This is a genomic window from Streptomyces sp. NBC_01077 (assembly GCF_045162855.1).
GTDB lineage: Bacteria > Actinomycetota > Actinomycetes > Streptomycetales > Streptomycetaceae > Streptomyces.
On record NZ_CP108669.1, the window covers coordinates 4722865 to 4777560 of the forward strand.

The 54696-nt window shown below is 69.9% G+C and carries 59 protein-coding genes, 1 tRNA gene and 1 pseudogene (2 of these 61 cut by a window edge); 24 read left to right on the forward strand and 37 right to left on the reverse strand.

The window, feature by feature from the left end; translation table 11 throughout:
- The 16 genes from OG462_RS21100 to OG462_RS21175 form a co-directional block, all read right to left on the reverse strand.
- Positions 1 to 167: the start of an alpha/beta hydrolase gene (locus tag OG462_RS21100; RefSeq protein ID WP_406059714.1), read on the reverse strand. It extends 706 nt beyond the left edge of the window; the window shows 167 of its 873 coding nt (coding positions 1-167); the start codon lies at positions 165 to 167; its stop codon lies off the left edge, out of view.
- 103 nt (positions 168 to 270) lie between these two features.
- Positions 271 to 1473 (reverse strand): kynureninase, encoded by a 1203-nt coding sequence (gene kynU / locus OG462_RS21105; protein WP_406059715.1) that lies wholly within the window; start codon positions 1471 to 1473, stop codon positions 271 to 273.
- Entirely contained in the window at positions 1466 to 2323 is an 858-nt protein-coding gene (locus OG462_RS21110) for a tryptophan 2,3-dioxygenase family protein (RefSeq protein ID WP_406059717.1), read from the reverse strand. The genes kynU and OG462_RS21110 overlap by 8 nt, the downstream gene beginning before the upstream one ends.
- Before the next feature lie 124 nt (positions 2324 to 2447).
- Positions 2448 to 3248, reverse strand: a complete 801-nt coding sequence (locus OG462_RS21115; RefSeq protein ID WP_406059718.1) for a DUF3152 domain-containing protein — start codon at positions 3246 to 3248, stop codon at positions 2448 to 2450.
- A gap of 363 nt (positions 3249 to 3611) precedes the next feature.
- Positions 3612 to 4025 (reverse strand): DUF3151 domain-containing protein, encoded by a 414-nt coding sequence (locus tag OG462_RS21120; protein ID WP_266893592.1) that lies wholly within the window; start codon positions 4023 to 4025, stop codon positions 3612 to 3614.
- 175 nt (positions 4026 to 4200) lie between these two features.
- Positions 4201 to 5655: an MFS transporter gene (locus tag OG462_RS21125; protein ID WP_406059720.1), complete on the reverse strand. Its 1455-nt coding sequence runs from the start codon at positions 5653 to 5655 to the stop codon at positions 4201 to 4203.
- 92 nt (positions 5656 to 5747) lie between these two features.
- Positions 5748 to 7766 carry an Ig-like domain repeat protein gene (locus tag OG462_RS21130; protein ID WP_406059722.1) on the reverse strand — a complete coding sequence of 673 codons (2019 nt, stop codon included), beginning with the start codon at positions 7764 to 7766 and terminating at the stop codon, positions 5748 to 5750.
- A gap of 132 nt (positions 7767 to 7898) precedes the next feature.
- Positions 7899 to 9074, reverse strand: a complete 1176-nt coding sequence (locus OG462_RS21135; protein ID WP_406059724.1) for a MalY/PatB family protein — start codon at positions 9072 to 9074, stop codon at positions 7899 to 7901.
- A gap of 106 nt (positions 9075 to 9180) precedes the next feature.
- Positions 9181 to 10203 carry a class II fructose-bisphosphate aldolase gene (gene fbaA / locus OG462_RS21140; RefSeq protein WP_406059726.1) on the reverse strand — a complete coding sequence of 341 codons (1023 nt, stop codon included), beginning with the start codon at positions 10201 to 10203 and terminating at the stop codon, positions 9181 to 9183.
- A gap of 222 nt (positions 10204 to 10425) precedes the next feature.
- On the reverse strand, positions 10426 to 10965 hold the full coding sequence (pyrE, locus tag OG462_RS21145; RefSeq protein WP_328943895.1) for an orotate phosphoribosyltransferase: 540 nt from the start codon (positions 10963 to 10965) through the stop codon (positions 10426 to 10428).
- Positions 10966 to 11000: 35 nt separating this feature from the next.
- Positions 11001 to 11786, reverse strand: a complete 786-nt coding sequence (locus tag OG462_RS21150; RefSeq protein WP_406066636.1) for an aldose 1-epimerase — start codon at positions 11784 to 11786, stop codon at positions 11001 to 11003.
- Between the two features lie 145 nt (positions 11787 to 11931).
- Positions 11932 to 12861, reverse strand: a complete 930-nt coding sequence (locus OG462_RS21155) for an SRPBCC family protein (protein WP_406059728.1) — start codon at positions 12859 to 12861, stop codon at positions 11932 to 11934.
- Positions 12862 to 12925: 64 nt separating this feature from the next.
- A complete protein-coding gene (locus tag OG462_RS21160; protein WP_406059729.1) occupies positions 12926 to 14599 on the reverse strand; it encodes a polyamine aminopropyltransferase in 1674 nt (557 codons plus the stop codon).
- A gap of 75 nt (positions 14600 to 14674) precedes the next feature.
- Positions 14675 to 15193, reverse strand: a complete 519-nt coding sequence (locus OG462_RS21165) for a DUF2617 family protein (RefSeq protein ID WP_406059731.1) — start codon at positions 15191 to 15193, stop codon at positions 14675 to 14677.
- A 287-nt stretch (positions 15194 to 15480) separates the two neighbouring features.
- Positions 15481 to 15726 (reverse strand): hypothetical protein, encoded by a 246-nt coding sequence (locus OG462_RS21170; protein WP_406059733.1) that lies wholly within the window; start codon positions 15724 to 15726, stop codon positions 15481 to 15483.
- An 81-nt stretch (positions 15727 to 15807) separates the two neighbouring features.
- Positions 15808 to 16074, reverse strand: a complete 267-nt coding sequence (locus tag OG462_RS21175; RefSeq protein ID WP_406059734.1) for a hypothetical protein — start codon at positions 16072 to 16074, stop codon at positions 15808 to 15810.
- Between the two features lie 68 nt (positions 16075 to 16142).
- Between OG462_RS21175 and OG462_RS21180 the strand changes: the two genes are divergently transcribed.
- Entirely contained in the window at positions 16143 to 17321 is a 1179-nt protein-coding gene (locus tag OG462_RS21180) for a pyridoxal phosphate-dependent aminotransferase (RefSeq protein ID WP_406059736.1), read from the forward strand.
- 103 nt (positions 17322 to 17424) lie between these two features.
- On the opposite strand, the gene OG462_RS21185 is transcribed toward OG462_RS21180, so the two are convergent.
- Positions 17425 to 17958 (reverse strand): YbjN domain-containing protein, encoded by a 534-nt coding sequence (locus tag OG462_RS21185; protein ID WP_406059738.1) that lies wholly within the window; start codon positions 17956 to 17958, stop codon positions 17425 to 17427.
- A 107-nt stretch (positions 17959 to 18065) separates the two neighbouring features.
- Here OG462_RS21185 and OG462_RS21190 point away from each other — a divergent pair, with 107 nt between their 5' ends.
- The gene (locus OG462_RS21190) at positions 18066 to 18518 is read left to right on the forward strand and encodes a hypothetical protein (protein ID WP_406059740.1); all 453 of its coding nucleotides are present in this window, start codon (positions 18066 to 18068) and stop codon (positions 18516 to 18518) included.
- 1 nt (position 18519) lies between these two features.
- On the opposite strand, the gene clpB is transcribed toward OG462_RS21190, so the two are convergent.
- On the reverse strand, positions 18520 to 21111 hold the full coding sequence (gene clpB, locus OG462_RS21195) for an ATP-dependent chaperone ClpB (protein WP_406059742.1): 2592 nt from the start codon (positions 21109 to 21111) through the stop codon (positions 18520 to 18522).
- 123 nt (positions 21112 to 21234) lie between these two features.
- Between clpB and OG462_RS21200 the strand changes: the two genes are divergently transcribed.
- Entirely contained in the window at positions 21235 to 21639 is a 405-nt protein-coding gene (locus tag OG462_RS21200) for a pyridoxamine 5'-phosphate oxidase family protein (protein WP_406059744.1), read from the forward strand.
- Positions 21640 to 21775: 136 nt separating this feature from the next.
- Here OG462_RS21200 and OG462_RS21205 read toward each other — a convergent pair whose 3' ends face one another.
- Both OG462_RS21205 and OG462_RS21210 read right to left on the reverse strand, forming a co-directional pair.
- Positions 21776 to 22096, reverse strand: a complete 321-nt coding sequence (locus tag OG462_RS21205; protein ID WP_030323603.1) for a hypothetical protein — start codon at positions 22094 to 22096, stop codon at positions 21776 to 21778.
- On the reverse strand, positions 22093 to 22356 hold the full coding sequence (locus OG462_RS21210; protein ID WP_406059746.1) for a hypothetical protein: 264 nt from the start codon (positions 22354 to 22356) through the stop codon (positions 22093 to 22095). The genes OG462_RS21205 and OG462_RS21210 overlap by 4 nt, the downstream gene beginning before the upstream one ends.
- 107 nt (positions 22357 to 22463) lie before the next feature.
- Here OG462_RS21210 and OG462_RS21215 point away from each other — a divergent pair, with 107 nt between their 5' ends.
- Entirely contained in the window at positions 22464 to 23468 is a 1005-nt protein-coding gene (locus OG462_RS21215; protein ID WP_355956823.1) for a helix-turn-helix transcriptional regulator, read from the forward strand.
- 5 nt (positions 23469 to 23473) lie between these two features.
- Positions 23474 to 23947, forward strand: a complete 474-nt coding sequence (locus OG462_RS21220) for a hypothetical protein (RefSeq protein WP_406059747.1) — start codon at positions 23474 to 23476, stop codon at positions 23945 to 23947.
- Positions 23948 to 24069: 122 nt separating this feature from the next.
- Here OG462_RS21220 and OG462_RS21225 read toward each other — a convergent pair whose 3' ends face one another.
- The 4 genes from OG462_RS21225 to dnaK all read right to left on the reverse strand — a co-directional run bounded on the left by OG462_RS21225 (position 24070) and on the right by dnaK (position 28266).
- Positions 24070 to 24513 (reverse strand): heat shock protein transcriptional repressor HspR, encoded by a 444-nt coding sequence (locus OG462_RS21225; RefSeq protein ID WP_015034631.1) that lies wholly within the window; start codon positions 24511 to 24513, stop codon positions 24070 to 24072.
- 4 nt (positions 24514 to 24517) lie between these two features.
- Complete coding sequence (gene dnaJ / locus OG462_RS21230) at positions 24518 to 25699, reverse strand: molecular chaperone DnaJ (RefSeq protein WP_406059749.1); 1182 nt, start codon at positions 25697 to 25699, stop codon at positions 24518 to 24520.
- A gap of 75 nt (positions 25700 to 25774) precedes the next feature.
- Complete coding sequence (gene grpE / locus OG462_RS21235; RefSeq protein WP_406059751.1) at positions 25775 to 26419, reverse strand: nucleotide exchange factor GrpE; 645 nt, start codon at positions 26417 to 26419, stop codon at positions 25775 to 25777.
- Complete coding sequence (gene dnaK / locus OG462_RS21240; RefSeq protein ID WP_406059753.1) at positions 26419 to 28266, reverse strand: molecular chaperone DnaK; 1848 nt, start codon at positions 28264 to 28266, stop codon at positions 26419 to 26421. The genes grpE and dnaK overlap by 1 nt, the downstream gene beginning before the upstream one ends.
- A gap of 255 nt (positions 28267 to 28521) precedes the next feature.
- Here dnaK and OG462_RS21245 point away from each other — a divergent pair, with 255 nt between their 5' ends.
- Both OG462_RS21245 and OG462_RS21250 read left to right on the forward strand, forming a co-directional pair.
- Positions 28522 to 29010 carry a sugar transferase gene (locus tag OG462_RS21245; protein WP_406059754.1) on the forward strand — a complete coding sequence of 163 codons (489 nt, stop codon included), beginning with the start codon at positions 28522 to 28524 and terminating at the stop codon, positions 29008 to 29010.
- A 107-nt stretch (positions 29011 to 29117) separates the two neighbouring features.
- Positions 29118 to 31379 (forward strand): (Fe-S)-binding protein, encoded by a 2262-nt coding sequence (locus OG462_RS21250; protein WP_406059756.1) that lies wholly within the window; start codon positions 29118 to 29120, stop codon positions 31377 to 31379.
- Between the two features lie 64 nt (positions 31380 to 31443).
- Here OG462_RS21250 and OG462_RS21255 read toward each other — a convergent pair whose 3' ends face one another.
- Entirely contained in the window at positions 31444 to 32163 is a 720-nt protein-coding gene (locus OG462_RS21255; RefSeq protein WP_406059757.1) for a hypothetical protein, read from the reverse strand.
- 225 nt (positions 32164 to 32388) lie between these two features.
- Here OG462_RS21255 and OG462_RS21260 point away from each other — a divergent pair, with 225 nt between their 5' ends.
- Positions 32389 to 33261 (forward strand): Yip1 family protein, encoded by an 873-nt coding sequence (locus tag OG462_RS21260; protein ID WP_406059759.1) that lies wholly within the window; start codon positions 32389 to 32391, stop codon positions 33259 to 33261.
- A gap of 92 nt (positions 33262 to 33353) precedes the next feature.
- Here the strand turns inward: OG462_RS21260 and OG462_RS21265 are convergent, their stop codons facing one another.
- Both OG462_RS21265 and dcd read right to left on the reverse strand, forming a co-directional pair.
- A complete protein-coding gene (locus OG462_RS21265) occupies positions 33354 to 33851 on the reverse strand; it encodes a phosphoribosyltransferase (protein ID WP_030323619.1) in 498 nt (165 codons plus the stop codon).
- Positions 33852 to 33864: 13 nt separating this feature from the next.
- The gene (dcd, locus tag OG462_RS21270) at positions 33865 to 34440 is read right to left on the reverse strand and encodes a dCTP deaminase (protein ID WP_329118768.1); all 576 of its coding nucleotides are present in this window, start codon (positions 34438 to 34440) and stop codon (positions 33865 to 33867) included.
- Positions 34441 to 34842: 402 nt separating this feature from the next.
- Between dcd and OG462_RS21275 the strand changes: the two genes are divergently transcribed.
- Positions 34843 to 34916, forward strand: a tRNA-Gly gene (locus OG462_RS21275).
- Between the two features lie 141 nt (positions 34917 to 35057).
- Here the strand turns inward: OG462_RS21275 and OG462_RS21280 are convergent.
- Together OG462_RS21280 and OG462_RS21285 are read right to left on the reverse strand one after the other, a co-directional pair.
- Positions 35058 to 35543 carry a GNAT family N-acetyltransferase gene (locus OG462_RS21280; protein ID WP_406059761.1) on the reverse strand — a complete coding sequence of 162 codons (486 nt, stop codon included), beginning with the start codon at positions 35541 to 35543 and terminating at the stop codon, positions 35058 to 35060.
- 92 nt (positions 35544 to 35635) lie between these two features.
- Positions 35636 to 36271: a TetR/AcrR family transcriptional regulator gene (locus OG462_RS21285; RefSeq protein WP_406059763.1), complete on the reverse strand. Its 636-nt coding sequence runs from the start codon at positions 36269 to 36271 to the stop codon at positions 35636 to 35638.
- Between the two features lie 127 nt (positions 36272 to 36398).
- Here OG462_RS21285 and OG462_RS21290 point away from each other — a divergent pair, with 127 nt between their 5' ends.
- The 7 genes and pseudogenes from OG462_RS21290 to OG462_RS21320 all read left to right on the forward strand — a co-directional run bounded on the left by OG462_RS21290 (position 36399) and on the right by OG462_RS21320 (position 42506).
- Positions 36399 to 37337 (forward strand): alpha/beta fold hydrolase, encoded by a 939-nt coding sequence (locus tag OG462_RS21290; RefSeq protein ID WP_383669170.1) that lies wholly within the window; start codon positions 36399 to 36401, stop codon positions 37335 to 37337.
- Positions 37338 to 37807: 470 nt separating this feature from the next.
- Positions 37808 to 38155, forward strand: coding sequence for a transcriptional regulator (locus OG462_RS21295; RefSeq protein WP_406059766.1), 348 nt, complete (start codon positions 37808 to 37810; stop codon positions 38153 to 38155).
- Positions 38152 to 38824, forward strand: a pseudogene (locus OG462_RS21300) (nucleotidyl transferase AbiEii/AbiGii toxin family protein). Before OG462_RS21295 ends, OG462_RS21300 begins: the two are co-directional and overlap by 4 nt.
- An 816-nt stretch (positions 38825 to 39640) precedes the next feature.
- Positions 39641 to 39844, forward strand: a complete 204-nt coding sequence (locus tag OG462_RS21305; RefSeq protein WP_020133169.1) for a cold-shock protein — start codon at positions 39641 to 39643, stop codon at positions 39842 to 39844.
- 340 nt (positions 39845 to 40184) lie between these two features.
- On the forward strand, positions 40185 to 41699 hold the full coding sequence (locus OG462_RS21310; RefSeq protein WP_406059767.1) for a DEAD/DEAH box helicase: 1515 nt from the start codon (positions 40185 to 40187) through the stop codon (positions 41697 to 41699).
- Between the two features lie 45 nt (positions 41700 to 41744).
- Positions 41745 to 42146, forward strand: coding sequence for a hypothetical protein (locus tag OG462_RS21315; protein WP_406059768.1), 402 nt, complete (start codon positions 41745 to 41747; stop codon positions 42144 to 42146).
- A 48-nt stretch (positions 42147 to 42194) separates the two neighbouring features.
- Positions 42195 to 42506, forward strand: a complete 312-nt coding sequence (locus tag OG462_RS21320; protein WP_406059770.1) for an SCO5918 family protein — start codon at positions 42195 to 42197, stop codon at positions 42504 to 42506.
- 109 nt (positions 42507 to 42615) lie between these two features.
- On the opposite strand, the gene OG462_RS21325 is transcribed toward OG462_RS21320, so the two are convergent.
- Positions 42616 to 42975, reverse strand: a complete 360-nt coding sequence (locus OG462_RS21325) for a hypothetical protein (RefSeq protein WP_406059772.1) — start codon at positions 42973 to 42975, stop codon at positions 42616 to 42618.
- Positions 42976 to 43825: 850 nt separating this feature from the next.
- On the opposite strand from OG462_RS21325, the gene OG462_RS21330 reads away from it, so the two are divergent.
- Positions 43826 to 44164 (forward strand): MerR family transcriptional regulator, encoded by a 339-nt coding sequence (locus tag OG462_RS21330; protein ID WP_209495626.1) that lies wholly within the window; start codon positions 43826 to 43828, stop codon positions 44162 to 44164.
- Positions 44165 to 44293: 129 nt separating this feature from the next.
- On the opposite strand, the gene OG462_RS21335 is transcribed toward OG462_RS21330, so the two are convergent.
- Genes OG462_RS21335 through OG462_RS21345 form a run of 3 tightly spaced genes read right to left on the reverse strand, consistent with a single transcriptional unit; the run spans position 44294 to position 45342 of the window.
- Positions 44294 to 44464, reverse strand: coding sequence for a hypothetical protein (locus OG462_RS21335; RefSeq protein WP_406059774.1), 171 nt, complete (start codon positions 44462 to 44464; stop codon positions 44294 to 44296).
- A gap of 30 nt (positions 44465 to 44494) precedes the next feature.
- A complete protein-coding gene (locus tag OG462_RS21340; RefSeq protein ID WP_406059775.1) occupies positions 44495 to 44851 on the reverse strand; it encodes a PRC-barrel domain-containing protein in 357 nt (118 codons plus the stop codon).
- Positions 44848 to 45342, reverse strand: coding sequence for a DUF5994 family protein (locus OG462_RS21345; RefSeq protein WP_406059776.1), 495 nt, complete (start codon positions 45340 to 45342; stop codon positions 44848 to 44850). Before OG462_RS21345 ends, OG462_RS21340 begins: the two co-directional genes overlap by 4 nt.
- A 282-nt stretch (positions 45343 to 45624) precedes the next feature.
- Between OG462_RS21345 and OG462_RS21350 the strand changes: the two genes are divergently transcribed.
- The 3 genes from OG462_RS21350 (at position 45625) to OG462_RS21360 (ending at position 48332) form a co-directional block, all read left to right on the forward strand.
- Complete coding sequence (locus OG462_RS21350; RefSeq protein WP_406059778.1) at positions 45625 to 46179, forward strand: DUF5994 family protein; 555 nt, start codon at positions 45625 to 45627, stop codon at positions 46177 to 46179.
- 4 nt (positions 46180 to 46183) lie between these two features.
- Entirely contained in the window at positions 46184 to 46393 is a 210-nt protein-coding gene (locus tag OG462_RS21355; RefSeq protein ID WP_406059779.1) for a hypothetical protein, read from the forward strand.
- A gap of 517 nt (positions 46394 to 46910) precedes the next feature.
- Complete coding sequence (locus OG462_RS21360; RefSeq protein ID WP_406059781.1) at positions 46911 to 48332, forward strand: ATP-binding protein; 1422 nt, start codon at positions 46911 to 46913, stop codon at positions 48330 to 48332.
- 246 nt (positions 48333 to 48578) lie between these two features.
- Here OG462_RS21360 and OG462_RS21365 read toward each other — a convergent pair whose 3' ends face one another.
- Positions 48579 to 49304 carry a TetR/AcrR family transcriptional regulator gene (locus OG462_RS21365; RefSeq protein WP_406059783.1) on the reverse strand — a complete coding sequence of 242 codons (726 nt, stop codon included), beginning with the start codon at positions 49302 to 49304 and terminating at the stop codon, positions 48579 to 48581.
- Between the two features lie 112 nt (positions 49305 to 49416).
- Here OG462_RS21365 and OG462_RS21370 point away from each other — a divergent pair, with 112 nt between their 5' ends.
- On the forward strand, positions 49417 to 50508 hold the full coding sequence (locus tag OG462_RS21370) for an alpha/beta fold hydrolase (RefSeq protein WP_406059785.1): 1092 nt from the start codon (positions 49417 to 49419) through the stop codon (positions 50506 to 50508).
- Between the two features lie 349 nt (positions 50509 to 50857).
- On the opposite strand, the gene OG462_RS21375 is transcribed toward OG462_RS21370, so the two are convergent.
- Complete coding sequence (locus tag OG462_RS21375; protein WP_406059786.1) at positions 50858 to 51643, reverse strand: GNAT family N-acetyltransferase; 786 nt, start codon at positions 51641 to 51643, stop codon at positions 50858 to 50860.
- A 66-nt stretch (positions 51644 to 51709) separates the two neighbouring features.
- On the opposite strand from OG462_RS21375, the gene OG462_RS21380 reads away from it, so the two are divergent.
- From OG462_RS21380 to OG462_RS21390, 3 genes are all read left to right on the forward strand, one after another.
- Positions 51710 to 51934, forward strand: coding sequence for a hypothetical protein (locus OG462_RS21380; protein WP_406066638.1), 225 nt, complete (start codon positions 51710 to 51712; stop codon positions 51932 to 51934).
- A gap of 15 nt (positions 51935 to 51949) precedes the next feature.
- On the forward strand, positions 51950 to 52669 hold the full coding sequence (gene pyrF / locus OG462_RS21385) for an orotidine-5'-phosphate decarboxylase (RefSeq protein ID WP_406059788.1): 720 nt from the start codon (positions 51950 to 51952) through the stop codon (positions 52667 to 52669).
- Positions 52670 to 52803: 134 nt separating this feature from the next.
- Positions 52804 to 53055: a hypothetical protein gene (locus OG462_RS21390; protein ID WP_406059790.1), complete on the forward strand. Its 252-nt coding sequence runs from the start codon at positions 52804 to 52806 to the stop codon at positions 53053 to 53055.
- Between the two features lie 217 nt (positions 53056 to 53272).
- On the opposite strand, the gene OG462_RS21395 is transcribed toward OG462_RS21390, so the two are convergent.
- Both OG462_RS21395 and OG462_RS21400 read right to left on the reverse strand, forming a co-directional pair.
- On the reverse strand, positions 53273 to 54073 hold the full coding sequence (locus OG462_RS21395; protein ID WP_406059791.1) for a hypothetical protein: 801 nt from the start codon (positions 54071 to 54073) through the stop codon (positions 53273 to 53275).
- A 329-nt stretch (positions 54074 to 54402) separates the two neighbouring features.
- Positions 54403 to 54696 carry the final stretch of a UDP-N-acetylmuramoyl-L-alanyl-D-glutamate--2,6-diaminopimelate ligase gene (locus OG462_RS21400; RefSeq protein WP_406059793.1) on the reverse strand. The gene runs 1188 nt beyond the window's last position, so only the last 294 of its 1482 coding nucleotides appear in the window; its start codon lies beyond the right edge, outside the window; it ends in the stop codon at positions 54403 to 54405.

Genomic DNA, 54696 nt, shown 5'->3' on the forward strand with positions numbered 1-54696 from the left:
TGCAGGGCGACGACGAGCGGCGCCCGGGTGTGGCCACCGCGCGGGGCGTAGAAGTCGATCACCTGGTCCGGGTGGTCGCCGTACGCGGCGGAGGCGTCGGGGGCGACGGCCGGGTGCGAGAAGGCGGACGCCTCTTCGGCGGCGGCGCGCGCGGCGGGGTCCGGCATGCTGTTCCAACCTCTCGGGTACGGGGCCGAATTGGCCTGACCTGCGGGGACGGTACCAGGAGTGGAGCCCCCGCAGATCAGGCGATCATCGGACCGTCATCCCTCAGGCGGGGAGGTCGGCCAGGACCTCCGCGAGGACCCGCGCCGCCTTCTCCGCGTCCGCGAAGCCGACGTACAGCGGCGTGAAGCCGAACCGCAGCACGTCGGGGCGGCGCAGGTCGCCGACGACCCCGCGCTTGATCAGCTCGGCCATCACGGCGGGCGCGTTCTCGCAGCTCAGTGCCACCTGGCTGCCGCGCTCGGCGCGCGCTCCGGGCGTCACCGGGACGACCCGGCCCTCGGGGGCGTAGGCGGCGACGCACTCCAGGAAGAAGTCCGTCAACGCGAGGGACTTGGCGCGCACGTCCTCGATCGCGACCCCGTCCCAGACGTCGAGCGCCGCTTCGAGGGCCAGCATGGAGAGGATGTCGGGCGTGCCGACCCGGCCCCGTACGGCGCCCGCGGCGGCCTCGTACCCGGGGGTCATGGCGAACGGGTCGGAGTGCGAGTTCCAGCCCGGCAGCGGCGAGTCGAAGGCGGCCTGGTGACGCTCGGCGACGTACAGGTAGGCCGGCGAACCGGGCCCGCCGTTCAGGTACTTGTACGTACAGCCGACGGCCAGGTCGACCCCGTGCGCGTCCAGGCCGACGGGCAGGGCGCCCGCGCTGTGGCACAGGTCCCAGACGGCGAGCGCGCCCGCCGCGTGGAGCGCGGCGGTGAGGCCCGGCAGGTCCTGGAGCCGGCCCGTGCGGTAGTCGACGTGGTTGACGAGCGCGAGGGCCGTGCGGTCGCTCACCGCGTCCGCCATGTCGGCCGGGTCGCACGCCACGATCTCGTGACCCGTCATGCGCGCCGCGGACTCCGCGATGTACCCGTCCGTGGGAAAGGTCGTCGCGTCGACGAGGATCTCGTCCCGGTCGTCGCCGTTGATCCGGGCCGCCGCGACGACCGCCTTGAAGACGTTCACGCTGGTCGAGTCACCGACCACGATCTGCCCCGGGGCGGCGCCGACGATCGGCGCGATCCGGTCGCCGATCCGCTCGGGCGCGGTCCACCAGCCCGACTCGTCCCAGGAGCGGATGCGGAGCTCGCCCCACTCGCGGGTGATCACGTCGGCCATGCGGGCCGGTACGTGGGCGGGAAGCGCGCCGAGGGAGTTGCCGTCGAGGTAGACGGTCCCGGCGTCGAGGGCGAACTTCTCGCGGTGCTTGCCGAGTTCGTCGGCGGCGTCGAGTTCCAGGGCCCTGGCCCTGAGGAGGTCAGACATGGCTGCGCGCCGTCCAGAGCTCCGGGAACACGTTCTTCTGGGCCCGCTTCTCCAGCCAGGCCACGCCCGCCGAACCGCCGGTGCCGGTCTTCGCGCCCATCGCGCGCCGGGTCGCCACCAGGTGGTCGTTGCGCCATCGCCAGACCAGTTCGGCGACATCGCTCAGGGCCTCGCCGAGCCGCACGAGCTCGCCGTTCTGGTCGGCGTCCGCGTAGATCCCGGCCCAGACCGCCTCGACCTCGGCCGAGGGCTCGTATCGCTGCGCCAGGTCACGGCCGAGGACGGCGGCCGGGACGGGCAGGCCGCGGCGGGCGAGCAGCCCGAGGACCTCGTCGTACAGGCTCGGCTCCTGGAGGGCCTTCTCCAGCTCGGCGTGGACGCGGGGCGCGCCCCGGTGCGGGACGAGCATGGACGCGGACTTCTCGCCCAGCAGGAACTCCATCCGGCGGTACATCGCGGACTGGAATCCGGAGCCCTCGCCGAGCGCGGCCCGGTAGGCGTTGAACTGGGCGGGGGTGAGCTGGGCGAGGGGACGCCAGGAGTGGTTGAGGGCCTCCAGCTCGCGCACGGAACGCTTGAGCGCGTCCATCGCGACGGGGACGCGGTCCTCGCGCAGGGCGCGGCTCGCGGTCTCCCACTCGTGGACGATCACCGTGAACCACAGCTCCATGACCTGGGTGGTGACCAGGAAGACCATCTCGCCCGGGTCGTCCGAGCGGAGGTGCTGGAGGTGGGTGAGGACGTCCGCCTGGACGTAGTCCTCGTACGGCGTGGTACCCGCAAAGTCGAGGTTCGGGTCGTGGGTGACCGAACCGGCTCCGGAATCGGGAGAACCCGGGGAGAGTGACATTTCTGTCTCCTCGATACGAACTACCGGGTAGCGGTCTGCTCCACCGTACGCACGGTTTGCCGTGCGGCACGGGAGCCCCGGTCCCCTCGGGAGGCGGGCTTCGTCGCGCGCCGTCCCAAGCGCATCATGACACGATCGGCCCGGCGATGTAGCTCCCGTCTTCGTCATACGGAAACGCGTTCGAACGGCATCCGTTCAGGCCCTTGATCTGCTGCATCATCGCGGGCGCGAGCTTGCCCGGACCCGGGCAGTCCATGTGCTGCCGGATGCCGATCTCGTGCCCGACCTCGTGGTTGATGATCAGGTGCCGGTACTCGGCGGCCTCCCCCGCGAAGGTCGGCGAGCCCAGCATCCACCGTTTCAGGTTCACCACGACCCCGTCGGTGGTCTCGCAGTTCAGCTCACCGTGGGTGTTCAGGCCCTGCCGGAGGCAGAGCGCGTCGGCCGTGTCCGGGGTGGCGATCCGGATGACGAAGTCGGCGTCCTCCGAGACCAGCTGGAAGCGGCCCCGGCCGTGCGCGGCCCAACCGCGCGGATGCGCCAGGATCTGCTGGATCTCGGCGGCCGTCTCGCGCGCCGACAGCTCGATGCCCTCCTCGACCTGGACCCGGTAGCGGCGCAGGACGCCGCTGTCGCCGACCGGCGTGCCGGTGGCCTGCGCGGTGGTGAAGGTCCCGGCGCCGGACTTCGGCACGGTGGGCGGCTTCTTCGAGGTCGGCTTCGGGGTCGACCTCGGGGTCGACCTCGGCTTCGGCGGCGGCTTCGGCTTCGCCGTCGTGGGCCGGGGGGTGGGGGTGGTCTTCTTCGGGGCCGGGCTCTCGGTCGTCGGCACCGGCGCGGGGGTGGTGGCCGGGGCGGCGGTGTCCTCGGGCGGCGGGCCGTTGAAGTGGGCGAGGGCGACGCCTGCGCCGAGCGCGACCGTCATCAGGACCAGCGTCGGCAGGACGAGCCGGCCGGGACCGCGTCTGCCTCTGCCCCGCCGCCGGCTCTGCGTTCGTCGCCGTCCAGCGGATGCGGCACGCTTGCCCACGACAGACTTCTCCCCTGCGTCGGCCGGCAGTGGGGGAAGAGGGAATGGGGCCTCGGCACCGGCGTGTTCGGTCCTTCGGTCCCGGGGATCGTACCGGCCCTGCTCGAACACCCTCGAACGGACCGGGGGGTCTGCCCGGATTTCCCCCGGTCCGTCGGACAGGGCGAAATCCGGACAGCGTCAGACGGCTTCAGACAGCCGGCTACAGGCAGCCGGACGGTGTCCGAGTGTCCGACGGCCTTCAGCGGACGGACGACCTCAGCCGAGCGTCTCCGCCGCGGTCTCCGAGGAGTCCCGCAGGAAGGTCGTGCAGCGCTCGTACTCGTCCTTCTCGCCGATCTCGCCGGCCGCGCGGGCGAGCGAGTGCAGCGCGCGAAGGAAGCCGCGGTTCGGCTCGTGCTCCCACGGCACCGGGCCGTGGCCCTTCCAGCCGTTGCGGCGCAGCGCGTCGAGGCCGCGGTGGTAGCCGGTACGGGCGTAGGCGTACGACTCGACGACCGAGCCGCGCTCGTACGCGTCGTCGGCGAGCTGGGCCCAGGCGAGCGAGGAGGTCGGGTACTTCGCGGCGACGTCCGCCGGCGCCGTACCGTTCGCGAGCAGCTCGCGCGGCCCCGGGTCGTCGGGCAGGTGGGTGGGGGCGGGACCCCCCAGGAGGTTCTCATGCATGGCCATGGGGCCCAGTCTGCCTCAGTCCCGGGGGCGGAAACCCGGCGACCGGAGGCCCCCCGGCGGAAAACACCGGCCCGCTCACGAGCACCGGCCCGCTCACGAGCACCTCACCGCCCCGGCCCGGCTCCCCCGGGGCCCACCGCCCCCGCCCCGGCTCCCCCGAGGCGGCCCGCCCCGCTCAGGCCGGCGCGTCCCGCTGCCCCGGGTCGAGCGGCGGGGACGTCACCCCGCAGTGCACCTTGCACTCCGGGTGGCAGTCCGCCCGCGCCGGGGTCCGCATCGTCGTCCAGGCGATCACCGCGCCCACCACCAGGATCCCCGCGCACATCGGCATCGCCCGCCGGAACGTCGACCCGAACTCCTCCGCGGAGAGGTACGCCTCCGGCCCCATCCCGGCGAGCATCGGCAGCGCCGCCACCGCGAGCAGCCCGGCCGCCCGCGCCGCCGCGTTGTTGATGCCGCTGGCCAGGCCCGCCCTGGACACGTCCACCGAGGCGAGCACGGTCGCGGTCAGCGGGGCTACCAGGGCCGTCATACCGAGCCCGAGCACCAGAAGGGCCGGCAGCACGTCCCGTACGTACGAGGCGTCCTCGCCGACCCGGAGCATCAGGAGCATGCCCGCGGCGCACAGCAGCGGCCCCACCGTGAGCGGGATCCGGGGCCCGATCCGCTCCCCCAGCTCCCCGGACTTGGCCGAGAACAGCAGCATCAGGACGGTCGTGGGCAGCAGGGCCGTACCGGCGCCGAGCGCCGAGTAGCCGGCCACCACCTGGAGCTGGAGGGCGGCCAGGAAGAAGAAACCGCCGAAAGCGGCGTACACGCACAGGGTGACCAGGTTGACCGCCGTGAACATCCGGGACGCGAAGATCGACGGCGGCACCATCGCCGACTCGCCGCGCCGCCGCTCCGTCCTCACGAACCAGACCCCGACGAGGATCCCGGCCGCCCCGGCCCACCAGGCCTCGCCGATCAGCGCGTAGGTGACGAGCGCGAGGGCCGCCGCGCCCAGGACCGCGCCGAGCACGTCGAAGCGGCCGTGCGCGGTCTCGTCCCGCGATTCGGGCACGTGCCGCAGGGCGATGGGGACGCAGAGGGCGGCGAGCGGCACGTTCAGCAGGAACACCCACCGCCAGCCGGGACCGTCCACCAGCCAGCCGCCCACGAACGGCCCGATCGCCGCCCCGACACCACCGAAGCCGGACCACAGCCCGACCGCCTTGGCCCGGTCGTCCTCGTGGAAACTCGCCTGGATCAGCGCCAGGGACCCGGGGGTGAGCAGCGCGCCGCCCACCCCCTGGAGGGCGCGGGCGCCGATCAGGATCCCGGCGTTCGGGGCGAGCCCGCACAGCAGCGAGGCGAGTGCGAACCACACCACGCCGATCACGAAGACACGGCGCCGCCCGAACCGGTCGCCGAGCGCCCCGCCGAGCAGGATCAGACCCGCCAGGGTGAGCATGTAGGCGTTGACCGTCCACTGGAGAACGGCCATGTCGGCGCCCAGATCGGCGCCGATGTGCGGCAGGGCCACATTGACGACGGTGGAGTCGAGCAGCGCCATCCCGGACCCGAGGACGGTCGTGAACACGATCCATCGCCCGGTCCTCGAAGCCAACCGCACGTCCCGCACGCCCATGCCAGCATGATCCCGCGAACACCGGAGCCCCGCCCGCCGGAAGGGCGGACGGGGCTCGTCGGGTCACTCGCGGTCGACCGCTCGGGCGTGCCTCAGCGGGTGAAGTCGAAGTACTTCCACGCGCCGTAGGAATTCGTGTTCACGCTGTCGCCGGACGAGCCGTCGATGTACGCGGAACGGACCCGGAACCGGTAGCCGGCCGCGCCGTCGCCGTCGATCGTCACGTACGCCATGCCGTTGGCGTTCAGCTTGAAGTACTCCGAACCGGCGCTGCGCCACGCGCCCTGGTACCAGAGCTCGAGGTCGAGCCGCGTCTTGCGACCCGGGTACGAGTTGTGCCAGGCGGCGATCATCGGGTCCGCCGTCTGGTGGTACGTCTGGTACGAGGTGCTGCCGATCCGTGTCCACTTGTAGTGACGGGACAGGGTGGTCGTCACTCCCGCCCGCGTGTACACGGCCGACGCGGCCGAGACCGCGGAGCTGCGGGTGTCACCGGCGAAGACCGCGGTCACCCAGGTGTCCCGGGTCATCTTGAGCGACGTCGACAGCTTGCCCGCGGAGTTCACCGTGCCGCGCTTGAGCAGCCGCTTGGGCTCCGAGCCGCTCGGGTCGGCCCAGAGCTCCACCACACGGTTCTTGTACGTCGGGCCGAGGGTGGCCGTGTACGTCACGGCGGTGTTGAAGTTGACGACGAGCCCGTGGCGGTCGAGCTTCAGCGCGGTCTTGAACGGGGTCACCTTGACGAGCGCCGTGCCGCTCGCGCCCATGTGCGTCGCGTCGCCCGTGTACGCCACCTTGTACGTGACGTTCCCGGCCGCGGTCGGGGTGTCGGCGAACGAGAACGTGCCGTTCGCCCCGAGGTTCCTCGTCCCGAGCGCCTTGCCCTTCGGGAACTCGGCGTCGTACCGCGTCACGGTGAGCGGCGTACCGGCGGGCAGCCCCAGCGTCGCCGCGACCGTGCCGGAGACGGTGATCGCCTTGAGGACGGCCACGGTGGCCGGGACCTTCACGGTGACCGTCGGCAGGGACTTGGTGGGCGTGTCCAGGACGTGCAGGCGGGCGCTGCCGCCGCTGAGGACCGCGGTCACCGCGAACAGGCGGCTGCCGCCCGGCTCCCAGGCGAGGGAACTGTTGGCGAGGCTGTCGCCGCCGCTGGTGTTCCCGGTGCCGGGGAAGTCGTACTGCCGCACGGCCTTCGTCTCGCCCGGCCGGTAGACGAACACGTCCGGGGCGTACCAGGCGTCGGAGCCGGCCGCCACGGTGCCGTCGGGGGCGACGGCCACGGCGGTGCCGTGGTACTCGCTGGCGTAGGACGGCAGCTCGGCCATGTCGGTGGTCCGCCACACCCGGTGGCGGTTGCCGGCGGTGGCCGTGATGAGCTTGCCGCCGTCCGGGGTGAAGGCGAGGTCGTTGGCCATGCCCACCGAACCGACGTCGGCGGCGGTGCGCGCGGTACGGGCCGCGGTGCCCGTGGACACGTCGTACGTGCCGAGCAGGAACCGGTGGTAGTACGAGGACATCGCCGCGAAGGCGTTCGGGTCCGTCGGCGAGGAGACGAGCCTCGGGGCGCCCGAGTAGTTCAGCTCGGTGTCCTGGGCCAGGGTCACCACGGGTTCGGCACCGGCGGTGTCGACCGAGCCGATGTCGCCGTGGTCGCCGTTGCCGTAGCCGAACCAGATCTTGCCGCCCGCGAGAGCGACGTACTGCGGATCGGTGCCCTCGCCGGTCGCGTAGCGGGCGGTCTCGGTCACCGCCTGCGCGTCCAGGGCGACGACGGCGTCGATGCCCGGAACAGCGGCGTACAGGCTCCCCGCATCGGCGGAGAGCACCAGCCCGGTGACCCCGGGCAGCCCGGTGACGGTGCGCAGCACCGTGCCGGAGTAGTCGGTCACGACGACCTTGCCGAGGTACGGGTCGCTGATGAAGATCTTCCGGTGGACACCGTCCACCACCATGTCGCCCACGGACGACATCGGAAGGGCCTTGCTGCTGTCGGCGGCCGCCTGGCCGGCCGTGCCCGCGACGAGCGCCGCGGAGCTGAAGAGGACCGCGAACGACGTCGCGGCCGAGAGAACGCGCTTGCGCACGATGAAGAGCCCCCCAAAGAGCATGCTTCCGGCCCCTCAACACGGGGCACGGTGCACGAAGACTAGAACACGCCTGCGACACACCGCCTCCCGGTATCCGCACCGCGCACGACCGGGGCCGCCGCCGTCCCCTCAGGCCTTCCGCAGCCGTCCCCCTCAGGCCTTCCTCAGCCGCCCCGCCGCGCGCACCAGCGCGTCCACGCCCCGCTCGGCCTTCTTCCTCGGACAGCCCACGTTCAGCCGGACGAAGCCGGGCGTGCCGTACACCCCGCCCGGCATGATCGCGACCTTCTCGACCGCCACCAGCTCCTCCTGGAGCCTGGACTCCTCGATACCGAGGGGCCTCAGGTCGATCCATGCCAGATAGCCGGCCTGCGGAGGCTCCCAGACCACTCCCGGCAGCCCCTCGGCCAGCCGCTCCCGCACCGACTCCATCGTGCCCGCCACATAGGCGCGCAGCTCGTCCAGCCAGCCGGCGCCGTGCCGGTACGCGGCGATGTGGGCGGTCAGCGAGAGCACCGCCGGCGAGGCGAGCCCCTCCCCGGCCTCCATGCGCCTGACGAAGGTCTCGCGCTCGTCGGGGTCGCCGATGATCCCGTACGAGCCGGAGAGCGCGGGGAAATTGAAGGCCTTCGTGGCCGAGGTGATCAGAGCCCAGCGGCGGCCCCGGCCCGGCTCGGCCATCCGCGTCCACGGGATGTGGCGGTGGCCCTCGGTGGTCAGGTCCGCGTGGATCTCGTCGCTGACGACGGCCACGCCGTGGAGCTCGGCGAGCGCGGCGAAGGCCGTCAGCTCGTCCTCCGTCCACACCCGGCCGGTCGGATTGTGCGGGGAGCAGAGCAGCAGCATCCGGCTGTCCGGCCGGGCCAGCTCCCGTTCGAGGGCTTCGAGGTCCCCGAGCGGTACGCCGCGCAGCTCGCGCCCGAGCCCGGTGACGGCCTTGCGGAAGCCGTCGTACGTGGGGGTGTGGACGACCACGCCGTCGCCGGGCTCCGTCCACATCCGCAGCAGCTGCGAGAGCTGGTTGAGCACGGAGGGCGCGTACACCAGGGACCCCGGGTCGATCCCGGTGTCGTACCGACTCGCGTACCAGTGCCGGATCGCCTCGCGGAAGTCTCCGAGCCGCCAGTCCGAGTAGCCGAAGACGCCGTGGTCGACGCGGTCACGCAGGGCCGCGAGGACCTCCGGCGGGGAGGCGAAGTCCATGTCGGAGATCGTGAAGGGGAGCAGGTCGGGCACGCCGAAGCGGTCCGCGATCCCGTCCCACTGGACCGACCAGGTCCCGCGCCGGTCGATCTCCCGGTCGAAGTCGTACGTCGCCGCCACCGTCATCCTCCTCCAGACATGCCGAGGGCCCGGCACCCCCCACGCCAGGGTGGAGGTACCGGGCCGCTCGTACAACGCCTACTTCTCGTGACGCCTGCTTCTCGTACAGCGCTTACTTGAGCTTGGTGCCGGTCGAGCGCAGCGCCGCGCACGCCTCGGTCACACGGACGGCCATGCCGGCCTCGGCCAGCTTGCCCCAGGTGCGCGGGTCGTAGGTCGACTTGATGCCGACCTCGCCGTCGACCTTCAGGACGCCGTCGTAGTTCTTGAACATGTGGTTCGCCACCGGACGCGTGAAGGCGTACTGGGTGTCGGTGTCGAGGTTCATCTTCACGACGCCGTTCTCCAGCGCGGTGGCGATCTCCTCGGCCGTGGAGCCCGAGCCGCCGTGGAAGACGAAGTCGAACGGGGAGGCCTTGCCGTACTTCTCGGCGACACCGGCCTGGAGGTCCTTGAGGAGCTCCGGGCGGAGGACGACGTTGCCCGGCTTGTAGACGCCGTGCACGTTGCCGAAGGAGGCGGCGAGCAGGTAGCGGCCCTTCTCGCCCAGGCCGAGGGCCTCGGCGGTGCGGAGCGCGTCGTCGACGGTGGTGTACAGCTCGTCGTTGATCTCGTGGGTGACGCCGTCCTCCTCGCCACCGGTCGGGGTGATCTCGACCTCAAGGATGATCTTGGCGGCGGCGGCCTTCGCGAGCAGCTCCTGGCCGATGGCCAGGTTGTCGGCGAGGGTCTCGGCGGAGCCGTCCCACATGTGCGACTGGAACAGCGGGTTCCGGCCGGCCTTGACGCGCTCGGCGGAGACGTCGAGCAGCGGACGGACGTAGCCGTCCAGCTTGTCCTTCGGGCAGTGGTCGGTGTGCAGCGCGACCGTGATGTCGTACTTCGCGGCGACGATGTGCGCGAACTCGGCCAGGGCAACGGCGCCCGTGACCATGTCCTTGTTGTACTGGCCGCCCAGGAACTCGGCTCCGCCGGTCGAGATCTGGATGATGCCGTCGCTCTCGGCCTCCGCGAAGCCGCGCAGCGCGGCGTGCAGGGTCTGGGACGAAGTCACATTGATGGCCGGGTAGGCGAACTTGCCTGCCTTCGCCCGGTCGAGCATCTCGTTGTAGACCTCGGGGGTTGCGATGGGCATTCGTCCGCTCCTTGTGATGTGCGGGGTGTGTGCGTTGCTGTCCCTGACCTGGGGGCGACGTCATCGTCGACGCCCATCCTTCCAGACTCTTCTCCGGGCTCCCACGGGCACGGCATGCCAAGGGGCGGGGTGTTTCACGTGAAACACCCCGCCCCTTGCAAAAAATGCAGGTCAGGACCGCTCTCGCCCGGGTCCGGGACCTAAGTCACGACTTCGCGGCGGTTACGCCAGGTCGAGATCGGCCAGCTGGTAGCCCGTGAGGTACGCCAGACCCGCCCCGGAGATGGCCTCGGCGGCACCCCGGTCGACGATCGTGGCCACGGCGACGACCTCGCCGCCGGCCTCGCGGACGGCCTCGACGGCGGTCAGCGGCGAGCCGCCGGTGGTCGAGGTGTCCTCGACCACGAGGCAGCGACGGCCCTTCACGTCCGTGCCCTCGATACGGCGCTGCATGCCGTGCGCCTTCTGCGCCTTCCGTACGACGAAGGCGTCGAGGCGCTGCCCGCGCGCGGCGGAGGCGTGCAGCATCGAGGTGGCGACCGGGTCGGCGCCCAGGGTCAGCCCGCCGACGCAGTCGAAGTCCAGGTCGGCCGTGAGGTCGAGCATGACCTGACCCACCATCGGCGCGGCCTCGCCGTCCAGCGTGATCCGGCGCAGGTCGATGTAGTAGTCGGCTTCCAGACCCGACGAGAGGGTCACCTTGCCGTGCACCACGGCCTTGTCCTTGATCTGCTGGAGCAGCTCAGCGCGTACGTCAGTCATGGTCAGCAGCTTAAGGGGCGCCGCGGGGACACCGCTCAGAGACGGCGCCAGCTCCAGGTGCTCTCGACCTCCAGGGGATCGATCAGGGTGACCAGGCGCGGGTGGGTGTTGAGGCCGTTCGGCGGGCCCGACTGCGGCTCGACGCAGACGGCTTCCTCGGGCTCGTCGTAGATCACGACCCACTCGGCGCGGCTTGCGACCTTCAGCTCCAGCTCCTCCGGCCAGGTGAGGGTGACATCGACGCCCTCGGGCATGCCGAAGCAGTCGTCCCAGGGGCCGGGGAGGGGGTCGATGCGGCGGCCGGTGGGGAGGTGGTTCTCCCCGCGCTCCTCCTGCCAGGCGGCGGTGAAGTCGAGCCGCACGTCCTGACCGCCCTGCCCGAGGTTCCGCAGGAACCAGGGGTGCCAGCCGGCCTGGGCCGGGAAGGAGTCGTCCGAGGTCTCGACCCCGAAGCGGAGGGTGAGGGAGTCCTCGGCCAGCTCGAAGACCTGGGTGACCTTGCCCCGGTACGGCCACGGGTCGTCGAGCTCGCAGATGAAGACGGCCTCGGTCTCGGAGGCCTTGACGGTCTTCCAGGCGAGGTCGCGGACGGTGCCGTGGATGGCGTGCGGGGGTGCGTTGACCGGCAGCTGGTGGGTGGTCGCCCCGTTGCGGAAGCGGCCGTTCTCGGTCCGCCCGCACCAGGGCACCATCGGGAAGCTTCCGAACCGCTCGCCCTGGCGCAGCACCTCGGTGCCGCCGATGCGCAGGCTCTCGATCCGGCAGCCGTTCTCGGGGCTGATGGTCAACTCGGCGTCGCCCGCCGTCAGTCGCGTCTGCATGCTCACGCCCTGACCCTAATCGTGCGAGACCTCGAACGCGGCCGACCGTTTCCGGGCATTTTCAGAGCATGTCGCAGGGCGTGGGTCGGGGTGCGTCGCAGCGGGTGGGGCAGGGTGCGTCGCGGGGCCTGCCTCGGCTCATGTCTCAGCGGCGGCGGCGCAGTGCGCGGCCGACGACCACGGCGGAGGCGAGCGCGAGGGCCGCGGCCGGGGCGATCCAGCGCAGGGTGGCGCCGGCACTCGACGCCTCGGGAGCGGGAACGGGGGCGTACCGGCCACGCGGTGGCGCGTGGTCGACCTCCTCGGCGCTCCGACCGATCATGGTCCGGCGGGCGTGGGCGGCCTCGGCGGCGGGCTGCGGGGCGGGGAACTCGATGGGGGTGTCGCCGAAGTCCTCGTCGAGGAGGGGATCGAGGGCGGGCGGCGGGACCTGCGCGTCGAAGACGGAACTCCGGTGCGGCTCCTCGACACCGTCGTCGACCCCGTCGTCGTCGGAGTCGGGCTCGGCGGCGGCATCGGCGGCGGCAGCAGCTTCGGTCTCTGCGCCGGCATCGGCGGCGGCAGCAGCTTCGGTCTCGGCAGCGGCATCGGCGACGGCAGCTGCTTCGGTCTCGGCAGCGGCCGCGTCCTCGGAGGACGACTCCGGCTCCTCCGCAAGGGCCGTCAGCGCCTCCACGAACTTGTCGAGCAGCCGTGCGCCCGCCGTGGACCGGGCCTCGTCGGTCACCTCGGCGAGCCGGCCGGCCGCCGTCAGGGCGCCGGTGAAGGTCAGGCCGGTGCCCTCGGCCACCGGAGTGAGGACGACGGTGAGCGACAGCTCCGCCGTGCCCTTGCCCCGGGCCTCGGTCCCCCGGCCCTCGTAGGTGATGGCACCGTCCCGCTCGACGACCTTCAGGGCGCCCCGGTAGGTGATGGTGTTGCCGCCGACCCGCACCTTGAGCCGGCCCGTGAGCGGGCCCGCCTCCGCGTCGGCGTCCCGCTGGAGGCCGGGGACGCAGCGCACCACCCGGGCCGGGTCCGTGAGCGTCGCGCGCAGAACCTCGGCCGGGACCGGGACGAACACCTCATGCTCCATGGAAGCCGAGCCTACTCAGGCCGGGGCGCGGCGTCGCCTGTTCGGCACGGGAGCCCCGTCGTCCTCAGCCGCCGTACCGCGGGTGCACCAGGGTCGACGGGGGCAGTTCGGTGCCCCGGCCGCGCTCGGCGCGGCGCGCCGCGGCCTCCAGGGTGCCTTCGCCGAGCGACCGCAGCCGGGGCGCGTCGGCGGCGAGACCGAGGGCGGGCGGGCGGCTGCCCGGCACGGCCAGGAGGAAGCCCCAGTCGCCGGGCCCCTGCCCCGTACCGCTGGTGCGGTCGGCGCGGTCGGGTCCGGCGGCGAAGCCGGGGGTACGGCCGCTCGCGCTGTACGGGCGGGTGGCGAAGCCGGCCGCGTGCAGGGTGGCGTCCACGGTCCAGTAGGTGCGGGGCCGGTCGGCGACGGATCCGGCGTGCACGGCGAAGCGTCCTGAGGGGGTGAGGACCTGGGCCACGAGCCCGTAGAACTCCTCCGAGTACAGCTTGGTGCTGGGGGTGATTCCGGGGTCCGGCAGATCGGAGATCACCACGTCGTACCGTTCCTGCACACGATCCGTGGCCCCCCGGAGCCAGTGGAACGCGTCCGCGTAGACCACCCGGACGCGCGGGTCCCGGAACGCCTGCGCGTTGAGCGTGGCGAGGGCCGGGTCCGTACGGGCGAGGCGGACGACGCCGGGATCGAGTTCGACGACGGTGACGGAGCGGACCCCGGGGTAGCGCAGGGCCTCGCGGGCGGCCATGCCGTCCCCGCCGCCGACGATCAGCACGCGTGCGTGCGCGCCGTTCATCGCGGGGTGCACGAGTGCCTCGTGGTAGCGGTACTCGTCCTGGCCGGCCACCCGGAGGCGGCCGTCGAGGAACAGGTCGGGCGGGCTCTCGCGGCCTCCGGTCACGACCACCTCCTGGAGTTCGGTGTGGACGGCGACCCGCACCTGCTCCCCGTACACCGCCCGGCGCGCGGCCTGTTCGAAGTCGTCGACGAGCACGGTCGCCGTCGCGAGGACGGCCAGGACCGAGACGTTCACCGCGACGAGCAGGATTCTGGAGCGGGTCGTCAGGTCGCGGCGGAACACCCACAGGACGAGGCCGCCGCCCGCCACGGCGTTGACGGCGCCGGTGACGAGGGCGCCGGTGAGCTGGCCGAGCCAGGGCAGCAGCAGAAAGGGGAAGGCCAGGCCGCCGACCAGCGCGCCGACGTAGTCGGCGGCGAAGAGGTCGGCGACCGTCCCGGCGGCGTCGTCCTGCTCCCCGAGCGAGGCCTTCCGCCCGGACCGCCCCGACCGGTCGCCCCGCTGTATGAGCGACATCAGGAGGGGGATCTCCGCGCCGATGAGCACTCCGATGGCGAGCGAGAACGCCACAAGGACGTACCGCGATTCACCGAACCAGGCGAAGGCCGCGTACAGCACCATCGCCGAGCAGCCGCCGATGAGCGCGAGCCCTGCCTCGACCAGGCCGAAGCCGACGGCGGCGCGGCAGCGCAGCCCTTTGGCGAGGAGCGAGCCGACCCCCATGGCGAAGACCATCACGGAGAGCACGACGGAGGCCTGGGTGACCGAGTCGCCGATCAAGTAGGAGGCGAGCGCGACCAGTTCGAGTTCGTAGACCAGACCGCAGGCGGCGCAGACGAAGACCACCGCGAGGACCGGGAACCGCACCGTCTGGCGCGGCGGCTCGGGCCGCCGCACGGGCGCCCGCCGCACCCTCTTGGGTGGCATGGTCACGGTCGGCTCGATCATGACCGTAACGCTACGTCACGGCTCGGGCGCCCCTTGTCACCCACACGAGTGCATCTGGAGCTCCGGGAGGGCGCATTAGAGCGTTGCAGGCATACGTACACCGATACGGGTCCTGGTCACCACCAACTGCCCTTCCTGCGGGTAGGCATGCCAGGTGCGCCAGCGCACCTGGCCCTCGTGGCGCTGCGCCAGCATCGCCGTGAAGGCGTGCGGCGAGCCGGGGAAGGTCCCCGCGAGTCCGTTGGGGTGATCGGCGACGAGCGCCAGCAACTCCTGTGCGCGGCCCGCGAAGGAGCCGTGCGAGAGCGTCTCGACGCGGGCGGCGAATTCGTACTCCCATTCGCCGACGCGCTTGGAGACGCCGAGCGGCAGCGGCGTGCTGCTGCCGGGCATACAGGCGACGGTCTCCGAGCAGCTGCGGCCCTCCTCTTCCAGGAGCACCTGGTGGGAAGCGCCGAGCAGTCTCAACTGGAGCTTGGCGCCGGAGAGTTGGAGGTCGAGCACGGCGAGGGCGGGCAGCGGCTCGCGCCCGAGGGCCCAGGCCAGATCGGCCGCGCGCGTGTCGGTGTAGGAGGTCTTCAAGGTGGTGAGCATGGGTCGGCTCCGCAAACACGGTTTGACGGGTGGGCCGGGGGCGCCCCGAAGAGGGTTCAACGGGAGTGGGGAATCGCCGTCTCGGGTCCACACACGGTCCGAGGGCTGTCTCTGTCAGGAGCGAGAGAACCACGGACGCCGGACGACTCGCAGCGTTTTTACCCAACTTGCTGTGTTTTCCAACCCCTTCGGGGACCCAACAGTTCAATTGTTCAATCAGAATCGATCGCCATGTCCGCGCCGATTGCCGACGTCACGTGCCACGCGCCTGCGCAGCCGACCTTCGCTCAGCTGCCGCCGCCGCAGCCGCCCCCGCCACCACCGCAGCTGGAGGAGCCGCCGCAGGAGCTGGAGCCCCCACCACAGCTGCTCCCCCCGCCGCCGTCGGCCCAGGTGATGCTGCCGCCGCTGCCGTCCGAGCTACGGCCCTTCCTCCGGCCACCACGCCGGCCGGCGTGGCCGGTGCCGCGGCGGACGACGGAGACCAGGCCGATGAGGATGGCCGCCCCGATGAAGACGATGAAAGGTTCCATCTGTACTACCCCCGTTCTTCTGTGCGAGGGAGATGCCCTCTGCGGCTCTCCCCCAAAGACGACTTGAGCGATTCCAGAGCTTCAGCTGCACGAGGAGGAGCTGGAGCAGCTCGAAGAGGAGCAGGACGAGCTCGAACACGAGGAGCTGGAGCAGGACGAGGGCGACGAGGACGACGAGCAGGAGGAGGCGGACGAGGTGGACGACGAGGAGGTCGATCCCGTCGAGCCGGCCCACCAGCTGTCACCGCCGCCCGAGCCGCGCGGGGCGTCCCTCAGCCCCCACGCGAGGATCGCCACCCCGATCGCGATCACGACCGCGATCCCGAAGATGATGAATGTGATGCTCATGCCAGGGCGATCCCCGTTCCCCCCTCTCGCCAAAGCGCACTTGAGGAACTCCAGAGCTTCGCCGCAGGATGGCAGTCATGACACGACCGCTGCTCAACCGCCGCCTCGCCGAGTTCGGGACGACGATCTTCGCCGAGATGTCCGCACTCGCCGCCAGGACCGGGTCGATCAACCTCGGCCAGGGCTTCCCCGACACCGACGGCCCCGAGGAGATCCGGGAGGCCGCGGTCCGCGCGGTCCGGGACGGCCGCGGCAACCAGTACCCGCCCGGCCCCGGCGTCCCCGAGCTGCGGTCGGCGATCGCCGACCACCAGCGGGAACGGTACGGCCTCACGTACGACCCGGACACGGAGGTGCTCGTCACCGCGGGCGCCACCGAGGCGATCGCAGCGGCGCTGCTCGCCCTGGTCGAGCCGGGCGACGAGGTGATCGCCCTGGAGCCGTACTACGACTCGTACGCCGCCTGTGTCGCGATGGCCGGCGGGACCAGGGTCCCCGTCACCCTCCGCCCCCACGAGGGGAGCTACGTCCTCGACCTCGACGAACTGCGCGCCGCCGTCACCGACCGGACCCGGCTGATCCTCCTCAACACCCCGCACAACCCCACCGGCACGGTCCTCACCCGGGACGAGCTGACCGCCGTCGCCGAGCTCGCGATCGAGCGGGACCTGCTCGTCGTCACCGACGAGGTGTACGAGCACCTGGTCTTCGACGGAGCCGAGCACGTGCCGATCGCGAGCCTGCCGGGGATGCGGGACCGCACGGTCACCATCGGCTCCGCCGGCAAGACGTTCTCGCTGACCGGCTGGAAGGTCGGCTGGATCACCGCGAGCCCCGAGCTGACCGCCGCGGTCCGCTCGGCCAAGCAGTTCCTCACGTACGTGTCCTCCGGCCCGTTCCAGTACGCGATCGCCGAGGCGCTCCGCCTCCCCGCCGCGTACTTCGACACCCTCCGCGCGGAGCTAGCGGCCAAACGGGACCTGCTGAGCGAGGGCCTCGCGCAGGCAGGCTTCGAGGTCTACCGCCCGGCGGGCACCTACTTCGTCACCACCGACATCCGCCCCCTCGGCGCCGAGGACGGCTTCGCCTTCTGCCGCTCCCTGCCGGAACGCGCCGGGGTCGTCGCCATCCCCAACGCCGTCTTCTACGACCACCGCGAGGCGGGCGCCCCCTTCGTCCGCTTCGCCTTCTGCAAGAAGACCGAGGTCCTGGAGGAGGCCGTCTCCCGGCTCAAGCGCCTGGCCTGAGGCGGATCCCCCGGACGCACGAAAGCCCGGCCGGGGCCGTGACCACAAGGATCACGGCTCCCGACCGGGCTTCGTCGTGCTGCGGGCTGGGGGCGAAGGAGGCTCAGGCCTCCTCGTCGCCCGCCTTCTCCTCGGGGGTCTCCAGCCCGAACTGCTCGACGATCCACTTGTCGAACTCGATGGAGGCGCGGACCCAGCTGACCGTGGAGGACACGAAGTGCTCCAGGGCGACGCCGGTGCCGATCAGCATCTGGGCCTCACCGATGAGGCGGAGGGTGGCGGAGCCGTCCTCCTCCTCGTGCAGGTGCGTGTAGACCTTGGGCCACAGGGTGCGGCGGTTCCAGTCGTCGATCGCGTCGAGGACCTTGGCACGGTCGTCGGCGGAGTGCGGGCGGTCGTAGAACGTCCGCACCGAGAAGACCTGCTGCTCGTCCTCGCCGCGGAACATGAAGTACGTGCGGAATTCCTCCCACGGCGCCGCGAGGTCACCCTCGTCGTCGACGACGTACTTCAGCTCCATCTGCTCGAGGAGCTGCTTGACGAGGTCCTGGTCGGGGACGACGGGGCCCGCCGGTCCTGCGGCCTGAGGCTGGGGCTGGCCCCCGAAATTCGGAATCGAGGACGGGTCGATGCTCACCGTGTATTTCCCTTCGTACGGATGCTCGCCATCCTCCCCCATGCCGGGCGGTACGTGGCAAGTCCCACCTCCCGCGATCCGCTGCGGGCTGACAAGATCTGGTCCTCATGGGGGAGAAAACGGCGAAGAACACCGGACCGGTGAAGCCGCGCACGTGGACCTGGGTGTGGGTCTCGGTGGCGGTGACGCTGTTCTGCGGAGGGCCGATGGCCCTGCTGGCCTGGGGCGCGATGGCCTGGAGCGAGATCGGTGAGTCGAAACAGGTCGACTGCGCCGAGGTGATGACCTTCGCGCGGGGCAGCCTCCCGGTGAGCGCCGAGGACGCCCGCTGCACGGCCGCCCACTGGCAGGACACCCAGGCCACGGCCGAGTTCCGGATGCCACGCTCCGAGATCGGGGGGTGGCTGGAAGCGACCTATCCGACAGGAAAGCCCTCGTTCTCCTGCGAGCAGGACCGGTGCGTGGACGTGTCGTTCGACGAGATGCTCTACGTGCACCTGCGGGTCACGTACGAGGACGGCGACACCGCCCTCGTACGTGTGCAGGCCTTCGACACCTGAGCTACCGCGCCGCCCCGACGATCAGGCCGTCCTCGAAGCGGTCCACGCGGACCGTGTCGCCGTCCTGGACCTCGCCCGCGAGGATCTCCTTGGCGAGCCGGTCGCCGATCGCCGTCTGGATGAGACGGCGCAGCGGCCGGGCGCCGTACGCCGGGTCGTTGCCCTCCTCGGCGAGCCACTCCAGGGCGTCCGGGGTGACGTCCAGGGTGAGACGCCGCTCGGCGAGCCGCTTGGCGAGCCGGTCGATCTGGAGCCGGGCGATCCGGCCCAGCTCGGCCCGGTCGAGGGCGGAGAAGACCACCAGGTCGTCGAGCCGGTTGAGGAACTCCGGCTTGAAACTCGCCCGGACGACGTCCATGACCTGCTGCTTCTTCACGTCCTCCGAGGTCAGGGGGTCGACCAGGTACTGGCTGCCCAGGTTCGACGTGAGGATCAGGATGGTGTTGCGGAAGTCCACCGTCCGCCCCTGCCCGTCGGTCAGACGTCCGTCGTCCAGGACCTGGAGCAGGACGTCGAAGACCTCCGGGTGCGCCTTCTCCACCTCGTCGAGCAGGACCACGCTGTACGGGCGGCGGCGGACCGCCTCCGTGAGCTGGCCGCCCTCCTCGTACCCGACGTAGCCGGGAGGCGCGCCTACCAGCCGGGCGACGCTGTGCTTCTCGCCGTACTCCGACATGTCGATGCGGATCATGGCCCGCTCGTCGTCGAAGAGGAAGTCCGCGAGCGCCTTCGCCAGCTCCGTCTTGCCGACACCCGTGGGGCCGAGGAAGAGGAAGGAGCCGGTGGGGCGGTCGGGGTCGGCGATGCCCGCGCGGGTGCGGCGCACGGCGTCGGAGACGGCCTGGACGGCCTCGGACTGGCCGATCAGCCGCCGGCCGAGCTCGTCCTCCATGCGCAGCAGCTTCTGCGTCTCGCCCTCCAGGAGGCGCCCGGCGGGGATACCGGTCCAGGCGCCGACCACGTCCGCGATGTCGTCCGGGCCGACCTCCTCCTTGACCATGGTGTCCTTGCTGGACTCCTGCTGGGCCTCGGCCTCGCTCGCCTCCTCCAGCTCCCGCTCCAGGGCCGGGATCTCCCCGTAGAGCAGCTTGGAGGCGGTGTCGAAGTCGCCGTCGCGCTGCGCCCGCTCGGCGCGGCCGCGGGCCTCGTCGAGACGCTCCTTCAGCTCGCCGACCCGGTTGAGGGACTGCTTCTCCTTCTCCCAGCGGGCGGTCAGGCCGCGCAGCTCCTCCTCGCGGTCGGCGAGGTCGCGCCGCAGCTTCTCCAGGCGCTGCTTGCTCGCCGCGTCCGTCTCGTTCTTGAGGGCCAGCTCCTCCATGCGGAGCCGGTCCACGGAGCGCTGGAGCTCGTCGATCTCGACGGGCGAGGAGTCGATCTCCATGCGGAGCCGGGAGGCGGCCTCGTCGACGAGGTCGATGGCCTTGTCGGGGAGGAAGCGGGAGGTGATGTACCGGTCGGAGAGGGTCGCGGCGGCCACCAGGGCGGAGTCGTTGATCTGCACCTTGTGGTGGGCCTCGTACCGGCCCTTGAGGCCGCGGAGGATCGCGATGGTGTCCTCGACGCTCGGCTCGGCGACCAGGACCTGCTGGAAACGGCGCTCCAGGGCGGGGTCCTTCTCGATCCGCTCGCGGTACTCGTCGAGGGTGGTCGCGCCGACCATGCGCAGCTCACCGCGGGCCAGCATGGGCTTGAGCATGTTGCCCGCGTCCATGGCGGAGTCGCCGCCGGCGCCCGCGCCGACGACCGTGTGCAGCTCGTCGATGAAGGTGATGATCTGGCCGTCGCTCGCCTTGATCTCGGAGAGGACGGTCTTGAGGCGTTCCTCGAACTCGCCGCGGTACTTGGCTCCGGCGACCATCGCGCCGAGGTCGAGCGAGACCAGTCGCTTGTTCCTCAGCGACTCGGGTACGTCGCCCTTCACGATCCGCTGGGCGAGGCCCTCGACGACGGCGGTCTTGCCGACGCCGGGCTCACCGATGAGGACCGGGTTGTTCTTGGTGCGGCGGGACAGCACCTGCACGACGCGGCGGATCTCGTGGTCGCGGCCGATGACCGGGTCCAGCTTGCCCTCGCGCGCGGCGGCGGTGAAGTCCGTACCGAACTTCTCCAGCGCCTTGTACTGCCCCTCCGGGTCGGGTGTGGTCACCCGGCGTCCTCCCCTGCTCTTCTCGAAGGCGTCGAGCAGCTTCGATGCGCTCGCGCCCTGCGCGTCGAGGATCTCACCGGCCTGGCCGCCCTTGGCCGCGATCCCGATGAGGAGGTGCTCGGTGGAGAGGAAGTCGTCGCCGAGCTCCTTCGCCCGCCGGTCGGCGTCGGCGATGACCGCGAGGAAGTCCCGGCTGGGCTGCGGGGGCGCGACCGTGGACCCGGTGACGCTCGGCAGGGCGGCGAGCAGCCGCTCCGCGCCGGCGCGCACGACCGCCTGGTCGGCCTCGACGGCGGCGAGCAGGTCGGTGATGTTCTCGTTGTCCTGACCGGTCAGCAGCGCGAGCAGAAGGTGGGCGGGGGTCAGGTCGGCGTGCCCTTCGGACACGGCGCTGCTGCTGGCCGCGTTGATCGCGTCCCGGCTCCGGTTGGTCAGTTCGGCGTCCACGTGCGGTGCTCCTCCTGGGGTTTCAGTGGGTCCTCTCCCTTTATGACCCCTCCAGAGTACACAAAGTTGAGTCCAGTGCGCTCAAGGTACCGCCGGGACTCCTGCGCCGGGTAGTTTCCGTGCATGGCGACCGACCCGAGGAACCCCTCCGACTCGTACCTCAGCTTCTGGCGCGAGTACCACATGAGCACCCTGACCACCCCGCGCCCCGACGGCACCCCGCACGTCGTCGCGGTGGGCGTCACGTACGACCCCGAGAGCGGGTACGCGCGGGTCATCACCAACAAGCACAGTCGGAAGGTGGCCAACGTCCTGGCGGCGGGCGCGGACGGCGCGCGGGTCGCGGTCTGCCAGGTCGACAAGGGGCGCTGGGCCACCCTGGAGGGCGTCGCGCGCATCCGCACGGAGGCGGAGGTCGTCGCGGACGCGGTCGCGCGCTACGCGGACCGCTACGGGCGCACGCCGGCGGAGAACCCCGACCGGGTCGTCATCGAGATCGCCCTCACCCGGGCGATGGGACGCGCCTGATCCCGTACGCGAAAGCCCGGATGATCCCCGTACGGGAAAATCCGGGCAGCACAACGGCGCCATCGCGTTTCAGGTCCGCGATGGCGCCGCTGTGTGGGGGAAGTGCCGGAGCGATCTACAACGACGGGGGAATCGCTCAGGCACTGCGGGGGGTGGCGGTGATGGTCTCGGGCTCGATCAGCTGGTGGTCCCGCTGGTCGAGATTGACGAAGATCATGCCGTACCGGATGGCACAGCGGATCGGCTGTGGGGCGCCGCGGGGACGGCGGAGGCAGCGGTAGGCGCGGACATCCTCGTCCTGCTCCCGTGCCACGACGATCGGCTCTCCGAAGAGGGTGATCTTCAACGCGTCGCCACGGTGGGGGATTGCCGTGGCGAGGTCGACGAAGTGCCATCCGGACCGGTAGGCCGAAGCCATCTCCCGGCGGAACCTGGGGTCGTCCGGCGGCACGGTCACGCGCCCGCGCCCTTGGTGGCGAACTCCCACGAGGGCTCGCCGGAAGCCGGGAGCGCGATGTCCCTCGGCGAGCTCTCCCACGAGGGTTCGTCGGGTGCCGCCACCACGTCGTGCGCCGGTGTGCTCTCCCACGAGGGCTCGTCCGGCCCCGCCACGGAATGCGCCGGGGTGCTCTCCCACGAGGGCTCGCCGACGGCGAGTGCGCCGAGAGCAGCCGCCGCAACGGCTATGGCGCTAAGTGCACGAACCATCCTGGTCATGGCCGATCTCCACCTCTTTTGATCACTACCTCCCCCCCGCGAGTAAGACGATGGCTCACTCCCGACCCTTTCCACCAGCCAAGCCGGGCATCATGTTCCTGTAATTCATGACCCTGAGGGGGGTGCAAATGAGGCGAGAATGCGACGAGTCCGGTCATAAGCACAGTCACGGTGAACTATGCGACGTGGGCAAGGAGCTCTATGCGAGTGCGCTCCGCACCGGCCGCATAGCCCGCGCCGACGCCGAAGCGGCCCCCTGCCTGAGGGAACTCTCCCTCCTGCACCCGGACCCGGACGACAGCCAGTGCCTGCGTCCCGTGCCGCCCTCGATCGCCCTCAACCAGCTCGTGCACCCCATCGAGCAGGAGATACAGGTTCGCCGGCAGCACGCGTTGGCCCTCGCGGACGCTTTCGAGCCGTTCATGGCGATCCACACGCAGGATCCTTCCGGCGCCCAGGCGATCACGGTCCTCGAAGGCCTCAGCGTCATCAACGCCGCCCTGGACCGCGCCATCAACGAGTGCACCGAGGAACTCCTCACCATCCAGCCCGGCAGCGGCCGCCGCCCCGAGACCCTCGAAGCCGCCCTGCGCCGCATGGAGCCGCTGCTCGACCGCGGTGTCCGGATGCGGACGCTCTACCAGCACACGGCACGGCACCATCCCGCCACCCTCGCCTACGTCGAACGGGTCGCACCCTACGGGCTGGAACTGCGCACCCTCGAAGAGATCGTCGACCGGCTGATCATCGTCGACCGCAAGGTCGCCTTCGTGCCCGCGCGCAGCGACCGCCAGGTCGCCCTCGAACTCCGCCACGAGGGACTCGTCCAGTATCTCGTCGGCGTCTTCGACCAGTTCTGGCTGCACGGCGTGCCGTGGGAGGACGAGATCCCCTACAGCCCCTCCGTGGACGGCATAGGCGGCGTCCAGCGTTCCATCGCCAAACTCCTCGTCGAGGGCCATGTCGACGAGGCCATCGCCCGCCGTCTCGGCATGAACGTGCGCACCTGCCGCGCCCACATCGCCAAACTCGCCGCCGCCCTCGGCAGCGGCAGCCGGGCCCAACTCGGCTACCTGATCGCCCAGTCGGGCATCCTCGAGGGAGACAACTGACCACCGTGTACGTCCAGATCGACCTCGACGGGCCCGCCGGGACCCTCCGGGTCTCCGGGCACGAGCTGCCCACCGTGGAGCTCGTACGGGCCCCCGGGACCCGCCCCGACGCCCACACCCCGATAGGGACCCGCAAGCCCGCGCTGCTCGCGCTGACGGTCGACGGAGAACCCGCCGCCGTCACGCCGGCCCGCGCGCGCCTCCTGCGCCGCTCCTACCGGGTGGACGTCCGCGTGGACGGCATCCGCTACCGCCTCGTCCCCTCCTCGCACGCGGACAGCCGGCTCACCCGCGACGGGCGGCGGCTCGGCACCCTGGAGTCCTCGGGGGACGGCAGGGTCGACGCCGACTGGGACCCGGCCGCCGCCCCCACCCCGCTCGACCAGGCCGTCGGCACCGCGCTCGCCGCCGCGTTCGGCACGGGCGCCGCGCCGTGGTGGGAGACCCTCGGCGACATCGTGGCCGAACTCATCCCGTGACCCGGGTACGGCGAAGCCCCCTCCACACGGGGTGAAGGGGGCCACGTCCGTTCAGGTACTGCTCGCCGCGCGTTCGAGAACCACTCGCGGCGTTCGGGGACTGATCCCCGCGCGTTCGGGGACTACTCGCCGCGCTTGGGACGCCAGACCACCAGGGCGCTCGCCTGCTGCACGTCCTGGTACGGCACCAGATCGCGCCGGTACGAGGCGTGCACCTGGGCCTCGCGCTGCCGCATCGCCGCCGCCGCGCCGTCGACGGCCGCCGACAGCTCCGCGATCCGGCTCTGCAACGCCGCGACCTGGTTCTCCAGTTCGATGATCCGCTTGATCCCGGCCAGGTTGATGCCCTCGTCCTGCGACAGCTGCTGCACCTGACGGAGCAGCTCGATGTCGCGGGCCGAGTAGCGCCGGCCGCGGCCGGCCGTACGGTCCGGGGAGACCAGACCGAGACGGTCGTACTGCCGCAGGGTCTGCGGGTGCAGACCCGAGAGCTGGGCCGCCACCGAGATGACGTACACCGGCGACTCGTCGGTCAGTTCGTACGGATTGCGTCGGCGCCCGTCCACCGGGTCACGCTCCCTTCGCGGCCTGGAACAGCTCCGCCCGCGGGTCCTCGGAGGCGGTCGCCTCGCGGTAGGTCTCCAGGGCGTCACGTGCCTTGTCGTCCAGCTCCTTCGGCACCGCGACCTCGACCGTCACGAGCAGGTCGCCGCGCGTGCCGTCCTTGCGGACCGCGCCCTTGCCCCGGGCGCGCATGGTCCGGCCGTTCGGAGTGCCCGCGGGCAGCTTGAGGGTGACCGCGGGGCCGCCGAGGGTCGGCACCTTGATCTCGCCGCCGAGCGCCGCCTCCGTGAAGGAGACCGGCACGGTGACGGTGAGGTTGTCGTCCTTGCGGCCGAAGACCGGGTGGGTGTCGACGTGCACCACGACGTACAGATCGCCGTTCTGCCCGCCGCGCTCGCCCGGCGCTCCCTTGCCCCGAAGACGGATCTTCTGGTTGTCGCTCACACCCGCCGGGATGCGGACCTGCATGGTGCGCGAGGACTTGGCGCGGCCGCTGCCCTTGCAGACCTCGCAGGGGTTCTCGGCGATGAGGCCGCGGCCCTTGCAGTCCACGCACGGGTCGGTGAGCGAGAAGCCGCCGCCGCTGCCGCGCGAGACCTGCCCGGTGCCGACGCAGGTCGGGCACACCCGGGGGGTGCCGTTCTTGTCGCCGGTGCCCGAACACGCCGTGCACGGCTGCTGGCTGGACATCCGCAGCGGTACGGTCGCGCCCTCGATGGCCTCGGTGAAGCTGAGCGTCACCTCGGACTCGATGTCCTGACCGCGCCGCGGCTGGGTACGGGTGCCCGCACCGGCGCCGCGGTTGAACAGGCCGCCGAACACGTCCCCGATGCCGCCACCGCCGCCGCCGAAGCCGCCGGCCCCGCCCTGGGCGCCGCCTCCGAAGAGGTCGCCCAGGTCGAAGTTGAACGAGCCGCCGCCCCCGGGACCGCCGGCCCTGAAGCCGCCGTTCCCGAAGAGGGCGCGGGCCTCGTCGTACTCCTTGCGCTTCTTGGCGTCGCCGAGGATGTCGTTCGCCTCGGAGATCTCCTTGAAGCGCTCCTCGGCCTTGGCGTCGTTCTTGTTGGCGTCCGGGTGGTTCTCGCGGGCGAGCTTCCGGTACGCCTTCTTGATCTCGGCCTCGGTGGCGTCCTTGGGGACGCCGAGAACCTTGTAGTAGTCCTTCTCGACGAAGTCCTTCGTGCTCATCGACGTCCCTCCTTCCGGACTGCTCCGGGGTCTGTCACCGGTCCGGGGCGTGTCACCGCTCCGGGGTGGGTCGCGCTACCCCTCTTCGGGGGCACCGCTCTCCTCGTCAGTGGACGACTTCGCGTCGTCCTTGGCCGCTGCCGCGCCCGGCTGGGGCTCGGCCACGGCCACGCGGGCGGGCCGGATGGTCCGCTCGCCGATCCGGTACCCAGGCTGCAGGATCGCCACGCACGTCGTCTCGGTGACGTCCGGCGCATACGAGTGCATCAGGGCCTCGTGGATCGTCGGGTCGAAGGGCTCGCCCTCCTTGCCGAACTGCTGCAGACCCATCTTGGCGACGACGGTCTCCAGCGATTCGGCCACCGACTTGAACCCGCCCACCAGCTCGCCGTGGTCCCGGGCCCGGCCGACGTCGTCGAGCACGGGAAGCAGATCGGTCACGAGGCTCGCGACGGCGATCTCCTTGACGGTGACCCGGTCCCGCTCCACGCGGCGGCGGTAGTTCTGGTACTCGGCCTGGAGCCGCTGGAGGTCCGCGGTGCGCTCTTCGAGCGCCTTACGGGTCTGGTCCAGCTGCGCCAGCAGGGCTACGTCCGTAGCGTCCCCGGCCGGGGCCGCCCCCTCCGCCTTGTCGGCGGAAGCGGCGGCCTCGGTCTCCTCGGGCGTGCCGTCGGCGGGGACGTCGGGCTTCTCCTCGAAGCCCGGGGTCTCCTCCGACATCAGGCAGCGCCGCCCTTCGGCTTGTCCTCGTCGACGATCTCGGCGTCGACGACGTCGTCGTCGGCCTGGGTCTGCTGGCCGGCACCGGCGTCGCCGCCCGCGGCCTGCGCGCCCTGGGCGTCGGCGTACAGCGCCTGGCCGAGCTTCTGGGAGACGGCCGCGACCTTCTCGGTGGCGGTGCGGATCTCCGCGGTGTCCTCGCCCTTGAGCTTCTCCTTCAGCTCGACGAGCGCGGCCTCGACCTCGGCCTTGACGTCACCGGGGACCTTGTCCTCGTTGTCCTTGAGGAACTTCTCCGTCTGGTAGACGAGCTGCTCGCCCTGGTTGCGGGACTCGGCGGCCTCGCGGCGACGGTGGTCCTCGTCCGCGTACTGCTCGGCCTCCTGGCGCATCCGGTCGACCTCGTCCTTCGGCAGCGAGGAGCCACCGGTGACGGTCATCTTCTGCTCCTTGCCCGTGCCGAGGTCCTTCGCGGTCACGTGCATGATGCCGTTGGCGTCGATGTCGAAGGCGACCTCGATCTGCGGGACACCACGCGGGGCCGGCGGCAGACCGGTCAGCTCGAACATGCCGAGCTTCTTGTTGTACGCCGCGATCTCGCGCTCGCCCTGGTAGACCTGGATCTGCACGGACGGCTGGTTGTCCTCGGCCGTCGTGAAGATCTCGGACCGCTTGGTCGGGATCGTGGTGTTGCGCTCGATGAGCTTGGTCATGATCCCTCCCTTGGTCTCGATGCCGAGGGACAGCGGGGTCACGTCGAGGAGCAGGACGTCCTTGACCTCACCCTTGAGGACACCGGCCTGGAGCGCGGCGCCGATGGCGACGACCTCGTCCGGGTTGACGCCCTTGTTGGCGTCCTGACCGCCGGTCAGCTCCTTGACGAGCTCGGCGACGGCCGGCATACGGGTCGAACCACCGACGAGAACGACGTGGTCGATCTCGGAGAGGTTGATGCCCGCGTCCTTGATGACGTTGTGGAACGGCACCTTGCAGCGGTCGAGCAGGTCCGAGGTCAGCTGCTGGAACTGGGCTCGCGTGAGCTTCTCGTCCAGGTGCAGCGGGCCCTCGGCGGAGGCCGTGATGTACGGCAGGTTGATGGAGGTCTCGGTCGAGGACGAGAGCTCGATCTTCGCCTTCTCCGCGGCCTCGCGGAGACGCTGGAGAGCCATCTTGTCCTTGGCCAGGTCCACGCCGTGACCGTTCTGGAACTGCGTCACCAGGTAGTCGACGACGCGCTGGTCCCAGTCGTCACCACCGAGGTGGTTGTCACCGTTGGTGGCCTTCACCTCGACGACGCCGTCGCCGATCTCCAGGAGGGACACGTCGAAGGTGCCGCCACCGAGGTCGAAGACGAGGATCGTCTGGTCGTCCTTGTCGAGGCCGTACGCCAGGGCGGCCGCGGTCGGCTCGTTGACGATGCGCAGGACGTTGAGGCCCGCGATCTCACCGGCCTCCTTGGTGGCCTGACGCTCGGAGTCGTTGAAGTACGCCGGAACGGTGATGACCGCGTCAACGACCTTCTCGCCCAGGTACGCCTCGGCGTCGCGCTTCAGCTTCTGCAGGATGAAGGCGCTCATCTGCTGCGGGTTGAAGTTCTTGCCGTCGATCTCGATCTTCCAGTCGGTGCCCATGTGGCGCTTGACCGACCGGATGGTCCTGTCGACGTTGGTGACGGCCTGACGCTTGGCCACCTCGCCGACGAGCACCTCGCCGTTCTTCGCGAAGGCGACGACGGACGGCGTGGTCCTGGCGCCCTCGGCGTTGGTGATGACGGTGGGCTCGCCGCCTTCCAGAACGCTGACGACGGAGTTAGTCGTGCCCAGGTCGATGCCGACCGCACGTGCCATTTCAATTCCTCCAGCTGACGTACTTGAGTGGATCTGACTCAAGGATGCATGACGGTCCTCGATGAGTCAACAGACCTGAGCGGGGGCGACTCAACTCTTCGCCGTTTATCTCGCTCATACGGAGCCTGGCGCGCGTCGATCCCGGACCGGACGGGGTGCCGCATGAGAAGGTCCGGTTGCCCCTTGCCGGGCAAAGCAGGCATATCCCACGAATATCCCATGATTCTCACTCGGTCCCTCGGAAGGGTGTGGGGAATGACGGCCAAGCGCACGTTCGACGTCGTGGGCGGGCTCGCCCTCCTGGTCGTGCTGTCCCCCCTGCTCGCCGCCGTCGCCCTCTCGGTCGTCCTCGGCTCGGCCACCCCCGGCCGGGGCGTGCTGCGCCGCCGCACGGTGGCGGGCCTGGAGGGGCAGCCCTTCACGATGCTGACCTTCCGCACGAAGAGCCCGCTGGCCGCGCTGCCCCTGCTGCTGCACGTCGTCGGTGGCCGGATGTCGCTGGTGGGGCCGTGTCCGCTGACCCCGACCCACCGTGAGTGCGCGGGCGAGGGGCGCCGCCGGCTCTCCGTACGCCCCGGGCTCACCGGCCCGTGGCAGATCAGCGGCCGCTCGGACCTGCCGTGGGAGGAGCGGGAGCTGCTCGACCTCCACTACGTGGACCACCACTGGCTGGGGATGGATCTGACGATCCTGGCGCGTACGCTTCCAGCAGTCCGCAGGCGTCGCGCGGCAAGGTTTGCCTGAGCGACACAGATCACCGCGAGCGCCGCTACAGCACGGGGCCCCGAACGGGTAATCTCAGCACGGACTCCATAAGTTACCGCTTAGTAGGCCCGCCCGAGGAGCCCCTCATGCAACTCGCCGCGATCATCGTGTCGATCGCCATCACGGTGGTGGCCGTCGCGCTGTTCGGTCGTGCCACCGTGCAGATCTACCGGTTCGTGCGCCTCGGGCAGCCCGTGCCCGCCGGCACCCGCACAGGCGACCCCACCCAGCGCACCGTCACCCTGGTCAAGGAATTCCTCGGCCACACCCGGATGAACCGCTGGGGCATCGTCGGCTTCGCGCACTGGTTCGTCGCGGTGGGCTTCTTCTCGCTGCTCCTGACGATCGTCAACGCCTTCGGCCAGCTCTTCCAGGCCGACTGGCTGATCCCGATCATCGGTGACTGGCTGCCGTACGAGATCTTCACCGAGTTCCTCGGCCTGATGACGGTCCTGGGCATCGTGACCCTCATCGTGATCCGGCAGCTCAGCAAGCCGACCAAGGCGGGCCGCAAGTCCCGCTTCACCGGCTCCAAGACCGGCCAGGCGTACTTCGTCGAGGCCGTCATCCTGATCGTCGGCGTCTGCATCATGACGCTGCGCGCCCTCGAAGGCGTCCAGCACCACGTGACCAGCTGGGAGCCGGGCTTCTTCGCCTCGTACCCGCTGATCGCGCTCCTGGACAACCTGGACCTGAGCACGATCCAGTACCTGACCTACTTCGTCGCGGCGCTCAAGATCGTCACGTCCTTCACCTGGATGATCACGGTCTCGCTCAACACCAACATGGGTGTCGCCTGGCACCGCTTCCTCGGCTTCCCGAACATCTGGTTCAAGCGGAACGCCGACGGTGCGACTGCCCTCGGCGCGCTCCTGCCGATGACGACGGCCGGCAAGGAGATCGACTGGGAGGACCCGGCCGAGGACGCCGTGTTCGGTGTCTCCCAGGTCGAGCAGTTCTCCTGGAAGGGCATCCTCGACTTCTCCACCTGCACCGAGTGCGGCCGCTGCCAGTCGCAGTGCCCCGCCTGGAACACCGGCAAGCCCCTCTCCCCCAAGCTCCTCATCATGTCGCTGCGCGACCACGCGCACGCCAAGGCGCCGTACCTGCTCGCGGGTGGCGGCAAGGACATGGAGGGCAACGAGAAGGCCACCGAGGAGCAGCTCAAGGACGTCCCCGCGTCGGCGATCGCCGAGGCCGAGCGCCCCCTCATCGGCACCGCCGAGGAGAACGGCGTCATCGACCCGGACGTCCTGTGGTCCTGCACCACCTGCGGCGCCTGCGTCGAGCAGTGCCCGGTCGACATCGAGCACATCGACCACATCGTCGACATGCGCCGCTACCAGGTGATGATCGAGAGCGCGTTCCCGTCCGAGGCGGGCACGATGCTCAAGAACCTGGAGAAGAAGGGCAACCCCTGGGGTCTCGCCAAGAAGGCGCGCGTCGAGTGGACCAAGGAGGTCGACTTCGAGGTCCCGATCGTCGGCAAGGACGTCGAGGACCTCTCGGAGTACGACTACCTGTACTGGGTCGGCTGCGCCGGCGCCCTGGAGGACCGGGCCAAGAAGACCACCAAGGCCTTCGCCGAGCTGCTGAACATCGCGGGCGTCAAGTTCGCGATCATGGGCGGCGACGAGAAGTGCACCGGTGACTCCCCCCGCCGCCTCGGCAACGAGCCGCTGTTCCAGCAGCTCGCCCAGGAGAACGTCGCCATGCTGAACATGGCGTTCGGCGAGGACGACGAGGACGAGTCGACCAAGAAGCCGAAGTCGGCGAAGCGGATCGTCTCGACCTGCCCGCACTGCTTCAACACCATCGCCAACGAGTACCCGCAGCTCGGCGGCGAGTACGAGGTCATCCACCACACCCAGCTGCTCCAGCACCTCATCGACGAGGGCAAGCTGGTCCCGGTGACGCCGGTCGACGGTCTGATCACCTACCACGACCCGTGCTACCTGGGCCGTCACAACAAGGTCTACACGCCGCCGCGCGAGATCATGTCGGCCGTCCCCGGCCTGCGCCAGCAGGAGATGCACCGCCACAAGGAGCGGGGCTTCTGCTGCGGCGCCGGTGGCGCGCGGATGTGGATGGAGGAGCGGATCGGCAAGCGCATCAACAACGAGCGCGTCGACGAGGCCCTGTCCCTCAACCCGGACATCGTCTCCACCGCCTGCCCGTTCTGCCTGGTCATGCTGACCGACTCGGTCAACGGCAAGAAGAACGAGGGCAAGGCCAAGGAGTCCGTCACGGTCGTGGACGTGGCTCAGCTGCTCCTCGAATCGGTGAAGACCCCGGTGGACCCGGAGCCGGAGCCGGCGGAGGAGCCGGAACCGGAACCGGCGAAGTAGTACCCGGTACGTGAGAGAGGGCCGCCCCGCGAGATCGCGGGGCGGCCCTCTTCGTCATGTCGCGTCAGGCCTTCTGGGCGACGTACTTCTCGACGAGCCTGCCCTGGAAGTCGTAGACCCAGCTGTTGGCACCCTGCCGGGGCGTGTCGATGGCGGCGAGCTCGTAGTGGTGCTTGCCGGCCTCGACGATCCTGTACGTCCAGCCGTGGTGGGCGGCGGTCGGGTGCCTGAGGTCGAGGGAGCCGATGGAGCGGCCGTTCTTCTGGGTGAGCTCGACGCGGGGCCAACTCTTGCTCTTGAAGAGCCGGGCGACGTTCCCGTCGGGGAGGGTGACCTTGGCGTCGGCCTGCCGCACGGTGTTCTTCTTCTGGTGCGGGACGGGCTTGGGGGTGGGCTTGGGCTGCGGGGCAGGGGTCGGGTCCGGCTTGGGGGCGGTCTCGACCCAGGAGCGCACGGTGCCGTCGGGCTGGAGGATGACGTGGAGGCCGTTGTTCTGCCCGTACGCGGGCTTCCCGTCGCTGCTGCGGAGGGTGTCGATCAGGGACCCGCCCGCGTAGATGTCGGCGGAGAAGCTGCCCGGGCCGTCCTGGTAGACCTTGGCGAGCGAACCGTCGGCGAGGTCGACGTTCCGCCACAGGACCGACTGGTCGCTCGACGTCGCGTCGGGGTCCGGCCCCTGGTCCGGACCGTCGGCGGCGAAGGCTCCGGCGGCCGGCAGGAGGAGGGCGGCGACGGCGCCGGTGGCGACGGCGGCGGTACGGGCGGAACGACGGGTGACACGCATCGGAAGAGCTCCTTGCTCGGGTCGCTGACATCTCCGAAGCTACGAGTACGACATTGAGGTGATACGTCGGATTTGTAACGACGACCGCAAGCCTGCCCACCGACCGTGTCACGGCCCCGCCGAGCCCGGGACCTCCCCGATCCGCCCCCTAGGGGATGTCACAGCTCAGTGGCAAGGACCGGTCCGGGGAGCGCCCGCACAGCGGAAGCGGGTACGTTCGACGACGTGGCTGGATTCAGGAACGGACGCGGCCGGGACAACCGCCCCCCGCACAATCAACCGCAGCAGGCGCCGTACGGGTACAACGCGGCTCCGCCGCCGTACCCGCAGCAGCAGTGGCAGCAGCCACCTCAGGGGCAGCAGGGGCGCCAGGGACAGCAGGGGCATCAGCAGCAGCCCTACGGGGAGCCGGAGTACTTCGGTGAGCCGTACGGCCAGCCGCAGCACCCGCACGCGGCGACGGCGAACAACCCGGGCCACACCCAGATGTTCAGCGTCGACGACCCCTACGGCGATGCCGCGACCCACCACACCGGCGCCGCCCCCGTCCCGACGGGCCCGCGGCTCCCCTGGAAGGCGCTCCTGAGCGGCATCGTGCTGCGCCCGGCGGACACGTTCCTGCGGATGCGGGACCACGCCGTCTGGGGCCCGGCGCTGATCGTCACCTTCCTGTACGGACTGCTCGCGATCTTCGGCTTCGACAAGGCGCGCGACGAGGCGATCAACGCGACCCTGTCGACGGCGATCCCGTACGTCCTGATGACCGCCCTCGGCTTCGTCGTCGGCGGACTGATCCTGGGCGCGGTGACGCACACGCTGGCGCGCCAGCTGGGCGGCGACGGGGCCTGGCAGCCGACGGTGGGCCTGTCGATGCTGATCATGTCGATCACGGACGCGCCGCGGCTGGTCTTCGCGCTCTTCCTGGGCGGCGAGAACGGCCTGGTCCAGGTGATCGGCTGGCTGACCTGGCTGGCGGCCGGGGCGCTCTTCACGGTCATGGTGAGCCGCTCGCACGACCTGCCGTGGCCGAAGGCACTGGGCGCGTCGGCGATCCAGCTGGTGGCACTGCTGAGCCTGATCAAGCTGGGCACGCTGTAAAGAGCCGTAAGGACGCGAAGGAGGCCCCCACCGACACGGTGGGGGCCTTCTTGATGCCGAACCCTGCTGCCGAACCTTGATGCCGAACCGGCTCAGGCGTCGAGAACCTGGCCCTCGCGCTTGACGACGGGCGGCTCGACCGACCACGGGAAGTTGATCCACTCGTCGGTCTTCTTCCACACGTACTCGCACTTCACGAGGGAGTGGGACTTCTCGTAGATGACGGCGGAGCGGACCTCGGCGACGTGGTCGACGCAGAAGTCGTGGACGAGCTTGAGGGTCTTCCCGGTGTCGGCGACGTCGTCGGTGATGAGCACCTTCTTGTCGCTGAAGTCGATCGCGTCGGGCACGGGCGCCAGCATGACCGGCATCTCCAGCGTGGTCCCCACACCGGTGTAGAACTCCACGTTCACGAGGTGGATGTTCTTGCAGTCCAGGGCGTAGGCCAGACCGCCGGCGACGAAGACGCCGCCGCGGGCGATGGAGAGCACGATGTCGGGCTCGTAGCCGTCGTCGGCGATGGTCTGGGCCAGCTCGCGGACGGCGCGTCCGAAACCCTCGTACGTCAGGTTCTCGCGTACTTCACTCATGCCTGCGACCGCCTCACACCTGGGTCCGATGGAAGTTCAAGAACGAGCGGGAGGCCGTCGGCCCCCGCTGGCCCTGGTACCGCGAGCCGTACCGCTCGCTGCCGTACGGGAACTCGGCGGGCGAGCTCAGCCGGAACATGCACAGCTGCCCGATCTTCATACCGGGCCAGAGCTTGATCGGCAGGGTGGCGAGGTTCGACAACTCCAGGGTCACGTGCCCGGAGAAACCGGGATCGATGAACCCGGCGGTCGAATGGGTGACGAGCCCGAGCCGCCCAAGAGAGCTCTTCCCTTCCAGCCGCGACGCGATGTCGTCCGGGAGGGTGATGACCTCGTAGGTCGAGGCGAGCACGAACTCGCCGGGGTGGAGAATGAACGCCTCGTCACCCTCCGGCTCGACCTCACGGGTCAGGTCGAGCTGCTCGACTGCGGGGTCGATGTGGGGGTAGCGGTGGTTCTCGAACACCCGGAAGAAGCGGTCAAGCCTCACGTCGATGCTCGAGGGCTGCACCATGAATTCGTCGTACGGGTCGATGCGCACCCGTCCGGCATCGATCTCGGCCCGGATGTCCTTGTCTGAGAGAAGCACGCCCCCACGATACGCAGAGGGCGCGGACCTGCCCCAATCGGCAGGCATCCGCGCCCCGGGCACTCGTCAGCGCCGACCGATCTCCACCGGCACCGCATGCCGCAGCCGTGCACACCGCGGACATCGAATGAGCCGCCCTGGCCCGATCCGCCCGGCCCCGAGCTGCTGAAGCGGGAACGAAGCGGTACTGAACACATGCCCTTCGGCACAACGGACGACGGTGCGCTCCATCGAACCCATCAAGTCCCTTCCCCTACACACATGGTGGACGGGAAGCCACATTAGGGGATCAACGGGACACCCTCCAGGCGGCACTCCGCACGCAGAACGGCGCGAGCTTCGCCTCAAGTGGCGCATGGGGTACAGTGTGCAACGATGCGGCACCGTCCATCAGGCCGCTGTGCGGATGTAGTTTAATGGTAGAACATGAGCTTCCCAAGCTTATAGCGCGGGTTCGATTCCCGTCATCCGCTCCATGACAAAGCCCCAGGTCAGCGACCTGGGGCTTGTTTGTTGCCCGATCCAGATCCGAGCCTCACACCACCTGTGCACCACATGGGCCCCCGCATGGCCCGCAGTTGGTGCTCAGCTGACGTGGGGATCCGCGTCAGATCCGGTCAGGGCGCCGCATTGCGAAGGTCGGGGCGGTTCCTGGGCAGTCCGAAGCCCGCCATCTCCTTCTCCTCGTACGACAGGAACCCCAGGCTCCGGTAGAACGCGTGGTTGCGTTTGCCCTCGGGTGTCGACTCGTGGTCCGTGGACAGGAGGAAGAAGCGGCAGTGCGAGTACCGCCGCATGAGGTGCTCGACCAGGGACCGGCCTACGCCCTGCCGGTGATACGCAGGGTTGACCACGACATCCTGGACATAGCAGATGTGTTCGTCGTCGAGATCGTCCGGGCTAGACCGAGGAGTGTTCCCGAACCGTCTCGTGCCGTGATGACCAGGTGGGAGTTGGCCAGGCCCCGGCACAGCCTGCCGACGTCGCGGGTGTAACCCTCCCATCCGACCGAGTCGTAGAGGCTCAGCATCTCCTCCGGATCGAATGCATCCTCTTTCGCTACGAACACGCTGAAACCCCCATGCGGCAGCGCCGCCCCTCATCCCCGATTCGACACCCCGCCCGACTCCACGTCCGTCGGACCGGTCCAGATCGGTACCACACTCTGCGCCGCGCGCGAGTGCTTCGCGACACGTCAGGTTGAGCCCGCTCCCCTCTCGGACGTCCCGGCAGCCGTGAAGATCCGGTCCAGGTGGTGGCGGAGCACCGCGATCGCCGACTCCGGACTCCGCTGGCCCACGAGGATGCTGGTGCCCATGGTCGCCGCCATCGCGAGCAGGCTGATCGCCTCCGTGCGCGCGTCGGCGTCCGGGTCGGCCAGGCCGGTCCCCTGCGCCTGTTCGAGGAGTCCGGTCATGGCGTTCTCCGCGGCGTCGGGGTTGTCGATGAAGGGCTGGGCGGCCAGCGCCTCGTCGGTCACCGACAGGATCGCGTAGGAGCTGTACAGCAGGTGGAACGTGCGGCTCTCCTCGTCGGTCGGCAGCGAGGCCAGCAGCAGCGCCTCCACCGTGACGCGCGGGCCCGGGTCCGGGCCGACAGCGGCCAAGCGGGCACCCACCCTCACGGTGAAGCGGTCGGTCAGGTGCTGGAGGCCGTAGAGGAGAAGCTTCTCCTTGGTGTCGAAGTAGTACTGCACGAGCCGGAGCGACACACCGGCCTCCGCGGCCACGTCGCGCATGCCGACGGCATGCAGCCCCTGCCGCCCCGCGACCCGGATGAGCGCCTCGGCGATCTGGGCGCGCCGCTCCTCGTGATCCACACGCTTCGGCATGTTCCCGTGTCTCCGCCTGTCGATGGTGGGTTCGTGCTCCGCTACCCGAACCCCTTCATGATACCGATGTACCACATTGGTGATACGGTCGTACCACGAAGAACGGATCTTCACCGGAGGTGCCGCCGTGCCCGAGAACACCGCCCGCGTACGCCGCGACGTCGGCCGCTACGTCAACGACACCCTGCGCGACCGCTACTTCGCCGCCGCCGATGTCCTCTACGCAATGGGGGCACCCGCCCGCTCCGAGACGGACGTTGAGACGAGCTTCGGCACCACCCACGTCTACCGGTACGGCCCCTTGGACCCCGCCGCCGACTCCCGGACCCCGATCGTCCTGATCCACGGCGCCGGCTACAGCTCGGCGATGTGGTACCCCAACACCCCCGGGCTCAGCCTCGACCGCCCCGTCTACGCCCTCGACACCCCCGGCGACGCCAACCGCAGCGTCCACCGCGAGCCCATGTGGCAACCCGAGCGCGCCGCGCAGTGGATGGACGAGGCCCTCGACGCTCTCGGCCTCGACCGGGTCCACCTCGTCGGCTCCTCCTACGGCGGCTGGCTCGTGCTCAACCAAGCCCACCGGCGGCCCGGACGGCTCGCCTCGGTCACCGCCCTCGACCCCGGCGGCCTGGAGAAGGTCGGCCTGCGCTTCTTCGCCTGGGTCTTCGTGAGCCTGTTCGCCACCTTCGCCCCCAAGGCGCTGCGCCCCCGGCTCGCCAAGTGGCTGGACCAGCCGGTCATCGCCGTCCCCGAGATGCGTAAGTGGATCCAGCTCGGAGCCCGCGCGTACCGGATCCGCCGCCCCGCACCGCTGCCGCTGGCCGAGGACGCGCTGCGATCCATCCGGACCCCGCTCTACGTCATCATGGGCAAGCACAGCCTGCTCGTACACCCCAAGCGGCAGCTGGAACGCGTTCCGCGCCTTGTTCCCGGAGCCCGCGCCGAGATCATCACCGCGACGGGGCACGGCCCGCAGATCGACCACCCCGACGTGGTCAACGCCCGGATGCTGTCCTTCATGGAGGACGTCGACTCCCTCGACCCTGCTGCGGTCGACGCATAGGGCTACGACAGGGGGAAACGGCGTCGGCGACGCCCGCGCCGTGCCACAACGTGCCAGTAGGGGCGGTGAACAGCGGTCGACAAGGGGCTCGCAGAAGCAGCCGGGACAGGTCCGCTACCGAACATTCCGGCAGGTCAGAGGGTATATGCACGCCCAAGCGCCGGGTGATTCCCAAGCTTATAGCGCGGGTTCGATTCCCGTCATCCGCTCTTCTACGAAGCCCCAGGTCAGAGACCTGGGGCTTCGTCGTTGGCAGGCCAGTCTCGCCGTTCGTACACCCTTCAGCCCCGCGAGATGGGGCACGAGGAGGGCATGAACATTGCGTTGTCTCGCCGGAGGCGTCGCATGAGGACTCTGACCTGCCCTTACGGCGGAGTTACCGCCACTGCGGCCAGGTAGAAGCTCTGAGCCGGGTGTTACCTGTACCGGAAACACGGGGCCGCCTCGCCCTCCTGCGGAATAATCAAGACATGGCAGCCACACCCAGCGTTCCCGAGCTCCGCCGAGCCAGATTTGCCAGGCGGCTTCCCTCCAAGCTCTCGGAGCTCGGTGGCCCCGCCCGCGGCCACGTCAGCCTTCCGCTGCACCTCGCGTGGTCCGGCCTGTCTCGGTTCGACCTCGACCAGCCCCGATTGCGGATGGGCTGCTACCGGATCGTGCTGGCCGAAGGGCAGCACGATGACCTGGTCCATTACCTGAACCGGGAACTGCTCGTCGCCATGTGGCCCGTCCTGCGCACACTGATCAGCCGGGACATCCGCGATGTCTGGGAGGACGCCTTCAACGAACTGACGCCCGATGCCCAGGCTGCTGCGTGAATCTCACGGAACTGCACCGGCGGCTCCTCGCGGATGTCCTCGCCGTGGGCGATGTCTACCCCCTCGTGCTCACGGGTGGCTACGCCGTCCAGGCACACGGACTGGTCGACCGGCTCAGCAAGGACCTCGATGTCGCCACCGAGAACCCGGAGCCGATGGAGAAGATCGCCGCCGCCGTGCGCGTCGGGCTGGAACAACGCGGCTGGCAGGTACGAGCGTTGGAAACCGACCCGCTGTCCGCGCGGCTGATCGTCACCGACACCTCCACCGGCGAGGAGTGCGAGGTCGATGTCCTCAAGGAAGCACTCTGGCGTCCGCCCGTGAAGACTCAGCACGGCTTGGTGCTTTCCCTGGAGGACGTGGTCGGCACGAAGGTTCGCGCGCTGGCAGACCGGGGCTTGGCGCGTGATCTGATCGACGTCCGAGCGGCAACGGATCGCTGGAGTCACATCGAGCTCGAAGAGCTCGGCCGCCGCCACGCTCGTGACAGCTTCGACCTCTCCGACCTTCAGGCCCGGCTCGCCGGCGCGGACTGGATCGACGACACCCGAATTCGCGGCCTACGGACTCGACGACCAGCAGACCATCGAGCTGCGCCGGTGGGCTCAGGAGTGGGCCAATGACATCGCCGAGAGACTCCAGGAGGCGGAAAGCCCACCCGACGACTGATCACCGGGCGTCGGGCACGCGGAGGCAGCGCCACATCTCCGAGGAAGCTGGTCGTGCCCCATCCGTGCCCTTCGGAGCGGCGAACAACGGTCAATACCGGTATGGGCGGACCTTCGAGGCAGCTCTTTCGGCAGACTGTTTCCACAGGTCAGGTGCCGTATGGACGCCCTGTACGTCACAGATTCCCAAGCTTATAGCGCGGGTTCGATTCCCGTCATCCGCTCTTGAGAGAAGGCCCAGGTCGGCGACCTGGGCCTTCTTCGTTGCCCAGACCTCTCACGACCCGCGTGCCATTCGCGCGCCATAAGCGGCTCACGGACCGTCAGATGGGCCCCGGGGGAGTCACTCAAGGCTGTACCGCCGCGCCGAGCGGCCGGCACCCACCTGCCCGACAAGGAGCTCGAGAGCCCACCACCTGCGGCGACCACCACGCCTGATCCGAGGTCTCTGCGATCAGCGATCTGAACAGCGCGGACGATTGAACCGGAGCTCACGCTCCCGAAACACTGCGCTCGGGGTGAATCAATATCTACACCCGCGGGCTGAGAGTTTAACGGGCCCCGCAGGGAGAGTATTTACCCTAACGCGCAGAGCGGGATTATTTAACGCACCGAAGCCACTGAGGCATGCTACTGTCGATCTCGGTTGCAGTTTTGGTACCCAAAAAACTTCAAGCGTCTCCTTTCAATCTTCATGCGATTTTCATGACGTAGGCGGCGCTTTGTATTTCCGGTCATTTTCCGGTCGGGGCATCATCGCGGCGACACGGCATCCGCACAGTGCGGATGCCGGCGTACTGCCCAAAGGAGAAATGACATGGCTGCTGGCACCGTGAAGTGGTTCAACGCGGAAAAGGGCTTCGGCTTCATCGAGCAGGACGGTGGCGGCCCCGACGTGTTCGCCCACTACTCGAACATCGCCGCCCAGGGCTTCCGCGAGCTGCAGGAAGGCCAGAAGGTCACCTTCGACATCGCGCAGGGCCAGAAGGGCCCGACGGCCGAGAACATCGTTCCCGCCTGAAGCTGACGCGTAGTTCGTAGCTGGGGCCCGCATCCCTCGGGGTGCGGGCCCCAGCTACACGCATTTTCCGGCAGCGGTTCCACTTGCAGGGCGACCGCCGATGACCACCGCCCACGGACCCCCAGGGACGCCGCCGCTTCGAACCCGCGTCCCGCTGTTGTCCTGGATTTCGACGTTCGTCTGACGTCACTCCATTTCAGATTCAGCGCCTGCGCCGACACGGATTCCATGCGGGCGAGATTCGCTTTCGCATTCTCTTCGGCCCGTTCTTGTGGTTCCCCGCACTGCTCCACCGTTGCGGGAATTCCTTGGTGACGTGCCGCATCAAGGAAGGTTCTGAATGAACCCCACACGTACGAACAGCCGCTCCTCCCGTAACCGCCGCCGCACCGGCGGCTCCGGTTTCGGCTCCACCGCCGCTCCGGTTCGGGCCGGTCGCTTCGGTTCGTCCGCCCCCAGTCGTACGGGAGGCCCGAGCCGTTCGGGCGGCCACGGCCGCCGGCCCGCCGCGGTACAGGGAGAGTTCGCCCTCCCGAAGACGATCACCCCCTCGCTGCCCTCCGTCGAGGCGTTCGGCGAACTCGACATGCCCAGGGAGCTCCTGGCCGCGCTCACCGCGCAGGGCGTGTCCGTGCCGTTCCCGATCCAGGGCGCGACCCTGCCGAACTCCCTCGTGGGTCGTGACGTGCTGGGCCGCGGCCAGACCGGCTCCGGCAAGACCCTCGCCTTCGGCCTGGCCCTCCTGGCCCGCACCGCCGGGCAACGCGCCGAGCCCCGCCGGCCGCTCGCCCTCGTCCTCGTCCCGACACGCGAGCTGGCCCAGCAGGTGACCGACGCCCTCACACCCTACGCACGCGCCGTCAAGCTGCGCCTGGCGACCGTGGTCGGCGGCATGCCCATCGGACGCCAGGCCGGTGCCCTGCGCGGGGGTGCCGAAGTCGTCGTCGCCACGCCCGGTCGCCTCAAGGACCTCATCGACCGAGGAGACTGCGGGCTGAGCCAGGTCGCGATCTCCGTCCTGGACGAGGCCGACCAGATGGCCGACATGGGATTCATGCCCCAGGTCACCGCCCTCCTGGACCAGGTGCGCCCCGAAGGCCAGCGGATGCTGTTCTCCGCCACCCTGGACCGCAACGTCGACCTCCTGGTCCGCCGCTACCTCACCGACCCCGTCGTCCACTCCGTCGACCCCTCCCGGGGCGCGGTCACCACGATGGAACACCACCTCCTGCATGTGCACGGCGCCGACAAGCACCGGGTGACGACGGAGATCGCGGCGCGCGAGGGCCGGGTGATCATGTTCCTGGACACCAAGCACGCCGTGGACCGGCTCACCCAGGACCTCCTCGACAGCGGAGTGCGCGCCGCGGCACTCCACGGCGGCAAGTCCCAGCCCCAGCGCACCCGCACCCTCGCCCAGTTCAAGACCGGACACGTCACCGTCCTGGTCGCCACGAACGTCGCCGCCCGTGGCATCCACGTCGACAACCTCGACCTCGTCGTCAACGTGGACCCGCCGACCGACCACAAGGACTACCTCCACCGCGGCGGCCGCACCGCCCGCGCGGGCGAGTCCGGCAGCGTCGTCACCCTGGTCACCTCCAACCAGCGCCGCGGCCTGAACCGCCTCATGGCCGACGCCGGCATCGTCCCCCAGACCACCCAGGTCCGCTCCGGCGAGGAAGCCCTCCACCGGATCACCGGCGCCCGGACCCCCTCCGGCGTCCCGGTCACCATCACCGCGCCGGCGGCCGAGCAGCGTAAGCGCGGCCCGGTGTCCCGCGGTCGACGCAGTCCCGCTGCGGCGGCCCGCCGCGTGAGCGCGCGGCAGTCCGCCGTCGACGCGGCGGCCTGAACGCCACGTGAGCAGGAAACCGACCCACCTCTGCAGGAGGCACTTTTGACGCTGGTCCAGACGCAGCCCCGCTCAGCGAACGCCACCCCTATGCACAGGACGGTGGCCGACGCCATGGACATGGCCGCACCGCAGGTCTGCGATGACATGACCGTCGAAGTGGCCCTGTCCGTCATGATCAGTGCCCGCGCGGGGCATCTGCTCATCTGTGACGACGACGGGCTGTGCACCCGGCTGGTCACCCGGGCCCGGCTCGCCGCCGTCCGTGACAGTGACGCGTACACGGACCGCATCCGGCTGCGCGACGTCCCCGGCGACCGCGGGCCGTTCACCGCACCCCGCACCCCGATGAACCAGACCGAATACCCGATGAGCCACCGCCGGCTCGACGCCCTGCCCGTCGTGGCCGAACAAGGCAGCGCTCCGGGCGTCCTCGCCCCTGCCTGAACCACCTACCGCGGCCGGACCCTTCTCTCCTTCCCCCTGTGAGGCATCATGCGCTGCGTCATCGCCCGGTTCCCGTTCGATCTGACCAAGAGCGGCGTCCTGGAATCCATGAAGGGCATCAAGCCGGAGGAGGTCATCGGCGAATCCGTGATCATCGGCCGCCGCACCTACCCCGTCAAACAGGTCGGCCAGGTCATCACCCGCCAGGACCGCCGCGACTTCAGCGCCGGCGAAGTCCTGCGGGCAATGACCCGGCTCGGCTTCACCTGCCGCGACCTTCCCCCGAACGCCACACCCGCACACGCCCTCACCTCGGTCCAGCAGGCATCCGCGCTGCTCGGCACCCCGGTGACCGTCTGACCGACGGGACCGGCGTGAGCCGCCACCGGAACAGCGAGGAGGGCCCTACCAGCACGCGCGCTGGTCGGGCCCTCCCGCGTACCGACGGGTTTCCCCACGCGGAGCCGTGTCAGTGGTCGGAGTAGCTGAAGTCGCCCATGGTCCAGGCACTGACATCCGCGATCGAGACGCGGTACATCCCGCCCGTCTCCGGGATCCCCACCGTGCCCTGAAGGATGCGGGCCACATGGAAGTGCAGATGCGTGGGCGGCCCCTCCCCGCGTGGCACAGCGGTGAAGACGGCGGAGAACTCGCCCAATCGGGCTGAGTCCGCCAGGACCTCCGACACCCGCTGCCTCCACACGGCTTCGGGAGCCAGCCGACCGGTGATGACAGCACCACCGGTGACCACGGTCAGGGACATCTGATTGCTCTGCCCGGACTCCACCAAGGCGGCGACGTCGACGAGCAGCTCGTCAGGCTTCGACATGGGAGCCGATTCTATTCACCAGCCGTCCCGCCCGGCTCGGGCGGGACGGCTGGTGCTACCGGGCGGGAAGGGCACTCACCGCCTTGCCCCCGGAGGCGCGACGGGATGTGGCGGGCTCGGACGCGACCAGGACCACGGTGTCCGCCGCAACGTCCTGCACCCGGCCCTCGCCTACCTGATTCTCGCGCCCCACGCGCTCTGCTGTGGCCGGCCCGAGCGCCTGACCTGCAGTGCAGGTGCTCTGCAGATCCTGAACCGGCCATGAAGGTCTAGCTCTCCCCAGGGAACACGAAAATCTATCTCGGCCAGAGTAGACATTGGGCAGTGGCGTGGTTATGGTTTCTCTCGTATCCAGCGAGACAAGAGAGCCTGGCAGAGACGAACTGCCGGGCAGCAGTACCCGCAGGTGCAGTTGGCAGGACGGTGCGGTGGTGGAGTTCCGAAGCCAGGGTTGTTACAGGACGGCGACGGGACTGACGACCGGACCGGGTGGCCCGCAGTGATCAGGGGCCGCCGCGAGCGGGACCGCTGTCATGGCAGTCGCGGTACCCGTAAGTGCAGTACGCAGTACCCCGTAGTACGTAGTTGATCACCGAGGAAGAACGGAGGAACCCGCGCCATCAGGATCGCCCGGGCGGAAGTCTGAGCCCGGGTACCGCAGGACATCGATAGTGAGGTGGTCTCCGGTCAAGCAACCGCGATCCCCGCGTGCCCGACAGCGTCTCGGTCGGGTCAGCGGAAACAGAAGGCCGGTGCAGTATCAGGACCGGCAGATGGTGTAGTAGTTCCTTCGGGGCCCTGGTGCCATACGGCACCAGGGCCCCTCAACGCGTTCACCAGAGAGGTGCAAGTGACAGCAGGCGACTCCTTCGACCGTCTCGATGACGACGACTACCCCGCCTACACAATGGGCCGGGCCGCCGAGATGATCGGCACCACCCAGGGATTCCTGCGCGCCCTTGGCGAAGCGCGCCTCATCACCCCGCTCCGCTCCGGCGGCGGCCACCGCCGGTACTCCCGCTACCAGCTGCGCATCGCCGCACGCGCCCGGGAACTCGTCGACCAGGGCACCCCCATCGAGGCCGCCTGCCGCATCATCATCCTCGAAGACCAGCTCGAAGAAGCCCAACGCATCAACGCCGAGTACCGCCGCGCCGCCGAATCATCCCCTCCGCCGGCCTCGGACTGAGTTGAGTGTGCCCGTCGGTATCGGCGGGCCCCGCTTCGATACGGGTTCCCGTCATCCGCTCTTGAACGGCGCCCCGGGTCAGCCACTTGGGGCTCTCACCGTCCGGCGCAGCTCGCCCGGTGGGGCGGGTCATCGGACTGGGCGGCGGTGGGCGGAGCGGCGCATGCGCATGGCGGCGTAGATGAGGGCTGCCACGAGCACCGCGATGCCGATGATCAGCAGGAAGAGCAGTCCGTCGGCGGTGGCACCGATGATGCCCAGCACGATCGCGATGATGATCAGGGCCAGGAAGAGCGCCATGAGGGCTGCCCCCTCGGTCGGTTGGGGGGCTCAGCGGCGGGCCAGCTGGCGTTCGCCGTTCGCCCCGGGCTCGTAGGGGAGTTCGTAGTGCCGGAAGACCGCTTCCTCGTCCTCGGCGGGAAGTACGTCGTCGGTACCGATCGAAGGGCCTTGCTTCACCAGCGCCTTGTCATGGGCGACCTTCACATAGCCCGGCCCCACCGTCGCACCGTCCAGGGGAACGAACACCAGACGGTGGCGGGTGGGCAGGCCGACGCGGACCGTGGCCATGAACGGCTCATCGGTGCTGGTGTCGACGTAGATCGCCTCCAGCTCTCCGATCCTGTGGCCCCGCGCGTCCACCACGTCATGGGTGCGCCACTCACGGATGTCCGCCATCTGGATCATGCCGACTCCTCGCGGTCGGTCACCGGTTCGGGAAGGGTGGCGACAAGGATCTCGGCGGCCTGGGTGACGTTGCCGGCGTCGACCGCACGGGCCATCGCCGCGCGGGCCGCATCCGCCGTGGTGTGCGGCGGGACCACCAGCAGGGCGAAGTGGTCATTGTCGCCACGGGTGATGAGGACGGTGTCGTCACCGACGGGAAACGAGTCCAGCCGGACGACCTGGTCGTCGATGACAACGCGCGTCGGGATCTCACCCCAGGCGTCGGTGTCCAGGCCGATTCTCGTGATGGGGCCGAGGTGTCCGGTGAGCGCCTGGATCAGGGCGGGCAGCTCGGTCGCGACGTCCCGGGAGCGGGGCCACCAGGCGCCGTCGAGGACGCCTTCGCGGGAGTGCGTCGTCTCAAGCCTCAGCAGGGCCGTGCCGGGCTTCACCGCTCTGTGGATCTCGTCCGGGAGGAGCTTCCGAGGGGTGGGGGTGTCGGATTCGGCCATGGTGGTCCGCCTGCCTGCGCGGGGCCGCCGACACCTCATAGCCGACGAGAAACCGCCGTGGTCTCACGGTACTCCGGGCGCCTGCGATCACGCCCGCGAGCATCGGCCAGGCGGTGTTCCTGGTCGGAAATCGCCTGGTCAGGACCCACTCGTCCGTCCACAGCGCGGAGTACGCTGAAGGTACCGGGAGTAAGCCGAGCACCCGCTCCCACGCGGACGTCGTTTCCGGCGATCAAGACACTGGGCCGCCCTGCAGGGCGGCCCGGAGACGGGTCCGCGATCATGACCACCCTCGCCGCTCCCACTCTCTCGGCACGCCTGTCGCTGACACCTGAGACCACCCTCGTCGGCCAGTTGGACGGCGCCTGGTGGCCTGAGTCACGCGACCTCGAAGCCGAGCTTCCACCCCTGATCGACGCGCTGGAGGGCCGCTTCGGACGCATCACGCGCGTCACGGTGAACCCCGCCCGTTGGCCCGTCGTCCCGCACAAGGTCGCCGCCACCGGGCACATCGTGCACGTGGGCTGGTTCACCGAACAGGACCCCGACAAGATGATCCTGCTCTCCTACACCGTAAGCCGCTGCGATCTCCTGGTGATCCCTCCCCAGACCGAACCTGCCGCAGCCGCCCGGCTCATGACCGCCGCCGCCCTCCCCGGCAGCATCCTCACCGCCGGTGTCCTGATGTCCGACGAAACCGCGACCGGCCGCCGCATGCGGGACGCCCGAAGCAGCGAGAACACCTGGGAGACCGACGGCGGGTCCACTCCGCCGCCGCGCCGGCACCCGGTCGTCGCAGCACGAATGATCCCGATGCCGGGGAACCCGCGGAGGTGACGTCATGGAGACCTTCATCGCACTCGCGGCAGTCGCCCTGCTGATCGCGCTCGGCATGCGCCTCATCCACCGGCTCAACACCCAGCACGACGCACGCATCGCGGCCCACCACTTCAGCGACCCCTACCCGGCCATCGCCCGTCCCCCCGGCCACAGCCACCACCCGCCGACCGGACAAGCCCCCGGCCACAGGAGCACGGGCACCTGGCCCTGACCTCAGACCACTCCTCCGACCGAAGGCCGCGGGTGGGGCACCCGACACCCGGGACAACCCACCCGCCGCTCTCGTCCGTCCCCTGAAGGGACCATGCACCTGGTACCCACCGAGCCTTCGTTGCCTCATGCCTCACGGCCCTCGCCGCCTCCGCGTGCCCCAACTCTCGGGAACGCCCTGCTCGGAGGGCCCTTCGCGCACCACTTGCGCCGCCTTGGCGTCGGGTGTCACAGGCCGGGCGTACAGGCCGGCGTCGTGTGGGTCTTGAGGCCGTCGAGGATGAGAGTGAGACCGAAGTCTGCAGTCAGAATCCATCCATAGTTTTTGCAGGGGGGATTGCAGCCGGGGCCGGCTCTGGCCCGACACCTCGCCCGACCCCGAGACCGGAGCGCGGCGCGGGTCATGCAGTCAGCTGCGCGCCACCGATGCGCGGCGCCGGACGGACGGAAGATCCGACCAAATACTGCCACGCGCGATAGTATCGCTGGCGATACTATCTCTGACGGGAGTGTCTGGTATGCGTCGATTCATCGGGCGCGAGCGGGAGCTGCGGGTTCTGGGCGCGGCCTTGGAAAAGGTCCGCGAGGGGGGCGGTTCCCAGAAGCCCGGCGAGTGCATCCTGCTGCGCGGGCGCCGTCGAGTCGGGAAGTCGAGCCTGGTCGAGGAGTTCCTCGGCCGGGCCGAGGTCCCGTACCTCTTCTTCACCGCAGCGGGGGGATCCGCCGAGGACGAGCTGACGGAGCTGCTCGACGCCGTCGCCTCCTCCACGCTGCCGGAGCGGTCTCTGTTCGCCGAGGAGGCTCCGGCGCAATGGAACGCCGCGTTCCGGCTGCTGGCGGAGATCCTGCCCGACGACAGCCCGAGTGTGGTCGTGATCGACGAAGTCCCGTTCCTCATGGACCGGATCGACGCCTTCGAAGGCATGCTGCAGCGGGCGTGGGACCGGCTGCTCAGCCGCAAGCCGGTACTCCTGCTTCTGGTCGGCTCCGATCTGTCGATGATGGAGGCGCTGAACAGCTACGACCGGCCCTTCCACCAGCGCGGGCGCGAGATGGTCCTGGGACCTCTCGATCCCGCTGACATCGGCGACATGATCGGCCTGGAACCGGCGGCCTCGTTCGATGCGGCACTGGTGACCGGCGGACTGCCCCTCATCTGCGCCGAATGGGCGCCGGGGGCCTCACTTTGGGAGTTCCTGCGGACCTCGCTCGACAATCCCATCTCCGCCCTCCTGGTCTCCGCCGAACGGTCACTGGCCGCCGAGTTCCCTCCCCAGGCGATGAGCCGGGAAGTGCTGCGTGCGATCGGGAGCGGCGAACGCACGTTCACCAACATCGCCCGGGCGGCCGGCGGCATCGCCCATACGACCCTCACCCGGGCCACCGACGTCCTGACGGAGAAGCGCGTGGTAGCAGCCGAACTACCCGTCTCCCTCAGGCCGTCCAAGGAGCGCCGCTACCGGGTGGCCGACCCGTATCTGCGCTTCTGGCTGGCGTTCCTCGACCCGCACATGGCAGAGATCGAGCGCATGCGCGGCGACCTGACCCTGAGCCGGATCAAAGAACAATGGACAAGCTGGCGCGGCCGGGCCGTCGAGCCGCTCGTACGCGAATCGCTTGCCCGCCTGCTTCCCGACGGGGAGCTGCCCGCCGCCCCGGCCATCGGCGGATACTGGACCCGCAGCAACGACATCGAGATCGACCTGGTCGGCGCCGACCGCCAGCCGGTGGCCAAACAGCTGCTCTTCCTCGGATCGGTCAAGTGGCTGGAGAACTCGGCCTTCGACAGCCACGATCTCGCCGCCCTGCACAAGCACCGGGCAGCGGTCACCGATGACCCCGTGCCTCTGATCGCGGTTTCCCGCAGCGGCGTCAACTGCGCCGGCCTCCAAGGAACGTACGGCCCGGAGGAACTGCTCACCGCATGGCGCGGGAACTGAGGCTCGTGCCACTAGGTGCCAGTCAGGGCGGTATTCAGCGGTCACCAGAGGCGCGGCCCAGACCTTGGAAAGCGAGCTCCACACTGGACGTTTGCGCAGGCCAGGGGCCTATTGGTGGCCCAAGCACCGGGTGATTCCCAAGCTCATAGCGCGGGTTCGATTCCCGTCATCCGCTCTTGAGAGAAGGCCCAGGTCAGCGACCTGGGCCTTCGTCGTTGTCCAGGCATCCGACCGGAAAGCGGCAGCTCACCGGGAGACCAGCGCCGCCACCCCGTCGAAGATCCGCTCCAGGCCGAAGTCCAGGGGACTCCCCTCCCGGGGCGCGAAGGCGCCCGCCGCGATCGCGTCCGTCAGGGCGGGAAAGCGCTCCTCATGCCGCTGCAGAACCTCGGCCGTCAGGTGCGCCCACTCTTCGTTCGCCGCCTCGTCGTGGTCGACGTACTGCTGGGCGATATTGCGAATGTGGCCCACGAGCAGCAGGAACGTGTCATGCCGCTGGCTGGCCGGCAGTCCCGTTCCGGCAAGTGCGGCCAAGGCCGAGTCGAGCCAGCCGAGTTGATGTGGGCCCATGATCTGGCGGCGCATGCCGGTCGCCGTCAGGATCCATGGGTGGCGGCGGTACATCGCCAGACACTGCCGGGCCCATTCGGTCAGCTGCGGGCGCCAGCCGCCGGGGATGTCGGCGACCGGGGCCGGGGGGCCGATCGCGAGGTCGACCATCAGGTCGAGGAGTTCCGTCTTGCCGGGAACGTACCGGTAGAGCGCCATCGCGGTGACGCCGAATTCCTTGGCCACCCGCGCCAGCGAGACCGCGTCCAAGCCCTCCCTGTCGGCGATGCCCATAGCCGCCTCTGCGATCCGGCCCGCGCTGAGCGAGGGCTTCGGGCCCCTGCTCGGCAGCTCCTGCTCGCCCCAGAGCAGCGCGAAGCTCGCCTTCACGCCGACCTGCTTCCCGGCCTTCTTCGCGGCCACCCGCGCCTCCCTCGTCGATCCCCGTTGACACCTCACTCTAACTGTTTATAACGTATAGCCAACCGCTTACGGCATATACAGTTCGCTCGAACGGGACACCCAGGGAGCCGTCATGATCGCCACCATCGCCGCCACCTCCGCAGCCGTCCTCCTCGCCGCACCCGCGGCCGGGGTCCTTGGCCACCGCGCCCTCAAGCGGTCCCGCAACGCCTCCCTGATGAAGATCGACACCCCGAACGGCATCGACGAGCAGGGCTTCGTCCGCATCGGCGGCATCGAGCAGTGGATCTCCGTACGCGGCGAGAATCTGGCCAACCCGGTCGTCCTGGAACTGCACGGCGGCCCCGGAGCCTCGACCGCGATCTTCGGACCCCGCACCAGATCCTGGGAGAAGCACTTCACGATCGTCCGCTGGGACATGCGCGGCACCCTCAAGACCCTCGGCCGCAGCGGTCCGGAGGGACAGGGCGAAATGACCTTCGACCGGATCTACGCCGACGCGATCGAAGTCACCGACCACATACGCACCCGCCTGGCCGTCGACAAGATCGTCCTGCTCGCCCATTCCTACGGAAGTGCCTTCGGCCTGCGGCTCGCCCGAGAGTTCCCCGAGCGCTACTCCGCATACGTCGGCACCGACCAGAACATCCACGACGCCGGCCGCGACGACTCCGTACACCAGGCCCTGCTCACCCGCCTGCGCGCGACCGGAAAGCGCAAGGAACTGGCGGCAGTCGAGGCGCTCCACCCCGATGAGCAGCGGTGGACGGCCCGCGAGCGCGCGATGCACGCCAAGCTGCTGGCCACCAGCGACCCGCTGACCCTGGACACGATGAAGAAGGTCGTCATGGGGTCCCTGTGGTTCTCGCCGCTTCACTCGCTGCGCGAACTGGAGCGCTTCGTGACGGGCATGACCCTTTCGGAGCAGATCACTCACGCCACCGCCGGGTCGGACGACTGGGCGGACGGGACGAAGTTCGCACTCCCCTTCTTCATCGTTCAGGGCGAGAAGGACGTGCTCACGTCGCCTGAGCTCGCCCGCCGCTTCTTCGACGACGTCCAGGCGCCCGTCAAGGGCTTCGCGCTGATCGAGGACTGCAGCCACTTCGCAGCGTTCCGGCGGCCGGAGCGATTCCTGGAACTTCTGCTGGCCCACGTACGCCCGCTGGTCACCCGCGAGCCGGCCGTCGCAGCGGGCGCCTGAAGAAGCACCGCTCCCTAGCCGTAGCCACCGACCGGCTCCTCCTGACGCCCACGAGCGAGACCCGTGCCACAACGTGCCGGGAGAGGCGGCGAACAGGGGTCACGTGCGAATGGGTGATGACGGCGCCGTGATCGTGGACTTGAGCAACTACGAGCCGGTGTGGCCGACATCGCTGTTCGCGTCGGAAAGGGGAACTCATCCTGCGGACGCCGACCTCCCCATGGGAGGACCGCGCGGAGTGGCCCCTGACCGAGGCGCTGATCGGATCAGTGGCAGGGACGCGGCTTGTCCACCGGCGCGTCTGGCCACACGGCTGGGACCTTGCGGGGGACTGGCGAGCCAGCGGGGTTCACCGCGACGGTGTCGCAGGAGCAGAGGCCCACCAGGTCGAGGGCGCCGCGACGGTGTAACCCAGAGCCTCGTACAGCGGCCTGCCCAGCTTCGAAGCGGTGAGTGTGAGCGGCAGGTCCGCCAGGTGGGCGAGGGAGCCGAGCATGACGGCCCGCCCCACGCCTCGCGACCGGAAGGCCGGCGAAGTACCGACCCAGTAGTGGCTGCCGACGCCGTCGTCCACGACGGTGACGCAGGCTCCCGCGGCCACGCCGTCGTGCAAGGCGACGAACACGTCCACGCCCGGCTGCCCGATCAGCGTCATCGGGAACAGCTCGCCGGGGCGGTAGGGCTCGAATCCGGCCAGCTCGAAGCCCTCGATCACGATCCGCTCAGCCGTCTGGAGGTCCTCGGGCTGCCGTACCTGGATCACGTCCAGCACCGGTTGGCCGACGGGCCCGGGCGGGCGCAGCATGACCGGCATCTGCCAGCTACGCATGCCCAGGTGGCTCAGGTCGGTCGAGCCGAACGGATCCTCGGCGTTCACCGGGCCCGCGGCCCGGCGAGCCAGCTCGCTCAACTCGGCCAGTTCGCCCGGGTCGAGGTTCGGCTCCTGGATCAGGACCCGCAGGCCGGTACGCTCGTCGCCGTCGACCGCGACGAATCCTCGGCGTCGGATGACCTCGTGCCCCCGGCAAAGGCCGGTCGCGATCCAAAGGGCGGCGGAGTTGCGGGCCTGACGCATCGGTGCCTCGGCCAAAGCCACGGACGCGGGCTGGTCGGCCGAAGTGGATCTTGTTGTCATTATGCTTACGGTAGTGCGCAGTTGACCCATCGCACAGGCCAATTCCGTGGGAGCTGACCGGGCCACATTCGGGCCGACCCGCCCGGCTGCCACGACATGATCACCACCGCTGGAGACGTCCTCCTTTCACGCGCTCAAGCGGCGGACGTCGTGCGCCGCCCCGGCGTCACGATCACCCGGTTGCTGAAACTCGTCGGCGCCATCGCGTTGACCGCCGGGCACGACGTCGACGGCCCGGCCGAGGCCGACCTCCTGCTGACGACCGCCATCGACGGCGTTCGCACACGCTGACGCCACCCACGCGGCGTGGGCGACACTCACTCCATGGAGCCAACCAGCCGGATCATCGTTGCCCTGGATTTCGACAACCGCAGAGCGGCCGACGAAGTCGTCGGCCGACTTGGTGAGGAGTGTCGTTTCTACAAGGTCGGGTTGGAGCTGCTCACGGCGGCCGGGCCGGACCTGATCGAGGACCTCGTGGCCCAGGGCAAGGAAGTCTTCCTGGACCTGAAGCTCTTCGAGATCCCGAACTCCGTGGCCGGCGCGGTCCGCGCCGCCGGCGCGCTGGGCGTCTCCATGGTGACCGTCCACAGCATGGGCGGCGCCGGCATCATGGCTGCCGCTGTCGCCGCGGCCCGCGACTTTCCGCGCCTTCGCGTGCTGGCTCTGACCGTCGTCACCAGCATGACGAGCTCCGATCTCTCCGACATCGGCATCACCGGCCCGCCATCGACCGAGGATCAGGTGCTGCGGCTGGCCCGGCTGGCGGAAGGCGCCGGTGTCCATGGCGTGATCGCCTCGCCGCAGGAAGCCGGTGCACTGCGGCGCGCACTCGGACCCGACACCCTGATCGTCACGCCAGGAGTCACACTCCCCGATGAGTCCCCGGGTGACCACGCCCGGTCCGGCACACCGCGTGCCGCCGTGGCGGCCGGTGCGTCACATGTCGTCGTGGGCCGAACGGTCACCCGTGCCACGGACCCGGCTGCCGCATTCCGGTCCGTCCGCACAAACCTGGAGCTGTGAGGGTCGGTCCGGAGCAGCTGGGCGACGGATCCGGGTTCTCGGCGATGCTCGGCCGCGCGGGGCCTGCGAACGTCCCATAGGGACAGTAAGAGTGAACGGGCGTATCGCCGATTCCCGGAGGTCGTTCTCAGGGCATGAAGAAGATCATTTCTGCCGCTGCGCTGGTCCTCGCCGGCGTCGCCTTCGCAGCTCCCGCCCACGCCGACAACGACTCCCACTTCGGCAGCGGCGTCAACGCAGCCAATAACTGGAACTTCACCGCCGCTGACGTCTGCATCCAGGAGCTGGCCGTGGTGCCCGCGCTCAGCGACTGGACAGGAAACCACGAGAACAACTGCTCCAACGGCAACGTCATCGACCACTCGGGGGCGGGGCAGACGCCCTGAACGGCCTTCGTCGCCCGTGAACGAAGCCCCAGGTCAGCGACCTGGGGCTTCGTCGTTCTCCAGATGATCAGCTGGAGTTGACGGCCTTTGGTCAGGATGGAGGCCCAGGCGACGCTCGGCCAGGCCGGTCTGGACCAGCATCGGGGCGACGAACGCCTCGGTGCACTGGCCGTCGGCCTTCACGGGCGGCTCTCCGTCGCCGGCGCCGGTCCGCGCGTCAGGCGTTTCGGCGGTTGCCCTGGTCGTCGCAGGGCAGTTCGGAGGCCGGGTGGTTCGTCGTGAAGTCACGGTTTGCCTGTCGTTCGGCCTCGGTGATCGCCGTCGGCTCGACGTTGATGATGCCGCCGAAGGGGCGGTCGACATCCCGGATGATGCACAGCGCCGTCGTCAGCAGCGCGGTGATCACGACGAGCGTGATCAGCTGGCCGCGGTTGTTGCGGCGGGGCAGGCAGACGCCCAGGGCCACCACGGTGATGACCAGTGTCGCGAGGAGGAACCAGAGGATCGCGCTGGGGATGCTCGCGGTGGCCTGGGTGAGGCGCTCCTCGCGTTCCTCCGAGCGCTTGTTGTCGGCGGCCACCAGCATGCCGAAGACCGGCTTGCCCTCCACCTCGCGGAAGACCCGGCGGAAGTCGGTGGACCAGACACTGGGAGCCGGCGAGCCCTCGCCGTCGGCCATGGCGGGCCACTCCTGCTCGCGTACGGCACGGGCGTAGCAGACGGCGCCCGCCTGGATCTCGGCCCGCTGCGCCTCGGGCGCGTACTCGGCGGCCTCGACGAGCTGGTCGACGGCCCGGGCCTCGCCGCGCGAGGCGACCTCGGCCTTGCCGTACGAACCGTTGGCGGTGACCAGGACGAACGCGAGCAGCAGCACCGTCAGCGTCAGCAGCGGGCCGACCAGGTCCTTCACGGCCATGCCCGTGTCGTCGTCCTCGCTCAAGAGGCGTGGCCGCAGCCAGCGGTTGGCGGCGAGGCCGGCGAGCAGGGCCAGTACGGCGACGACGATGACGAGGACCACGGACGAACACCTTCCGGTGGGGTGGGGGAGCCCCCGGCGTACGGGGCGCCGGGATCATGTCCCGCACCGCACACCATCCGGAACAGCGGAAACGTCACCTCGCCCCCGAACGAGCGACTCCCTTGCGCCGGAGAGCCCCGCGCTCGAACCGCCACCCGCTCCCGACCGGACGACGCCTCAGTCGTGGAGAAGGAACGCGGACGAGGTGGTCGCGCCCTGCCGGCCGGGCCTCGTGTACGCGAAGAGCACGGCGGCCGGCCGTCGGTCGGGCGGACGGCCCGCCTCGTCACTCGCGAGCCCGATCGGGCCGGCCCGATCGGAAAGTCCCCCTAGATCTGGGCCAGTTCGCGCACCGTGGCCATGTCGCTGAAGGGGAGCAGTTTCTCGCCGACGATCTGGTGCGGTTCGCTGCCCTTGCCGGCGATCAGGACCGTGTCGTCGGGGCCCGCCGCGGACAGGGCGAAGGCGATCGCCTGGCGGCGGTCGGTGTAGCGCCGGTAGGGGGTGCCGGTCGCCGTGAGGCCGGGGGCGACCTGGTCCAGGATGGCCTCGGGGTCCTCGTTGCGGGGGTTGTCCGAGGTCAGGACGCAGAGGTCGGAATGGGTCCCGGCGATCTGGCCCAT

Coding starts and splice junctions, on each gene's coding strand:
- kynU (WP_406059715.1), bottom strand. CDS start 1,473: ATGTCTGACCTCCTCAGGGCCAGGGCCCTGGAACTCGACGCCGCCGAC.
- OG462_RS21110 (WP_406059717.1), bottom strand. CDS start 2,323: ATGTCACTCTCCCCGGGTTCTCCCGATTCCGGAGCCGGTTCGGTCACC.
- OG462_RS21115 (WP_406059718.1), bottom strand. CDS start 3,248: ATGACGGTCGCGCTCGGCGCAGGCGTCGCCCTCGCCCACTTCAACGGC.
- OG462_RS21120 (WP_266893592.1), bottom strand. CDS start 4,025: ATGGCCATGCATGAGAACCTCCTGGGGGGTCCCGCCCCCACCCACCTG.
- OG462_RS21125 (WP_406059720.1), bottom strand. CDS start 5,655: ATGGGCGTGCGGGACGTGCGGTTGGCTTCGAGGACCGGGCGATGGATC.
- OG462_RS21130 (WP_406059722.1), bottom strand. CDS start 7,766: ATGCTCTTTGGGGGGCTCTTCATCGTGCGCAAGCGCGTTCTCTCGGCC.
- OG462_RS21135 (WP_406059724.1), bottom strand. CDS start 9,074: ATGACGGTGGCGGCGACGTACGACTTCGACCGGGAGATCGACCGGCGC.
- fbaA (WP_406059726.1), bottom strand. CDS start 10,203: ATGCCCATCGCAACCCCCGAGGTCTACAACGAGATGCTCGACCGGGCG.
- pyrE (WP_328943895.1), bottom strand. CDS start 10,965: ATGACTGACGTACGCGCTGAGCTGCTCCAGCAGATCAAGGACAAGGCC.
- OG462_RS21150 (WP_406066636.1), bottom strand. CDS start 11,786: ATGCAGACGCGACTGACGGCGGGCGACGCCGAGTTGACCATCAGCCCC.
- OG462_RS21155 (WP_406059728.1), bottom strand. CDS start 12,861: ATGGAGCATGAGGTGTTCGTCCCGGTCCCGGCCGAGGTTCTGCGCGCG.
- OG462_RS21160 (WP_406059729.1), bottom strand. CDS start 14,599: ATGATCGAGCCGACCGTGACCATGCCACCCAAGAGGGTGCGGCGGGCG.
- OG462_RS21165 (WP_406059731.1), bottom strand. CDS start 15,193: ATGCTCACCACCTTGAAGACCTCCTACACCGACACGCGCGCGGCCGAT.
- OG462_RS21170 (WP_406059733.1), bottom strand. CDS start 15,726: ATGGAACCTTTCATCGTCTTCATCGGGGCGGCCATCCTCATCGGCCTG.
- OG462_RS21175 (WP_406059734.1), bottom strand. CDS start 16,074: ATGAGCATCACATTCATCATCTTCGGGATCGCGGTCGTGATCGCGATC.
- OG462_RS21180 (WP_406059736.1), top strand. CDS start 16,143: ATGGCAGTCATGACACGACCGCTGCTCAACCGCCGCCTCGCCGAGTTC.
- OG462_RS21190 (WP_406059740.1), top strand. CDS start 18,066: ATGGGGGAGAAAACGGCGAAGAACACCGGACCGGTGAAGCCGCGCACG.
- OG462_RS21200 (WP_406059744.1), top strand. CDS start 21,235: ATGGCGACCGACCCGAGGAACCCCTCCGACTCGTACCTCAGCTTCTGG.
- OG462_RS21210 (WP_406059746.1), bottom strand. CDS start 22,356: ATGACCAGGATGGTTCGTGCACTTAGCGCCATAGCCGTTGCGGCGGCT.
- OG462_RS21215 (WP_355956823.1), top strand. CDS start 22,464: ATGACCCTGAGGGGGGTGCAAATGAGGCGAGAATGCGACGAGTCCGGT.
- dnaJ (WP_406059749.1), bottom strand. CDS start 25,699: ATGAGCACGAAGGACTTCGTCGAGAAGGACTACTACAAGGTTCTCGGC.
- grpE (WP_406059751.1), bottom strand. CDS start 26,419: ATGTCGGAGGAGACCCCGGGCTTCGAGGAGAAGCCCGACGTCCCCGCC.
- dnaK (WP_406059753.1), bottom strand. CDS start 28,266: ATGGCACGTGCGGTCGGCATCGACCTGGGCACGACTAACTCCGTCGTC.
- OG462_RS21245 (WP_406059754.1), top strand. CDS start 28,522: ATGACGGCCAAGCGCACGTTCGACGTCGTGGGCGGGCTCGCCCTCCTG.
- OG462_RS21250 (WP_406059756.1), top strand. CDS start 29,118: ATGCAACTCGCCGCGATCATCGTGTCGATCGCCATCACGGTGGTGGCC.
- OG462_RS21255 (WP_406059757.1), bottom strand. CDS start 32,163: ATGCGTGTCACCCGTCGTTCCGCCCGTACCGCCGCCGTCGCCACCGGC.
- OG462_RS21265 (WP_030323619.1), bottom strand. CDS start 33,851: ATGAGTGAAGTACGCGAGAACCTGACGTACGAGGGTTTCGGACGCGCC.
- OG462_RS21280 (WP_406059761.1), bottom strand. CDS start 35,543: ATGAGGGGCGGCGCTGCCGCATGGGGGTTTCAGCGTGTTCGTAGCGAA.
- OG462_RS21285 (WP_406059763.1), bottom strand. CDS start 36,271: ATGCCGAAGCGTGTGGATCACGAGGAGCGGCGCGCCCAGATCGCCGAG.
- OG462_RS21295 (WP_406059766.1), top strand. CDS start 37,808: ATGGCAGCCACACCCAGCGTTCCCGAGCTCCGCCGAGCCAGATTTGCC.
- OG462_RS21305 (WP_020133169.1), top strand. CDS start 39,641: ATGGCTGCTGGCACCGTGAAGTGGTTCAACGCGGAAAAGGGCTTCGGC.
- OG462_RS21310 (WP_406059767.1), top strand. CDS start 40,185: ATGAACCCCACACGTACGAACAGCCGCTCCTCCCGTAACCGCCGCCGC.
- OG462_RS21320 (WP_406059770.1), top strand. CDS start 42,195: ATGCGCTGCGTCATCGCCCGGTTCCCGTTCGATCTGACCAAGAGCGGC.
- OG462_RS21325 (WP_406059772.1), bottom strand. CDS start 42,975: ATGTCGAAGCCTGACGAGCTGCTCGTCGACGTCGCCGCCTTGGTGGAG.
- OG462_RS21335 (WP_406059774.1), bottom strand. CDS start 44,464: ATGGCGCTCTTCCTGGCCCTGATCATCATCGCGATCGTGCTGGGCATC.
- OG462_RS21340 (WP_406059775.1), bottom strand. CDS start 44,851: ATGATCCAGATGGCGGACATCCGTGAGTGGCGCACCCATGACGTGGTG.
- OG462_RS21345 (WP_406059776.1), bottom strand. CDS start 45,342: ATGGCCGAATCCGACACCCCCACCCCTCGGAAGCTCCTCCCGGACGAG.
- OG462_RS21350 (WP_406059778.1), top strand. CDS start 45,625: ATGACCACCCTCGCCGCTCCCACTCTCTCGGCACGCCTGTCGCTGACA.
- OG462_RS21355 (WP_406059779.1), top strand. CDS start 46,184: ATGGAGACCTTCATCGCACTCGCGGCAGTCGCCCTGCTGATCGCGCTC.
- OG462_RS21360 (WP_406059781.1), top strand. CDS start 46,911: ATGCGTCGATTCATCGGGCGCGAGCGGGAGCTGCGGGTTCTGGGCGCG.
- OG462_RS21370 (WP_406059785.1), top strand. CDS start 49,417: ATGATCGCCACCATCGCCGCCACCTCCGCAGCCGTCCTCCTCGCCGCA.
- OG462_RS21375 (WP_406059786.1), bottom strand. CDS start 51,643: ATGACAACAAGATCCACTTCGGCCGACCAGCCCGCGTCCGTGGCTTTG.
- OG462_RS21390 (WP_406059790.1), top strand. CDS start 52,804: ATGAAGAAGATCATTTCTGCCGCTGCGCTGGTCCTCGCCGGCGTCGCC.